Genomic DNA, 57,671 nt, shown 5'->3' with positions numbered 1-57,671 from the left:
AGGAGAGGCAAGACCAGAGTGTAAAATGTGAGAAATGCGGGTCGTTAAAACACGGGTTTTTCCAGTACCAGCACCGGCAAGAACCAAAAGAGGTCCTTCTGTATTCATGACTGCTTGCCGCTGTTCTGGATTGAGTTGTTGCAAATAAGCACCATCACATTGTATTTGTTCTTTTACAGTGTGTGGAGTGGTTCTAGAGCTCTTTTTATTATGGAGAGAGGCGTCGTCTTCAAAAAAGGGTATGTGATCAAGAAAATTATTCATTGTATCTTTTGTGTAGTCTTTTTTTCAGTTAAGCGCTAGAGCTAAAAAATATTTTCTTAAGAAAGTAATGCTTTTGGTTGCGTAAGAAGACAGAAGTTTTAAAAACTAAAAATAAATATCACATACGTTGGGTGAGAACGCTTTGAAGTGCATAAACGCGTAACGAAGCCGAAAGATTCACTTGTGGCGGTCTTTTGCTGTCAATATCGGTGATAATAAAGGCTAAAGATTGTCCCTTTTTTTGCGCTATGGTTTTGAGAATGTCTAAAAAGGGCTGTTCCAAAGATACGCTTGTTGCATGTCCATCAATTCGAACAGATATTTTTCGTAAGATCACTTTTGACCAATCGATGAAATTATCTTCATGCATGACTTTTATTCTTTTTCTAGGCGCTCTAAGTAATTTTGATCAAGAAATTTTTGCGTTTTTAAAGATTGTTTTTGCTCGAAAAGTTTTTCCGCTTTTGTTCGGCCAAAATGACAACGTCTCTCTTCTGCATGGATAGCTTGTTCTGCACGCTTTTTCTGTTTTCTAAACTGACGAAGATTAATAAGGTTAGTCATGTGTAAGTTTTCATTATTTTTTTCGAAAGGAGTCTAAAGAAACAACATCCGCACTTTGCTTGGTATCATTGTTTGAGGAATCCTCAACTGTACTAGGGTTTTGTTCTTTTATATGTGCGTTTTCTTTTTTTTGTTTGTCTGATAAAGCAATCGGTGTGCTTGGAGCATTTTCTGAATTTTCACTTTCTCCAGAAACCAAGTTTGAAGGGAGGTCAAAGGCTGCTTCAAAGGCGGCTATAGGATCATAAAACACCTGAATAGAAGTAAAGGGAATCACGAGTTTCTCGCTAATCTCTTTAAAAGAAAGCGTAACTTCGAAGGCAGTTTCCGAAACACTTAAATCTCTAAATTGGTGTTGTAAGACGATTGTCATTTGCTCTGGATAACGGCCTTTGAGCCGAGGAGAGATTTTTACGCCAGGGGCATTTGTCAAAAAAGTAATAAAAAAATGGTGATTTCCCGGAAGACCTGCTTTAGAAACTTCTGACAAAACTTTACGGATAACCCCACGAAGCGCATCCTGAACGAGAATATCGTAGCGGATTTGATCTTGAACCATCGAAGTTTATTCCTTTTATTTCACATGGTAGATGAGTATGCGTGATATTGTGCAATAGAATGTCTTTTTAAGCTAGCAATATTTTTCCTCATAGGCACTTAAATCAACGGAAAAAATAATATGAGATTTTATGACAAATAATATCTGGAAGATTAATGGGTGATATTGATAAAAGTGAAGGCTTCTGTTGCCAGGTGCCTTCGAACCCCGCTTAAACCTGCGACGGTTTAAGGCTTAATTTGAAGCATTCACACCACCTTAAGCGGCGAGACGTGCTTCCGCATAGTTGTCATTTGCAACTACTCATTTAGTCCGATAACGGTGGTACTATGCCGAGTAAAAGAGCAATCTTTACACTCTTGTCGATCCTATTTCGCCCCCACCAAAATATAATTTTCATTATATTTTGGTGGAGGCGCCGGGTACCGCCCCCGGGTCCAATAAGTTTATTCCATTGTCCATTTATTACCATAGCTGGCAAGCCAGCCCTTTAAATATAGATGAAGAACAGTCTTTAGAAAAGGGGGGGGTTGTTAATATTTTAAATCCTCTAATTATTTATGAAGCTATGTTATGCGGTTGTAAAGTACATCCGCTAATTTTTGGAGAGGAGATAGTGCACAATGATCAATGATCTAGCAGATATTAAATTATATGATAAAAATCCCGATGAGGCTGCAATAAAACGACTGAGTCATCGCTTAGCTTTGGTAATGAAAAAGCAGGATGCATCACTTGTTGCGACATCGGATCCAAAAGAGTTAGAGCGTGTTGAAAAATGGGTTAAAGATGTGTTGGGGGCGGATGAGAAAAGTGCTAAAACAGCCGTTACGAAAGTTGCAGAAATAATGTCTGGAGATCGTAGAAAAAGCCGTATGACTTTTTATTATTTAGTCGCCAAACAACTCAACGCGCTTGATAAAATTTAAACAATTTGAAACGAAATTTTGCTCGATAATGATAAAAAAGCCCAAAATTCTTTGGGCTTTTTGTTTCGCAGAGAGAGGTTAATCTGTTTCGCCTTCTTGAAGATATCCTCCTTTGCTCATATCTGGTATAAAGAGGGTGGCAATGAATGCAAAGATCATCACAACGATTACGTAAAAGTAAAAGAATGATTCATGCCCCATATTTTTTAATCCAAGTGCTACATATTCGGCGGAACCGCCAAGTAATGCATTACCAATAGCATGAGAGAGACCAACGCCTAGTGCGCGTATTGAAGCAGGAAACATTGCTGATTTTACAACACCAGAGATGGATGTATACATGCTCATAATACATAGTATTCCAAGAATGGTTGACAGCGCAATCCATGGATTATGTGTGTGACCGATTATAAGAAGTCCAGGAATCGTAAAAAGAGTAGAGAGTCCACTCCAAAGGATAAGCAAATTCTTTGTCCCAATTTTATCTGCTAGGATACCAAAAATGGGTTGGAGTAGGATGAAAATAAAAAGTGCCGCAGTCATTATCGTTGTTGCGGTATGTTTATCAAATCCGGTGGTGGTGATGAGATATTTTTGCATATAAGTCGTACAGGTATAAAATGTTAGAGATCCTCCTGAGGCGAAGATAACAATGACAAAGAAGGCTTTTTTGTGTTTGCTTAGAAGCTCTTTAAGACTCCCTGTTTGTTTCCTAGAACGGCTTTCTTTCGTGGTTGTTTCATGAAGTGAACGACGTAGATAAAGTGCAACTATTGCTGCTAATCCACCAATTGCAAAAGGAATACGCCAGCCCCATGTTCTTAATTGGTCTTCCGTTAGATAAAGTGCTAAAATAAAGATAATAAAACTGGCTAAAAGTTGACCAGTAATAAGCGTGCCAGATTGGAAAGAAGCAAAGAGACCACGATGATTTTTAAGGGAAATTTCGCTAATATAAGTTGCCGCTGTACCATATTCACCACCGGCTGAAAGTCCTTGCATCATTCGAATGAGAAGCAGGAGAATTGCGGCAGTTCTTCCTAAAGTTTCATAAGTGGGAAGTATGGCAATGAGAAAAGACCCCCCACACATCATAAGAATAGAGATAAGCATTGAGTTTTTGCGTCCATAACGATCAGCAATAAAACCAAAGAGCCAACTGCCAATTGGGCGCATCAGAAAACCAATAAAGAAGATTCCTGCTGTTTTTAGAAATTGGGTAACAACATCGCCATCTGAAGGAAAAAATTGTGGCGCAAAGTAAATTGACGCAAATGAATAAACGTAAAAATCATACCACTCTACCAAATTCCCTGATGCGCTGGATATGATAGCGAAGACACGTTTTCTTGCACTATGTTGTATTAAAGTTGTTTCATTTTTCATGAAGTGTTTCCCTTTTTAGATTTATTGTATTTTTTGCTTTAAATTTTTTTACGACTGTATCATCAAAATTCAATTGTTATAATAGTAATTTTTTATGAACGCTCTTTTAGAGGGTTTGTTGAGGTTATAAGCTTGCACCTTTTGAGGATTTTATGTTGTGGGGGGGGGGGAGAACGCCACGCCGAACCTAAAAGGGGCGTGTGTTGAAAAAATAGCTTCAAGTGGGGGTGAAATGTTGGTAAAAAAGTGTAGAGAGCGCTGTTCTAAAATTTACCAATAGAATGGTTAGAGAGTGTAGAAAAGCTATATAACTTTTTATTCTTTCGTTGTGAACAATAAAAGATATTTGGTAAAATACAAATAATACAGAGTGTTATGAAATATTCTTTAACTTATATATGAGAACAGTATTTTTCTGTAGGGCGAGATATAAGAAATGAAAGGTTTTATGTTATTCGCTGTTTTTATTGAATATTTACAGATTCATTATAAAAAAGCCCAATTGTTTGGGCTTTTTTATTGCGCGTGGAAAACTTAAAGAATCTCATCATCTTTAAGATATCCCCCTTTGTCTATATCTGGCATTAAGAGAATTGAAATGAGTGCAATGATCATCATACCAATGATATAAAAAGGAAAGACACTTTCATATCCAAGATCTTTTAGTCCAAATGCTACATATTCAGCCGAACCACCAAACAGTGCATTACCAATGGCAAAAGAAAATCCAACGCCGATTGCTCGGATTGAAGCAGGGAACAGTTCTGCTTTTATGATCCCAGCGATAGATGTATAAAGACTCATAATACAAAGTATTCCAATGATGATTAAGAGTGCAAACCATGGATTGTGAGCATTACCAATTGTTTTAAGCACGGGAATTGTGCAGATAATCGATAAGGTACTCCAACTGATGAGTGAAGCTCTTGCTCCAATTTTATCAGCTAGAGAACCAAAGAGGGGTTGGAGTAACACGAAAACAAAAAGTGCCGCGGTCATTATTGTTGTTGCTGTGTGTTTATCAAATCCGGTGGTTGTGATCAGATATTTTTGCATGTAAGTGGTGTAGGTGTAAAATGTGAGCGAACCTCCTGCGGTAAAGCCGATAACCAGAAAGAAAGCTTTTTTGTGGTTGCGTAAAAGCTCCTGTATACTACCAGCATGTTGGTGAGAACGGCTTTCTTTGGTGGTTGTTTCATGAAGCGAACGACGCAGATAAAATGCAACGATTGCTGCTATTCCACCAATGGCAAAAGGAATACGCCATCCCCATGCTTTTAATTGATCTTCAGTGAGATAAAGTGATAAAATAAAGATAATAAAGCTGGCAAGAAGTTGCCCTGAGATCGTTGTAGCATATTGGAAAGAAGCAAAGAGTCCACGATGTTTTTTGAGAGCAACTTCACTCATATAGGTTGCTGTTGTACCATATTCACCACCAACGGAAAGTCCTTGAAACATGCGGATTAAAAGTAAAAGGAATGCGGCTGTTATTCCCAAAGTTTCGTAGGTGGGAACTATGGCGATGAGAAATGAGCCACAACACATCATAGAAACCGAAATAAGCATTGAGCGTTTGCGTCCATAACGGTCAGCAATAAAGCCGAAAAGCCATGCTCCAATTGGGCGCATAAGAAAACCAATAAAAAAGATTCCGGCGACTTTTAACAGTTGTGTAACAACATTATCATCTGAAGGAAAGAATTGCGAAGCAAAATAAATCGACGTAAATGAGTAAGCATAAAAATCATACCATTCTACCAGATTCCCTGATGCGCTGGATATGATAGCGAAGATACGTTTCTCCGTATCATGTGGTGCTAAAGTTGTTTCATTTTTCATGAAGTGTTCCCCTTTTAATGACTCTATTTATTTTTCTCTTTAAAGTTGTTTACAATTTAAGTTACAAAAATTCAATTATAAGAATGTTTTTTCTGAAAGATGTTTGATTTTCTTTATGAGAGATATATTTTTATAAAGTTTTGAGGTTTTCTTTTTTATGTTACAATGAAAGCAACGGGAATATTTATATGAAGTTGTCTCTCGACTTTTTATTGTATGTTGAACAATAGCATAGATTGTTTAGACCGAAAAGGCAGAGAAAGAGGCGAGATTATATTCATAAATACAGTTTAATTTATAGGTTATGTGTTCCGTTTGGGAAAGAGGGAAACTGTATTTTTGCTTAAAATTATCTGCCTTTTTGATTGTGGGGATAATATGAAAATTATATGCTTCAAGAATGTAATTTTTCTCTTAAGAATCAATAACTTTGTCAAAAAAGAAACTTTTTCTTTAAATGGATCAATGCATTTTGATATTCATTTTTGACAGATATTATCTTTAATAGGGTCACGCCCCTCATTCAAAACAGAACGCCACCCAGTTGCCAATTCACGGGCTTGTTTAAAGAGACATTTCTTAAGGCACCCAAGCCCATTTCACGACGGCGCCCGTGGATAGTAATAACGTAAAAGCCATTGAACGCCACCATCTTTACGTTTATGAAGGTATAAGCTGGTACCATCATATTATTTGCCAGCCCCCAATGTTGCCGACAGCCCTTGCATTAAGACTCTCCATAAGAGGCATTTTTGTTCCTTTCTAAACGGTTTTCTACCCACACACCAATCCCGCTTATGATGTGCAAATAAGTAATTAATTGATTCAAAATGTAATGATTTGAGATAAGAGAATCTTACAATATTCGGGGGGCTAATTCAACATGCAAAACGATAAATTATCATTATAAATCAATGCATTGTATTTATTATGAGGTGCTTTTTAAGTTTAATTAATAAAACTATTGTTTTATTTTGTTTTTAGATTTCTCATTTTACAAATAGAGTAACATCGCTTTGTTAGATCATCGTTTGTTGTGTATCGACAAATGTAGGGCGCCTGTAATATGCTTTATATTGAAATGATTACACATGATTATTACACATGGAGCAATAAACATGCGTTTTCGTAGACGGTTTTACTATGCATAAAACGTTACAATTGCTTTCTTGCCTCTTCTTAACAGCTGGAGATGTTTAGGTATTCTTTGTTAAATTGTTTTGCTGCAAAAAACTCTTCTAAAGGGATAGCTGCATCTTTTCATACGAAGTCATTGCTAGTAAGGGATTATTGTTGAGAAAGCTTCGGTTATCTTTGATTTTGAAAAAATGGATGTTTGTTGAAATTCATCAAATAAATTTTAAAGGTAATAAAATGAGCATAATGAAGAAAGAGTACCCTATAGTAAAGTAGAAGATTTTTCAAAACTTATGCTAGAGAAGGAAGGGTTATCTTTCTTATTTAATAAATACGTATAACATTTTTTAAATATTTAATTTTTTATACGAATTTTATAATAAAAAAGCTCAACAAAGTGAGCTTTTTTGTTTAATTTCAATAGAAAGCTTTAATGAATATCATCATTTTGAAGATATCCCCCTTTGCGGGCGTCGGGCATTAAGAGAATAGAAATGAATGCAATAACCATCATGCCAATGATATAAAAATAGAAGACAGTTTCATATCCAAGATCTTTTAAGCCAAGTGCGACATACTCAGCGGAACCACCAAAGAGCGCATTGGCAATGGCATAAGAGAGTCCAACACCTATTGCCCGTACTGAAGCGGGAAACATTTCTGATTTTACAATACCAGCGATGGATGTATAAAAACTCATAATACAGAGCATTCCAACGATGACGGATAGAGCAATCCATGTATTATCGGTGTTACCAATCACATGAAGCCCAGGTATTGTAAAGATAATAGATAAAACACTCCAAATAAGCAGTGACGTTCTTGTTCCAATTTTATCAGCCAGAAAACCAAATGCAGGCTGAATTAACATAAAAACAAAAAGTGCAGCAGTCATTATCGTTGTTGCAGTGTGCTTATCAAATCCGGTAGTCGTTATGAGATATTTTTGCATATAGGTTGTATATGTATAGAATGTAAGTGATCCCCCAGCGGTAAAACCAATAACGAGAAAAAAAGCTTTCCCATGATTGGATAAAAGCTCTACAATGTTACCGGCTTCTTTCTTAGAACGACTTTCTTTGGTCGTTGTTTCGTGGAGAGTGCGGCGTAAATAAATCGCAACGATTGCTCCTAGTCCACCAATGGCAAATGGGATACGCCATCCCCATGCTTTTAGCTGATCTCCGGTGAGATACAAGGCTAGAATGAATATAACAAGGCTGGCTAGAAGTTGACCACCAATCAATGTGGTGTATTGGAAAGAGCTAAAGAATCCACGGCGATTTTTAAGGGCGATTTCACTCATATAGGTTGCTGTTGTACCGTATTCACCACCAACAGAAAGTCCCTGAAGCATTCTGAGTAAAAGTAAAAAAAGTCCTGCAGCTGCTCCTATGGTTTCATAGGTAGGAAGTAAGGCGATTAAGAACGAGCCACCGCACATCATAAAAACCGAAATAAGCATTGAACGTTTGCGTCCATAACGGTCAGCAATGAAGCCAAAAAGCCATCCGCCGATTGGGCGCATAAGAAAACCGATAGCAAAGACACCAGCAGCTTTTAAAAGTTGCATAACGACATCGCCGTCAGAGGGAAAGAATTGTGATGCAAAGTAGATGGATGTAAAAGAATAAACATAAAAGTCGTACCATTCTACTAGATTGCCTGATGCACTGGACACAATAGCTCGGATACGTTTTCTTGTATCATGTGGCGCTAAAGTTGTTTCATTTTCCATAAGTCTATCCCTTTGTTTTTTTCATTCATTTATTACCCCTGCTATTTATTCTCCGAAGAGTTGTCTATAGTATTTTATCTTTTACGTCAAAAATTTAATCGAAACGTAGGAATTTCTTGTGTAAAATATTGGGGAGAAGAAATTTAAACTGTATTTTTATGAATTTTGCAATTTCTATTTTCTATATTCAATAGAATCGTCCATAATGTTCGTATGAAAACCTATCTTGATCTTTTATCTCATGTTTTAGAGCAGGGCTTTGACCGGACTGATCGAACCGGTGTTGGGACGCGATCGGTCTTTGGTTATCAGATGCGATTTGATTTACAGGCTGGATTTCCGTTGTTGACAACGAAAAAGTTGCATTTGCGTTCAATCATTTATGAGCTTTTATGGTTTCTTAAAGGTGATACGAATATAGCGTGGTTGAAGGAACATGGTGTATCAATTTGGGATGAATGGGCGGATGAAAAAGGGAATCTTGGTCCTGTCTATGGTTATCAGTGGCGCTCTTGGCCAACGCCTGATGGACAATATATTGATCAGATCAGTCATCTTTTGACTATGATTAAGGAAACACCTGATTCTCGCCGTTTAATTGTCTCAGCGTGGAATCCCGCATTGATAGAGGAAATGGCTCTCCCACCGTGTCATTGTCTTTTTCAATTCTACGTTGCTGATGGAAAATTATCTTGCCAGCTTTATCAACGTTCAGCGGATATTTTTTTAGGTCTTCCATTCAATATTGCTTCTTATGCATTGTTAACAATGATGATTGCACAAGTGTGTGGGCTTAAAATAGGTGATTTTGTTCATACGCTAGGGGATGCGCATCTTTATTCTAATCATTTTGAACAGGCGCGATCTCAATTGTCTCGTATCCCCAATACTTTGCCGTCTATGCGTATCAATCCAGCGGTAACAGATCTTTTTTCTTTTAAATTTGAGGATTTTGAATTGCTTAATTATGAAGCACAACCACATATCAAGGCACCGGTAGCAGTATGACTTTACCAATTTGTTTAATTGCAGCTGTTGCAGAAAATGGTGTTATCGGTCGTGAAGGTGCGATGCCTTGGCATTTATCAACAGATTTGCAACGCTTTAAAGCTTTGACTTTTGGTAAACCCATTATTATGGGGCGAAAAACTTGGGACTCTCTTGGACGTCCTTTACCAGGGCGTGCAAATATCGTTATTACGCGTAATCCTGCTTTCATAGCTGAAGGTGCTGTTATTGTGCACTCTTTATTTGAGGCTTGTTCTGTTGCAAAAAAAGAAGCTTTGCAAAATGGTGCAGAGGAAATTTTTATTATTGGTGGTGGAGAAATCTTTCAACAGGGATTACATATTGCTGATAAAATATTCCTTACAGAAGTTTTAGCTTCTATTGAAGGGGATAGTTTTTTTCCTGCTTTGAATAAAGACAAGTGGACGATTGTACAAACGCAATATATCTCCGAAGGAGATAAAGACAGCCATGCAACACGTTTTGTAGTTTATGAGCGAAGATAATTGTTTATAATTAAATGGGAAGAACCTATCAGTTATGTTGTAATCAGATAAAAGCCATCCTATAAGATTTAAGTCAAAGGTTGGTCGTTAGTGAATGGTATTAGTTAAGAGGTGATGATGCCCTGGACAAATCAAAATGGTGGTGGCCCGTGGGGTGGCGATAAAAGTAAGCATGGTGGTGACAAAAAAACATCTGCTAAGAATCTCTTTGGTTCTGGTGGCAGCAATGGTGGTGACAATGGTCCCAGTCTTGATGATATTTTGCGCAAAGGGCAAAATCAGCTTAAACAATTTGGTGGAGCTGGTCTCTGGGGGATATTGTTTCTGCTTGTTGTGTTTTTTTGGTTGTATCAGTCAGTTTATATTGTTCAGCAAAATGAGCAAGCCGTAGAGTTGCGTTTTGGTGTTCCTAAAGCAGGAATTATCGGTGATGGTTTGCATTTTCACTTTTGGCCAATTGAGACTTATATGAAAGTACCTTTAACGGAAAAAACAATCGCTATTGGTGGTCAGTCGGGTCAGACACAACAGAGTGAAGGTTTGATGCTTTCAAGTGATCAGAATATTGTGAATGTTAATTTTTCTGTTTATTATCGAATTTCACATCCTAGCCAGTTTCTATTCAATGTGAATGATCAAGAAGGGACCGTTCGTCAGGTTGCTGAGAGCGCAATGCGTGAAGTTATTGGTTCTAGACCTGTTGATGATGTGTTACGTGATAAAAAAGAAGAAGTTGCTGATGATGTGAGAAAAATTATCCAGTTGACCGTGGATAAATATCAACTCGGTGTTGAAATAAGTCGTGTATCGATCAGTGAGGCTGCCCCTCCTACCAAGGTTGCAGCGGCATTTAATTCTGTTCAGCAGGCAGAGCAAGAACGTGGTCGAATGATTGAAGAAGGAAATCGTGTGCGTTTTACAAAAATTGGTTTAGCAAATGGTGAAGCTTCACGCACACGGGAAATCGCAAAGGGTGAAAAGGCACAAATGGTTGAAGAGGCAAGAGGACGCGCCGAGCGTTTTCAAGCTATCGTTCGTGAGGCTGAAATTTCACCAGAGGCTACGCGTTATCGTCTTTATATGGAGACAATGGGGCGTATTCTTGCTTCACCAAATAAATTGGTTCTTGATAAAATAAATTCTCCAGTGGTGCCTTATTTGCCTCTAAACGAGCTGTTGCGTGGTAATTCATCAGAAAACGCGAAAAAAGCCTCATTGCGTTCTACGTCACTCTTGGATTCTCGCATTTTGGAAGGACGCTAATTATGCAGCAATCTCGTTTCTTGTTTATTTTTAGTACTATCGTTTTTCTTTTGATGGTTCTATGGATGTCTGTTTTTATTGTTTATCCTCGTCAACAAATAGCCATTAAGCGTTTTGGGCAAATTGTAAAGGTAGAGTCTAACCCTGGAATCTATTTGAAAGTACCCTTTGTAGATAAGATGGTTGTTGTTGATAACCGATTGCTACGTTACGATGTTCCAACACAATCTGTACAGGTGAGAGGGGGGGCTTATTACGAAGTAGATGCATTCTTTATTTATCGTATTATGGATCCTAAGTTGTTTTTACAGCGTATTGCTTCAGGGCGTCCACAAATTGCAGCACGTGAAAATCTTGCCCCGCGTTTTATTGATGCTTTGCGGGCAGTTTATGGTAAGAGGGAATTTAGGGCGGCTTTATCAGATGAAAGGGGTGCAATGATGGCTGAGGTGCAACGGCAGTTTTCTGTCGATGCAGGCTCGTTGGGGATTACTATTGTTGATGTGCGTATTCGCAAAACAGATTTAACTGATGCTGTTTCAGAAGATGTTTATCGTCAAATGGCCGCAGAACGTGAAGCTGTAGCGGAAAATATTCGTGCCCGTGGTCAGCAGGAGAGAGATCGTATTGTGGCAGAAGCCAATCGTGAATATGAAGAGATCGTAGCAGCCGCAAGACGTGATGCTGAAATTACGCGTGGTGAAGGTCAAGCTGAAAGTATTCGCCTTTTACTGAGTGCAAGAAATGCTAATCCATCCTTTTACGATTTTTGGTTAGCAATGGAGCAATATAAGAATTTGGAACGCATTCCAATGGTGATTTCACCAAATGAGGATTTCTTTTTCTATTTCCGTAATCCACAGCAAGAAAAGAAAAAAAATTCATCAGCAATGAATATGAGCATCGGTAAAACTGAAACAAAATTGGTGGGAGAGTAGATGCAACAATCAGCTGTAGGCACAATTTGATGTAAAAAGTGTGCTTTGTGGTTGTTTTTTTGATGATGAGAATGGTAGAGCGTTGAACTATGCTCATTTTGCGTAGATAAGTTGAATAAGGCTCTTTGCAGCATTTTGTTAAAGGCATATTATGGGTAGAAACGTCGTAGATAAAAATACGTCTTTGAGGTTCTTTATTACAAGAGTTGTTATTTGTGGGGTTTTGTTTTTATTCTCATCAGTTAACTTGTCTTACGGAGAAGAAACAAAAAACACACCTCTTTCTGTTCCTGATTTGGCTTCTGAACTTTTAGAGACGGTTGTGAATATTTCCATAGCACAAACCGTTGATGGGACCGAACAGGATGAGCATACTTTCGTGCCTGCTATACCAAAAGATTCATTATTGGAAGAATATTTTAGTGATTTTTTTACCCCCAAGGATGGTCAAAAAGATAGCCAGTTTCAAAAGATGCGCTCTTTGGGATCTGGTTTTGTGATTGATGCGCAAAGAGGGCTTATTGTTACAAATTACCATGTTATTGTTGATGCTGATGATATTGAAGTTAATTTTACTGATGGTACAAAACTAAAAGCAAAATTGCTTGGAAAGGATAGCAAGACGGATTTGGCAATTCTTCAGGTGGATGCAGGAAGTAAAAAGTTAAAAGCTGTACGTTTTGGCGATTCAGAAAAAGCCCGTATTGGTGATTGGGTTATGGCTATCGGGAATCCCTATGGTTTTGGTGGAAGTGTGACAGTTGGTATTATTTCTGCACGAAATCGTGATCTTAATGCGGGTCCTTATGATAATTTTATTCAGACAGATGCCGCAATTAACAGAGGAAATTCTGGAGGCCCGTTATTTGATAGAAAGGGTGAGGTCATTGGCATTAATACAGCAATTATTTCACCTTCTGGGGGGTCGATCGGTATCGGTTTTGCTATACCATCAGAGATGGCTCTTTCTGTTATCAATCAATTGCGTGATTTCGGGGAAATAAGGCGTGGTTGGTTGGCACTTCGTATTCAACCCGTAACAGAGGATATTGCAAAAAGTTTGAAGTTAGAAAAAGCTGAAGGGGCGTTGGTTGCTGGTAAAATAGAACATGCTGATGTCGATAATAGCCAGTTGCAAACTGGAGATATTATTCTTTACTTTGGCAAGGCAAAAATTAAGCATGCACGTGATTTGCCGCGTTTAGTAGCGGAAAGTCCGGAAGGGAAAGTGGTGGATGTTACTATTTTGCGAAATGGACAAGAAAAAAGAGTACAAGTTAAGCTTGGTCGTTTGATTGAAACAGATGCGAATGAAAATACAGCAGAAGAATCTGATGATGACAAAAATGATACTGGATCAAAAAATGTGACAATGCAGCTTATGGGAATGACATTATCTGAGATTACAGAAGATTTGCGCCATCATTATTCAATTACAGATAAACTTCAAGGGTTGGTAGTGACATCTGTTGTACAAAATAGCGCAGCAGATAAAAAGCGTATTCGCATTGGTGAAGTGATTGTTGATATCAATCAAAGTTCCGTTAAAACGGTTGATGAAGTTAAGAAACGTCTTCATAAATTACGTGAAGCTGGGCGTAAAAATGCTCTCTTTATTGTTGCTCGTCCAGATGGAGAATTACGGCTCGTAACAATTCCAATGGATTAATCATTTTGGGGATTGAGATTTTTATATCTGTCTCTCATTACTTTCCATTTTGTTATCATATCTTAAGATGTACGATAGAGAAGAGTTTGCATTCTTTGTTTTAAAATAACAATTTTCCTGAGAGAATAATATGAAAGTTCGTCATTTATGAGTATCACTGTCTTTTGCTTTATGGTTGAGGGAAGAGAAACGGTTATAAAGGGAAAGTTGAAGAAGAAATTTCTTATTATAAATCATTATATTATTCGTTTTCTTATAAAAATATAAAGTTATTTAATTATGCGCGTTAAGTTTAAGTATTCTGTTTTATAGATTACAAAAAAATATATTTATTTATGATGGTTATCTGAAAAGAATTTTTGTGACTCTACTTTGTTATTGAATAATAGCAAACAATCCTTGAGATTGTTATTGCGTTTATTTTTTCTTTTTTAAAAAGAAACAGAGTTGTCATAGGTATTTTCATTATGTTCATTATAAAGGTTTTACTTGTCTTTTTGTTTGAACTATTCACTCTATGACAATGGAAATGGAATACAGAGAGGAAATAAAATATAGGTGCTTAGGGATTGGATATGCATGTTGCAATAATGCAATAAGTTGTCGATTGATGAATTAGAAATTGCCATTCATGATACAGAGAACGATTACATTGATAGCGGGACCAACTGCAAGTGGGAAGTCTGCACTTGCTTTACAAATGGCTCAAGAAAAAAATGCTTTTATCATTAATACGGATTCAATGCAGGTTTATGATGTTTTAAATATTCTAACGGCACGTCCTACAGAAGCTGATACTGCACTTGTTCCACATTATCTCTATGGTTATGTGAATCCGTCTCTGCATTATTCAGTAGGGCAATGGTTGGATGATGTTAAAAAATTATTGATAACATTTCCATCAAGGTCACTTATTTTTGTTGGTGGAACGGGGCTTTATTTCCGTGCTCTTTTGGAAGGAATTGCAGAAATTCCTTCTATTCCGCAGGTTTTACGGCAAAAATGGCGGTTGCGACTTGATCAAGAGGGGGCTGAAAGTCTTTATCACCAGTTATTGCAAATTGATGCTGTTCTTGCTGAGAAAATTTCTTCGCAAGATGGTCAACGTATTGTTCGTGCCCTAGAAGTTTATGAAGCAACAGGTAAAAAACTAAGTTGGTGGCAAAAGCAAAAAACGCTTCCTCTGATTCTGTCAGATTGTGCTGAAAAAATTCTTCTCATTCCTTCACGTGAATTGCTTTACGAACGTATTCATAAGAGGTTGGATTCTATGATCGAAAGAGGTGCTTTAGAAGAGGTTTATGCCATGAAAAGGCTTCAACTTTCTCCCTTGTTACCAGCGATGAAAGCTATTGGTATAGCTGAATTTATCGCTTATTTGGAGGGGTATAGAAGTTTCGAGAATGCTCTTGAAATCGTGAAAACACAAACGAGGAGATACGCAAAAAGGCAAATGACATGGTTTCGTAATCAATTTGATAAAGAATGGATGCTGGTTCTTGATAAAAGAGTTGAGAGGTTTGAAAAGTCATAAAAAAATCCTTATAAATAGATTTTTTTTAGGGAGTGTAATTTTTTATTGACGAATGCTCTTAATAGAATTAAAAATCCTCCTATAAGGAATATTTTTCTTATAGGTTTGTGCATAGGAATAGGGAGGGGGTCATACAATATATGTTATTTTGTGTGTAATGGGCTCCTTTGGAGTCTTTTTTTATGGGCTCCTCTAGGGGCTTTTTTTTATTATACTATCAAGTAGGCGAGTGGGAAAAATGACAAATCATCCAAGAATGCAAGAGAGTGCAGACGGAAAAATAATGTCGGGTGCTGAAATGGTGGTTCAAGCTCTTATTGATCATGGGGTTAAACATCTTTTTGGTTATCCTGGTGGCGCTGTTCTTCCTATTTTTGATGTTCTTTATCAACAAGATAAAGTTCGGCATATTTTGGTGCGTCATGAACAAGCAGCAGGTCATGCTGCTGAAGGTTATGCACGCAGTACTGGGAAGGTTGGCGTTATGCTTGTAACCTCTGGACCAGGTGCAACAAATGCTGTGACACCTTTACAAGATGCACTCATGGATTCCATTCCACTTGTTTGTTTTTCAGGTCAGGTATCGACAACCGTCATTGGAACAAATGCTTTTCAAGAGGCTGATACGGTTGGTATTACAAACCCCTGTACGAAATATAATTGTTTGGTTGAAGATGTAAACGAGCTTGCGGAAATTATTCATAAAGCTTTTTCTATTGCCCAATCAGGGCGCCAAGGACCCGTTTTGATTGATATTCCTAAGGATGTTCAGTTCGCTTCAGGTCTTTATAGAGCACCTCAAGTTACGAGTGTTATGCCTTCTTATCCACAGTTGAAAGAGAAGGCTATTGAAAATGCTGTTTCTCTTTTGGCAGAAGCAAAACGCCCTGTTCTTTATACTGGTGGTGGTGTTATTTCATCAGGTCCTAAAGCTGTACAGCTTTTGCGTGAATTGGTTCAACTAGGAGATTTTCCAATCACTTCAACGCTTATGGGTCTTGGTGCTTATCCTGCTTCTGGTAAAAATTGGCTTGGAATGCTTGGAATGCATGGAACGTATGAAGCTAATATGGCCATGCATGATTGTGATGTCATGTTGGCGATTGGTGCACGCTTTGATGATCGTATCACTGGGCGACTTGATGCGTTTGCACCCCATGCACGTATTATCCATATTGATATTGATCCTTCTTCTATCAATAAAATCGTGAAAGTAGAAGTTCCACTTATGGGTGATGTGGCGCATATTTTAGGAGAGATCAATCGGCGTTTGCATATGTATAAACCAATATTTAAAAGTGAAAGCCGTGAGATGTGGTGGAGACAAATTAATGGCTGGAGAGCTCGTAATTCACTAGCATATGCCGAGAAAAAAGATGTCATTATGCCACAATATGCTCTTGAACGGCTTTATGCACTTAGCAAAGATGCAAGCGCTTATATCACAACGGATGTTGGACAACATCAGATGTGGGCGGCTCAGTATTATCGCTTTGATGAACCAAAACATTGGATGACTTCTGGTGGTCTTGGAACGATGGGATATGGTCTTCCTGCTGCTATTGGTGTTCAAATTGCACATCCTGATGCACTTGTCATATGTATTTCTGGTGATGCTTCAATTCAGATGAATATCCAAGAGCTGGCAACAGCAATGCAGCATAATACACCAGTGAAAATTTTTATTTTAAATAATCAATATATGGGTATGGTTCGCCAATGGCAGCAGTTGTTGCATGGTAATCGTCTTTCTCATTCTTATACAGAATCTATGCCTGACTTTGTAAAATTAGCCCAATCTTATGGTGCTGTTGGTATTCGTTGTTCAAAACCGAGTGAACTTGATGATAAAATTCAGCAAATGATTGACTGTGATAAGCCTGTTCTTTTCGATTGTCGTGTTTATCATTTAGAAAATTGTTTTCCCATGATCCCATCGGGATGCGCTCATAATGATATGCTGTTGCCTGATGAGGCTAATGATGAAGCAATTGCAAATGCTATTTCTGCTGATGGTCATATTCTCGTATAAAATGAATATGTTAACCAAATAGTGAAGGAGGAGGATGAAGTCTTTGGAGTCTTCATCTCTGTCTCTTCTTTGTAGAGAGTTTCTATTATCCTGAAAGATCATTTTATGATTTTCATTCTTTGTTTAAAGACATGAGGTCTTATTTGTTCATCTCAAAAATGTTATAAGTCGTGTGCCCAATGATGTTTGAATTTATTTGTACGCGATGTTTGTTTTTTTAATTCAGATGTTCACATTAATAGTTATTTCGTTGCATTTTTTAGATAATATATTGAATTATCTATTATAAATTAATGATGTTGCTTCATATGTGAAAGTTTCCATCATGTAAGAAAAAAGCCACCGCACCGTACTTGAAAGGTGCAACTATACAAATCGTCATGCTTATAAAACAATAGAAAAGTTTGTTACTGTGTTTTGGTTTCGCATTATGAAATTACTCTAAATCGCTTTTTCAAGGGCTTGATAGGAGAATCTCTCTAGCGGCTTGAAAGTAAGGGCAAAAATAACAAAGATAAAATACAGCCATAGGAAAATCAATTAGCCACCATAGCTTATAATAAGGTAGTAACCTCACCTGATTATGCTGGAGAAATCTGCATATATGAGATGTGTAGTCAATATATACAAACCAGAATAATATTCAACATCATATCATTGTCAGGACATTAACATTGAAAATCAAATACTCTTTCTTTTATTTATTTTACATATCTATAATTCCATAAATCTGCCGATACAAACACTCTTTGAATCCACCGCATTGGATTTTCATAACTATCAAATGATCCAAAAAATTTATCTCTAGAGTATAGAGCCATTCTGTTATGAATGTATAATAATCTTTTTGGTTGTATATCAATTCCAAAAGATACATCCTTAACAGCTTCATAACAATGATCTAAAGTTTCCTTGGCTTTTTTTTACTGCGGACTCTAACATGCCTAGATAAAAAACAACACTAATATCTGGAAATTCACCGTTCCTTGAATGAGGAGCACTTCATTTTAGGGGTTATCCCATTTTTTCTCTATCTATAGGGAACATTTATTATATATAAATTATCCCTTAAGCTACGCAAATCCTCGTCACTTAAAAGTTTTAAAGCGAGACGTGCATCAGATATTCTCGTTAATGGGCTATCGACATCATTGCGAACGCCAGATAAGAGTATCCTTTTAAGAGATAAATTAAAATCAGTTATAAATTTTAGTGCAATATTTTCTCTATGAAAATCTCACGCAACTTCAAATCCTAATCCTATATAATCTTTTTTATTATTCTCTAAAGGAACCAGATTATTTACTCTATTTTCTTCTTCAAACTGAATTGAGTAAGGTTCTCCGAGCAAGAAAACATCATCATTAATTTTCGCTCATATAGCCACTTTTACAAGATGTATCTAAATTATAAGGATTAGGTGACGATGTATTAATTTGTTTATCAATTAGAAGTTTTTCAAAGATTAATATAGTTTAAGGGTAATAGTCCCTTTTGCTTCATAAGAATTATAAATACTTTATGTGGTAGCAGCGAAAATGCTCTTTTTAGCTCAACCAAATATTCAAGATCACCATATGGGCCATAAATAACATGGTCTAAAGTCTTCCAATTGTATTCCCCCTACTTCTTTATTAAGAAAAGTGAAACAACAATTATTAAAATTAAAATCAGCCATGTTGGTAAATAAGTGTCTGTAAAATCTTGGATTAATCCAAATAATGGTGGAGCAGTAATAATTGCGATTTGATTTACAGACATTGCTAAACCCAGAGAAAAGCCAATGCTTTCTTTTGGCGAAGAGTCTACAATATAAGCAACCCACGGGCCATACCATCCCATTCCAAAAAAACCTAGCCAAGCAGATAAAATAGTGAGATAAATTATCGATCCACTCATGTCCAAAATTAATATTAAAAATCCAAAAACGACTGCAATCATGCAAAATAAGACAGGGAAAAATCGTCCTTTTCTACAGTGATCACTCCATGCTGCTAAAATAATTCTCCCTAAGGCACCAGAAGCTTGTGAAACAAAAAACAAATAAGCACTTTTATCTAAAGATAGGTGATAGATTCTATAAAAATAAATCGTGATAAAAATGGTTAAAACATATTGAACTATTACAAGAGAAACGCCTGAAAAAATAATATTCTTCATATGCGGCGCAGCCAACATCGCAAGACGAGACCTTACATTTGCATAGAACGAAATTCTTGCCTTGCTTTCTGGAGGGATGGTTACAACTTTTGCTGGTGAGTGATAAAAAATAATAAAGATATATCCACCTAAAAAAGAAACTATGGCACCGATCAAAAACGCACCTTGTGTGCCATAGACAAGTGCACTAGCAGGAAGAACTACTCCAGCTAATGCCCCACCTAATGGTAGCCCCGCTTGCCTTATTCCCATTGCAAATCCGCGTTGCGATTGTGGAAACCATAAAGAAACAGATTTAGCGCCACCGGGTTGAGCAGAACTATAGAATCCCCCTACAATGAGCAAACAAACCAAAAGGGAAATATAGTTATCTGCGATTGCTCCCAACAAGAAACCACATTATACAAAAAAACACAATAAAGTCAATAGATTAAGTGCATTTATTTTATATGAATCCACCTTTGAATCCACACTTTTATACACAATTTAATTGACCATTTTTTACAAACAATAGCCATCTATAAACAGAGCATAAAAAGCAAATCATGATGCCAATGTTATAACACATGAGAGCATTCAAATGAAATGCAAAGCAGTTATCAGTCATAACAGGTCATAAATTTTACAAGACGTTTTTATCATAATAAATCGCATTGTTAAAACTATATGCTTTTAATGATAGAATGCAAAACACGTTTCAAAAGCTGTTTTGATAATACGGTTAAAGTAATAAATGCAATTTGAATTGAGTGATTTTAGTTACCTCAAAAATGAGGGCATCTTTTTTCATAAGCAGAGAGAAGTTGAGAGTTGATATAACTTTACAAAGCGTTTTGAGAAGGTGCTTTCTTTCAAATTAACCGCTTTAAAAATGAGGGCATTGTATAAATAGGTTTTAAATCATTACAGAGCTAACATGTTTTTTCATCCAAATGTGATGATCTAAAAGAACGCTTTCATATATATTATTTTGGATAAGTTTTTATAAAGCGAATACAAAGCTTGCAATATAATACGTTTTGTATATAGCCACTTGCTATCAATTTCTTTTATAGAGTTCCTTAATATATTCATTCATAAAGCCGCGTCACGTAAAATGGCACGGCTTTCTTTTTTGCACTCTTGTCTCTTAAGATGGCATAAAACCAACGCCCCCCGCATTTGGTATTTATTCTTCAGTATCAATAATCTCTATAAGAATATCGCTCTTATTAACCTCCTTATTTTTTGGAACCTCTCTTATCTCACTTTTTCGATTGAGTTTTGCACGCCCACAAGCACGACCAAAGACCTTGATCGTATGAGAAACCTGAGCTTTACCATAAACAGAGCCATAAATTTGCGCACAGCCACTCACTTTTGCATAATCATAAACCTTGCCATAAATTTTGGCACGGCTCTTAACAACAGCATAGCCATAAACATGCGCAGTGCTAAAAAGACAAGCAGAGCCTAACACTCTAGCGTTGCCATAAAGCCTTGCATATTCAAAAAGATAACTATTATGAAAAAGATGCGCATTGCCATAAACATGGGCTTCAATTGAAACGCGACTATTGCCATAGACACGAGCCTTGCCATAAACATAGCCAGCCACATGCGCACTATCATAAACAAATGCATTGTCATAAATTTTTGCATATTGAGAAATAAACACCTTATCATGCACCTGAGCATTGCCATAGACAAGACCACAAATTTGCGCATTGCCTCGTATTTTTGCATTCTCATAGACACGGGCATGTTTATAAACCAATGCATTATCATAAACCCAGCAAAGACCGTTATGAGAAAGATTTTCTTCCTTTTCAATAAAACCGCCGAGTTGACCAGCCTTGACATCAGAAAAGCTTTTTAAAGCCTGAATGCGATAAAGCGTTGTAATTTTTTGTGTAATTTTATCTTTCAGTTGTTTTGTTTCATTAGTTAGTTTGTATTTTTTAGACATCATAAGACCCCTCACAATCTCTCTTGTGAAAAAAGTTGCATGGAAAATGTTGGAAAAATGGAGTGACCGCCGCGCTTTAAAGATTTAAAAAGGCTTTATTACGCAGCCAGATGATTTTTATTTCATTATTGGAAAGCAATTCGATATAAGACCTTGTTTCAATATCATCACGAGTCTTTTCTAAAATCATAACAATGCCGTGACTATGAGCATTTTCACAAATATGAACATAATTGACGACACGGGCGTGATCATAAATTTGTGCATTACCATAGACATGAGCATGGTCATAAATGATCGATTTACCAAGAACGATTGCATTGCCATAGACATAACCAGCGATAATAGCGTTATGATAGACCCTAGCATTTTCAGAAACCCGACCTGAGTTTAAAACCAGAGCATTACCATAAACCCAGCAATTGCCATCATGGGAGAGGTTATTTTCATTTTCGATAAAACCACCGAGTTGACCAGCCTTGACATCAGAAAAGCTTTTTAAAGCCTGAATGCGATACAATATGCGATTACCAAAGAGACGCGTTTCATTTGTAAGTGCAAATTTCTTTTGCATAGGAACAATCCTTATAGAATGAAATTTGAAATGAAAGAATTTGGAAAGCAGGCGCCCCCGCAACGCCTGTTATTTACGTTGCTTCATTTTCGATAATTTTTTCACGATTATTGATTATAACATCATCACTTACTTCATTACGAACATACGCATTTCCAAATATTTTTGCATTGCCATAAATCTTGATATTTTTTTCAATAACCGCTTTTCCATAAACCCTAGCATTTTCAAAAATATGAGCACCCTCACTTACATAAGCAGAGCCCGATACTTTTGCATTGCCATAAACAGAGCCATTCACATAAGCACTATGCAAAACTTTTGCATTGTCATATATTTTTGCCTCTATAGTAATAAAGGCTTTTCCATAAACCACGGCATTGTCATAAACTTGACCACAAACCTTGGCATTCCCATTAACCACGCACTTGCCATAAACCCATCCCTTGTCTCGAAACCACATATTCCCTGAGATACTAGCATGATCATAAACCTTGGCATTGTCATAAACATGGGTATCATGACCATAAACTTTAGCATGATCACTAATAACAGCATTCCCATAAGCTTTAGCATGTTTAGCAACAACAGCTTCATTACGAAGTTTTGCATTTTCAGACACGACGCCATTGTCAGCAACCCACGCCTCATCATAAACCCAGCAATTACCATCATGAGAGAGGTTATCTTCATTTTCAATAAAACCACCCAATTGACCAGCCTTGACATCATCAAAATCTCTTAAAGCACGAATGCGATAAAGATTTATAGGCACAAATTTACCATCCTTATTTTGGTAAATTTCTTTGATTTCATTTGTTAATTCATATTTTTTAGTTACAACTGTACTAATCATGAGAAAACCCAATCTAAATAATCGATAAAATTTGAATGAAATGTTCTTAAGAAGGGGGCGCCCCCGCCGCGCCCGCGGTGTTATTTATGCTGCTTTTTATGGACGACACATTACAAAGGAAATCTCGCCATAAGGAGAGAGCCGTTCTGTATAAACATTCTCTCTTGTATTGCTATAGGCATTTTTAGTAACAATAGCCATGCCATAGGCACTTGCATTTTCATAAATATGGACATTACTGATAATTTTTGCACTATCAAAAACCCGTGCGTTATCATAGACATGGGCATTGGCAAAAACCTTGGCAAAATCATAAACATGCGCATTGCCATAAACAAAACCACCAACCGCAGCATTGCCATAAACCCTAGCATTCTCATAAACACGACCGGGTTTTAAAACATACGCATCATCAGCAACCCAGCAATTGCCCTCATGAGAGAGATTACTCTCATCTTCAATAAAGCCCCCCAATTGACCAGCCTTAACATCATCAAAGTCTCTCAAAGCACGAATGCGATAAAGGGTATGATTATCAAAAACACGGGTTTCATTTGTAATTTCATATTTTTTGGATACAATTTTAGATACATTTATAGTGGTCATAGGGAGCTCCTAATCTATAGTTAGTAAAATTTTGAATGAAATTTAGAGAGGGGCGCCCCCGCCGCGCCCACGGTGTTATTTACGCAGCATCTTTAAGAGACTGATCGTTAGTACAAATATCATCACGAATTTTTATATGGCTATTAACCACGGCATTGCCATAAATTTTTACATGATGATCGATATTTGATTTACCATAAACCTTGGCATTATCATAAATTCTTGCCAAGCAACCAACGCGCGCCGAGCCAGAGACTTTTGCATTGCCATAGACACTTGCATAATCCTTAATCCAAGCATTGCAAAAGACATGGGCATTATCATAAATATGTGCCCATACATAAATACGTGATTTACCATAAACATGGGCATTTCCAAAAACATAGCCACAAATATGTGCCCTCTCATAAACCCGTGCGTTATCATAAACCTTGGCACCATCAGCAATAGTAGCATTATCACTTACAACGGCATTGCCAGAGACATGACCACAGACCCTAGCGTTATCGTTAATTTTTGCATTTTCATAAACATGAGCTTTATAATCAAACACCCATGCCTTGCCATTTACAGTAGCATTTCCATAAACCTTGGCTTGTCTAAAAACTTTAGCTTCTTGATAAATTTTAGCATTCTCATAAAGCTTGGCATCCAAAAAAACCGCGGCATCATCATAAATCCAACAATTGCCCTCATGAGAGAGGTTATCTTCCTTTTCGATATACCCCCCTAGATCTCCTTTTTTGACATCACCAAAATCTCTTAAAGCACGTATACGGTATAAATAATGATCATCTATTAATTCACAATCATCAATAAATTCATATTTTTTGGATGAGATAACGGGGGTGTTTTTAACTGTAGATTTCATTTGAAATTCTTTCTTAACAAATTGAAGTTTTCTATTGACAGCCTTAACAGACATCGGGTGCTAGAAAACACGGTGTTAAGTCCGTTGCTTACACTTTTCCCTAAGGGTCTTGTATGGTGTAAGCACACCCGACAGAATCTTAATATACTAACAAGAGCATAAAAGACAGTCAGTATTTTAAAAGCATGGGAGAGGCTGTTTCGTAACCTACCCGCTTAACGAAAGTGTTTGTTAATCACTTGAGTATTTATATAACAAATTACGTATTTATTGTCAATCATATTTTATTCTTTTTTGTGTTTTTTTATAATTATTTTTTATACCATTGTGTATAAATACGCATCATATGCTTATGAATATTTTCTGTTTTATTGCGTCTATTTGACTCTATATTACGCAATTGCGTTATTTTTCTCTTTTAAACATCATAATAACTAAAAACGCTCTCATAATGCCTATTTTTAACTTTATAACGCATCATTATTTTTATGAGATGCCTTGTGAATATTTTTGTGAATTTTTTATAAGAGGTTTGTAATTTAAGAAGCTTTATAGAGACCGCGTCTTTATAACCAGCGCTTTTGATTCAAATCTATTGTTTTGATTCATTCTCTATAGCCACCGCATCATTCTCATAAAAGGATAATATGATCATGCGGTTTTGATTTGCTATGAAAACATTTTGAATTCTTATATCCTTATCAAAATACCTTTTAAGGGGCTTTTGTCTCTTGTCAGTTATTAGCAGTCATTTACCCCCCTCATTTTAAAAAACATCTTTTAAATAAAAGTAAAAAATATTATATTTCAATATGTTATTGTGTTTTAAGAAATATTCAATGCTAATAAGATGATCTGTATAGAGAATTAATGATATCAATTGAATAAAACCTGTCAGTATCTGTCTAAAAATTTAACTGACACCATTTATGATTTTAATGAATGTTTAAATCATGTTTTATGAGAGGGCATATGGCTCTTTAAATGCCTTTCAAAAGATAAGAGATGGTTATGAGGCATGTTATAAATTATAAAGAGTAACTTATCAATTTGAAGGGGGTTTTGAGTTTTGAAACTTTGTGTTTTAAAGAAAAAAATACTAAAAAGACAAAAAACAATCTCTCTTGATAAATACAATCTATTAATACGCATAATTCTCTTTAAAGAGAGCTTATGAAAGATATGAAAGGCATCATTTGAGATTGCGATATAATCTTTTAAAAGCAATGTAAAAAATCTTATCATCTTTTTTTAGAATAGCGCATGGTAAATCATTCCTTTTAAGATTGTACATAAGCAACCTAATAAGAGAGTATAGATGATGGTTATAAGATCTATACCCCTTATGAGATTGGCATGATTCATAAATCTATTCAGTTTCTCTTAATTCTAGATTTGGTAAGTTCTTAACAATCTTCATTGTTTCTAAACTTACAGTAATAACCCTTTGGAACAATTCCAATGGATAAGCAGCGTTGCCAATGGTTTCAATAGCATAGCGATTGGCATCATTAACAATACCACTCTTTTTATCAGTCTTTACACATTGACGCCCCATAACCCATTCAAGAGCGGGTTTACCATTTACGATATACTCATAAGCTTCCTTGGGTATATCTGTTATTATGATATTGCTATTGTAAATAACAGTGCTTTTATCCTTTTCCTTACTATCTTTGATTTTTGCGAATTTCATTTCTGTAACGTAATAAAATTTCTCAGGATTAGGGATATCGGTAAGTTTTGGATTGCCTTTTTTAAAGGTCACGGGATAAGACTCTACCGTTTCATAATTAACGTGTAAATTGCCTAATTCACGACCCGCATTAACGAATGCCCAGAAATCTTCAGCGCTCTTTACGCAAGGGATGCGAGGCAATTCTTTAGAGAGGTTATCAGCATAGCGAGCACGGTAATCTTCTGAATGCAAGAGACCGTAAACATAATAGAAGATATCATCTTTGGTAATTTTCTCATTAGGATATGCTGTTTTAAAATGTGCTAAACCCTCATCAGTAATTGCATCACGCCTTTGTAAACCAGCCGTTTTGGTTTCTTCTTTAGAGTTTGCAAATAAATGAGATTGGGTATCAATTCTATTTTTTGAAACCGTAGTGTCTTCGTAAGTATAACGTGGAAAACATTGACTTTTTTCTATTGAATCAAAATTAGGTAAATCCTTAGTCATAAGCACAGAAAAACCTTTCATTCCTCCTACGCCTGTAACTTGAATCACTCTATTATCAACAGCTTTTCCTATAGGGAATATCCGCGGCATTTGTAAAACCATTTCATTGAAGATGCGATTATAATAAAGCCACTGTCGTGTAAAAGGGCGATACAAACTTTTTGTGAGGCATGCTTCTTCAAATTCAAAAACCTTTTCTTTCGCTAATTCTTGTTTAAGCGCACGGCTCCAACTAATTTTTTTCACATCTGAATTTACGAAATTGTTTATAGCCTTTGCACGTGCTTTACGGTCAATATGTGGATGGGTCTTATTAAAACATTCTACTTCACTATTATAGAAGGCAATCATATTATGCATATTTTTTGCTAAATATTCACGACTTGAGTTATATGCCCAAGCATCACGACTGGTTACTATACCACAGGAGAATGTTTCAAAGAGCTTTTCACCATGACTTTTCTTATCACCCATGGCTAAAAATGCATTAAAACTGTCATCCCTTTGACCGCGCCAATCACCATGTTTGTCTGGTGTAATGATTTTCCATTTTTGTTTTTGTGCGATACCTTCAATGCTACCAAAGGACTCAATGATAGTAAGCTTTTCTTGCCTCGTGAGATAATCTCCAATATTACGAAAATATATTTTACCACGCTGTTTGGATTCTGGATTTTTTACAAGAATAGAGATGGCAATAGGGGCTCGTGATCCGGAACCAAAAATTTGACCTCCTTCTTTTCGGGAAAGCTCTCCAGACGTTCGTTGATTACCACGCAAATGGAAAATATAAAGACTGCTAAATTCCTCAACAAGGCATTTACGTAAGCCAGTCATAGAATTTGCATCTACAAAACTTGCATTTGTAACAAAACCAATAACACCACGGTCCTTTATACGGTCACTAGCCCAGCGGATGGCACGAATATAACTATCATAAAGATTGCGCATAAGACTTGCATTCGATTGAGCGGCATAAGTCGCTTCTATTCGTTCATCTAATACGTGATAAGATGTATTTTGATTATTATCATTCGCACTTTTTTGCCCTGTTGAATAAGGAGGGTTACCAAAGATAACTTCAATATTCAGCTTTTTCTGAAGTTCCAAATAGGCACTGTTTTCTTCTAATAAACCCTTCATCAGATCTTGTTTTTCAACCATCTGAAACGTATCGGTTAAACCAATATGCTTAAAGGGGATATAATCTCCTTTCATAAGACTATGATAGGTCGATTCAATATTAATCGCTGCTATGTAATAAGCTAAAAGAACAATCTCATTGGCATGGATATCATGACGGAACTTATATTCCATATCTTCTGGTTTAATCAGATCAGATTGCAAAAGCCTTGTGATAAAGGTACCGGTACCTGTAAAGGGGTCAAGAATAGAAACACCCCGTGAACCCAAGCTCTTGCCAAATTCCTTGCGTAAAACATCATCAACAGAGTGAATAATAAAATCCACAACCTCAACAGGGGTATAAACAATCCCAAGCTTATCTGTTGTCTTTTTAAATGCCTTGGCAAAAAAGCTTTCATAAAGCTTGATAATCAGATTTTGTCTTGCATGGGGTTCGGTAATCCCAGAGGCACGGAATTTGACACTGTCATAGAATTCTTTAAGCTCTTTTGACTCTTCTTCAATATTGGTCTTGTCTAATTCCTTTAAAATCTTTTCCATTGCTTGTGAGATGGCATTGTTTTGAACAAATTGATTGCCATCAAATAAAGCTTCAAAAACAGGACGCGTGACAAGATGCTGTGCAAGCATCTCAACAGCTTCCTCTTGCTTGATATCACTGTTTAAGTTGTTTTGTAATTCTTTGAGAAACGCATCAAACGCACGGCATGCTTTGCTCTTTTCATCAGCAAGCATATTTTGCAGGCGGTTGATATGATTTTGTGCAATATCAGCAACATTACCCGCCCAGTTTTCCCAATAGTCACTCATAGTAGATCTTTTGACAAGAAATGTTCTAAAAGCATTGGGGAATGCCTTATACAGAGGCAATTGTCCTTGCCCATTATGGTGAGAAAGGGATTTACGGACAGTCGTAGCAAAAGAAGCATGTGCACTTTCTGTTTTCGCTTGTAAGGGCACATCATCAACAACGGTTGTCACATTTTCTATCTCCATCTTTTGAGAAACCGTGACAATATCGATAATAGAACTTACATCTTGCCCTAAGTTCATTTGATTAAGGGTTTTGCTAAAATTCTCATCATGAGAAAGCAAAGCATTGAGAACTTGCCAAACAACACTGTATTTCTTATTGTTTTTTAAAGCCAATTCGGGGGAGATCCCAGCCGGTACGCCAACCGGTAAAATGATATAGCCTCTTTTCTTATTGGGAGCCCGACGCATCACACGCCCCACCGCCTGTATGACATCCACTTGGCTTTTGCGCGGGTGTAAAAACATCACCGCATCAAGAGCAGGGACATCCACACCTTCTGAGAGACAGCGAACATTGGTTAAGATACGACAGGTATTTTCCCCCGCATCAGCTTCCAACCATTCAAGCAATTCCGTTCGTTTCTTGGCACCATCTTTTCCATCAATATGTTGCACCTCACAGAGAAGAGGAGGTGTATCTTTGTGTTCTTTATGGATTTTACGGAAAGCTCTCTTAACACCCTTGCCTTCAAAGGTATCACGAATGCGTTGCGAGGTTTTAATATCTTTACAAAAAGCCAAAGCACGGCGCATGGGATTAGGGTCATCACCAAGATCAACTTTCAGATCGATTTTGCTAAGAGCTTGGTAACAGCCTAAGATCTTTGTTCTATCATCAAGAGTAAGTTCATAATTCTTATGGTTGGTAGGAATCTCAAGAGTATCACGTACGAACTTTTCATCCACACCCAAGACAATAATCTTATAAGGCGTTAAGAGGTCATTCTTGACGGCATCGGAGAAACTATAAAAATAGAGCTGTTTTCCATAGATTGTCTCATTATCCATAGACGCCAGAACAGCATCCAGTTCATCCGCACGCCTTTTTGCATTGTCACTAAAGATGCGCGGGGTTGCGGTCATGTAGAGACGTTTTTTGCCCTTAATAATGCTGTTATCATGAACCTTGATAAAATCAGATTCACTTTTATCGGTTCCCAAAGCCGCCCCCGTTGTCCTATGGGCTTCATCGCAAATGATCAGATCAAATTCAGGTAAATCATGGTCCTTTTGTGCATCAGCAATCACTTGGATTGATTGGTAAGTAGCAAAAACAACATTCATAACATGGGGAGAAACTTTGTTCCCTTTCTCTCCAAGCATTTGCGCATCGGTTGTGACAGGCAAGGCAAGATCTGAAGCACTCAGTTCAGCATCATCATCATTATTGAAACGCCGCTTGCCTATTTGCTTATCCGAACACACAGCAAAGGAACGCAACGGGATTTGTGCATCCGCTGTCCATTCTCTGATGGTTTGTGACATAAGAGCAAGAGAAGGCACCAAAAACAAAACACGCTTGCCTTGACCAGCAAGAGTTTCTGCTATCTTGAGACTGGTGAAAGTTTTACCCGTTCCACAAGCCATAATCAGCTTGCCACGGTCTGCTTCTTTTAATCCCTCACAGACAGCTTCAATGGCTTCTTTCTGATGGGTAAAAGGCAACTTTTGTTTCTTATCTTTAAGAACAATTTTCCCTTCTGTTTCAAAAATCCCCCAATCAATTGCACTGTTTTCCATATTGAAGAGATTAATGCGATAAACCGGAACCGCTTGTCCTTCAATCATGGTATTGGCGTTTTCGCTTAATTCACCTTGCGTGCTGTCAATAAGAAGGCGATATTTAAAACGATTTTTACCTGAGATGGCGATAAAGCTCTCAATGTTCTCTTGCGTGATCTGATAATTTGTCTCATAAAATTTACATTGAATGGCGACATACTCATTGCAATCACGGATTTTTGCCACCAGATCAATATCCGTATCTTCATCGCTTCCTTTCCATCCATGCACATCAGCCACGTCTCTATAGCTTTGAACCGTTTCATATTCTTGGCATTGGAGAGGGTCTTGCGTGAGATAAGCAATTACAAACTTTTCGAAAGCCTTTTGCTTTTCTTGATCTGAGATTGATTTTTCACGATAGGATTGTAAGAGAGAGCGTAAAGAGGATTGTTTGTTATCAAAATTGAGGGTTTGAGACATTATAGAGAAACTCCATACCTTATGACATTGACTCATTAACAGTGTAAGAATCACAATGGCGTTTCATAAATACATTTAGAACAAATATCGAGTACCCAATAAACCAAAATGGCGCGAAAACCTATCAATTCCCTCAAAAAAATTTAACAAGTTGCAATTATAAACAGCCTATAAACAGCAAAGTAGTAAAATTTACTATTCGTTTTACGGAAATAAAAACAAATGCGAACCGTGTTTTAAGAGATCAAAATGAATGTTTCGAAGTGTTTTATGATCTCAAAATATCATAATTGCTGTCAGTTAAATTTTTTGACAGATACTGACAGGTTTTGTTCAATTGATCCTATTAATTCTCTATACAGATCATCTTATTGGGATGGTTTTTTTGTAAAAATATCATAACATATTGAAATATAATGGTTTTTATTTTTATCTAAAAGTTTTTTTTAAAATGAGGGGGGTAAATCAACAATAATGACTGACAAGAATATGACCTGAGTTATGGTTATTCATTCAGGTCATATCTTTCTCTTTTGCCAGCACTCTTAAAATCATCTTTTGTTTATTCATTTCATTGCTTTGCATTCTTGTTTTTTACCAAAGGATGCCATTCATAATAGGTACTCGATTTACTTGTCTGATGGGTTATGAACTTTTTGCGAATGTGGTTTGTATGACATAAAAGCTCTAAAGCTTGTTTGACCGCTTCCTTGTCCTTTAAATGCGCCCAGCAGCGTCTGTAGATATCACGAGCAGTAAAAACCTCAGGTAAGCAATTACAACGCTCTATAATCAAATTTGCACGCTCCTTTACCAAGATATCACCCGCAGTATAAAACCGTTTCGCATGGCTTAACAGATAGTTTGACCAACGCAAGGCTCTTGAGAGAGAAGGCAAAGTGATCTCAAAACGCCCATCCTCAACAAGTTCGATAATGAGGGCAAGGCTTGCTATGGTTTTTGGCATTTTTAAAAGATGCGCTTGGTAAGAGACAGAAACTTTGCTTTCCTTGATTTCTTTATGATGATTTTCCCACCATTCACGAAACAATTCTTGAGCATTAGCAGCAAAGCGCATGATCCGCGGGTGCTTAGGTGATCCTAAGGGTTTGTCATAAAAAGAACGAAGCACCTTTTCATATTCTTGATAGGCTTCTTGATTGGGATTTTTATCTTTCCATTTCCAATCTTGGTTTTCATCCGGCCACACCAGCATTTGAAACCGTTGCAATAAACCATCATCTCCTTTCCCAGAAAGCATTGCCTGAATAAGGGGCATAATCCTTAAGGGTTGAATCCCTCCAATGATAGAAAGCGTTGCATTGGGAATATGAAGGGTTCCACGTCCAATACGGTCATAGGTGAATTGACCATCCCCATTAAAGGTTTCCAAATAAAAAGCCCGCTCCGATTGATATTCAACCCGCTCCATATTTGCTAAAAAACCAGAAAGTTCATCACGAACTAACAGTAACCCACGTGGATTTTCTTTGAGTAATTCTCCAAGCTTTTCGACCGTTGTGTCATTGACAATAAAACGTGAATTTTCCTCATCCTGCTGGTTATCTTTGGTTATGTTTTCAGCTAAAATAGAACGGGCAGCTTGGGTATCTCCATTCTTTAAAGCTTTTCCGGCTTGTTTATTCTTTTGTTTTTGGTTTATCGCCTCAAGAGCCTGTTCAATCTCTGCTTGTTTATTCTTTTGTTGGTAAGCTTGCAAAGCTTCTGTTTGAAGATCAGCAAGGGGTTGAAGAGCGGTTTTCAAAGCCGGTGTTTTTCGTGTAGAAGGGTTACCAATAATAGCCCCCCATAGATTAGGAACAATGTACCAATTATCATGCTGTTTTGGAGCAATGCGCACGCCATTGCCAATCAGAGCAGCTAAAGCACAGATAGCAGAGACAGCCACAAAATCGAGAGGCGATTGTTGACGGTCAGCAATATCGTAAACATATCTGCTTAGTCTATAAGGCATTTGTAAAATATTAAAAGGCTCGACCGGTAAAAGAGCGGTGTTAATCGGTTTTAATTCGCCCCATCCCATTTGTTGCAAAGCCTGTTCATAAGGGATGGCTTGTAAACAGGGATGATCTTTTAAAGAGACAGGGTTGTTATCGTTATCAGTATCATTTACCGAACTATTTTCATTGTTTTCTAGAATATTTTTTGTCATTTTTTTATCTTTCATAATTTAATAATAAAATGTTGAAGTCAGAGCCATGGAGAGCTTGCATCATCAAGACATTGAAGCCTTGGCGATAAGCACGGGCAGCAAGGGCAAAACCTGCTTTACGACCCGCATCATCGCCATCCATAGCTATGGTGAGATGGGTTTTTGATTTGATATGAGGTAAATTCACATGCACCATGCCACTGGTTGAGAGGGATGCCCATAAAGTCACAGGCTCTGATAACAGACCAGACAGCAGAGAAAGACCTGTTTCAATTCCCTCACAAATGACCAGATGTTGGTGATTGGCTTGGCATAAATGCACAGCACCGCCCTTAACAGAGCCAAGCATCGCTTTTGTTGGTAACTGTTCTGTTTTGCATCCATTGTCTTGTAAAAAGGTTCTATGGATTGCAAAGGAGCCACCACCCTCAACAAGAGCAACCAACGCGGGGATGTTTTTCCCAGAGGGATGAGGGCATTTGCTATGAAAGCGTAAACTAGGGAGGCAAGTTACAAGTGATACCACGCTTGCGTAAATAAAGCTCTGCTAAGGTCTCTTTAATTGGTTGACTTTGCTTCCAAATCTTTTGTGCTCTCTCTGCTTTCTGTTTTGCCTTGTTATCTTCAGAACAAAACTGTTTTGAGAGAGAAAACCTATAATCATAAGTTTTATCAAAACATGTTTGTGTATTGATAAGAGCAATGCTCTTAAGAGCTTGTAAGATCTCTTTAAAAGAGCAGCCGGCATAACAATAAAGCAAGAGCCGCCCATCATTTCCATTGGCAAGGGATAAACTAGGCACTTGATCATCATGAGCAGGGCAGCGAGCAAGTCCATAAGCACCATACCAGACACCCCGCAAGGCATTTGTAATGCCCCGAGCATTTATAAAATGATACATTTTCGCATCCTTAGACGTTGCGTCACAGGACGGTTTTTGCTATTTTCAATTTACGATAATTTGAGAAAGCCTTGTCCGTCCTTACGTGACAAGGTTTTTTTATGCCACATCACTGAGATGTTGACGTTGCGTTTTGGCTTTTTCAATCACATTCAACAGATCCGATTTTAACCAACGCGATAAAGAACCAAATTTTAAAGGTTTTGGTAAAGCTCCATTGGTCACATGGCGACGGAATGTTGAAACGCTTATATGCAATAATTTTGCACTTTCGCGGTCTGTAAGAAGAACATCATTTTCAGTCATAACTAAATCCTTTCAATCTAAAAATAGTAACAAATCATAAGTATTTATTAACCATATTTTATTGAGATTTGAAAGTAAGTTTAATCATAAAAAACAGTACTTTATGATGTATTTTCTCATTTGATAATTTATGAATCTTATTGAGCAAAAATGAGTAAACGAAGAGAGAAAGTTATCCACAGATAATGAAGTAAAAATGGGGTACAAGACCCCATATTTTAAGATTGCCCCGTAACATAGGCAGCCCATTTATCCATATAAACACGGCGCTGTTCTAAATAATCAGTACGACGGTAAGCACGCTCTACTTGTCCACCGACCACATGACCTAGAATGGTTTCTGCTACCTCAAAAGGGGCATCAGTTGTTTCTGCTAGCCAATCGCGTAAACTAGACCGAAAACCATGCGGGCAGGCTTCAAGTCCAATTTTTTTCATATATTGTGACATACAAGTATCAGCAAGAGGACCACGACCAGTTGCAGAAAAAAAGAAATCATTACGAGAGAGAGGACGCGCTTGTTTCAAAATTTCTAATGCTTCATTTGATAAAGGCACACGAAACTCTGTTGTAGCATCACGTTTTCCTTTCATATTTTCAGCAGGGATGGTCCATATATCATCTTCAACTTGATCTTTATGGATATGACGCAAAGGATAGGTACGAACACCTGTCAAAATAAGCAAACGCAAAGCCAGTTGTGTTAGAGTTGGTGTTTTGCAAAGTATTTTATAAAAAGCCGGTATATCTTTCCAATCCATTGCTGGTCTATTTTTGATTTTATGACGTTGTTTGCCTAAAAGAGCCTTTGCTTTTTCTGTAGCCTGTAAATCAACATCCAATCCCATTGCAGCAGCATGTTTGAGACAAATATTAAGACGAATGAGAGCTTTCTCTGCTGTTCCAGCTTTTGTATGCCAGATGGGAGCGAGGACATTGCGTATATCGGTTTGAGTAATTTCTGAAACCGGCATACAACCTAACTTAGGGAGAATATGAAGTTGTAAAGGTGAAAACCAACGCCCATCTTTAGCATCATTTTTTAATTCTGCTTTACGAGTTTCAAAAGTATCTAAAGCGATATCTTTTAGATAATGCAGATTACGCATTGCCTCACGCTTTTGTTTGTCACGTTCTTTAATGGGGTCACGACCATCACGAAGAACAAAACGCCATTGGGTTGCCAATTCACGAGCTTGTTTTAAAGAAACATCTCTTAAGGCACCCAATCCCATTTCACGACGCCGCCCGTGAATGGTATAGCGTAAAAGCCATTGAGCACCCCCATCTTTACGCTTATGAAGTACCAAGCCGGCACCATCATTATATTTGCCAGCCCCCAATGTTGCGACAGCCCTTGCATTAAGACGATTCATTAAAGGCATTTTTGTTCCTTTCTAAACTGTTTTTTACCCACACACCAACCCCACTTATGACGTGCAAATAAGTGACTTTAATTGATTGAACATAAGATGATTTGAATTGAGAGAATCTTACAATATTCGGGGGTCTCATTCAATATGCAAAACAGTAAATTATCATTATAAATCAATGCGTTGTCAGCAATAGAGGCGGCTTTTCTGCCGTCAACATCTTGAAAATCCGTGCGTGCTGCAATAAGAACTGCTGTGCCCATCGAGGAGGGTTGATAACAATCGCCCAAATGGTGATACACACCCGCTAAATTCTGTTCTACTGGTTGGACAATGTTGCATCTGCGATACCCAATGACATCATCATCACTGTCTTTTAACACGAGATAAAGGGTGCGGTTGCAAAACCACTCTGCCATCAGTATATCGCGTTCATGTTTTTTAACAGAACACCAAGGGAAATTTGCCATATCCCATGGGTAATCAATTTGGTCCCAACTTAATTCCCCATCCACGTCATCCATCCAATTGCCAATCAACAAGCCTTCTTGTTTGGCAAGCCTGTGCGTAATTTCTGTTGTGCGACCAAAGGAAAACAGTGTGTCCCTCGCTGTTAAGCGCACACCGCTCTCATAGTCCAGCAGACTGTCATCAAGGCGTGACATATTGCCTTCCATAGCTTGCACGTCATAACCATTGACACCGCGGCGAAAATCAGAGCGTAAGCTTTTGGAAAGTTCTGTGATGGCTTCAATGGCTTCAAGAGCACTTTGTTCAGGCAATTGATCAAAGTAAAGTTGAAAGGAATTCCACCACGCACGCCCCGACCATGCTGGTGTCAAGCGTGCTGTAATCTGAAGCCATTCAAGCCCTCTATCAATGGCCGCTAAAGAACCGCGCAAACGCTGCCATTGGAGCCCTTGGTCAATCAAATCATAGAGGTTTGGAACATAAGGCGTAAGCTCTCCAAGCCCATATTCTTCAATCAACCACGGCAAGAAGCGAGGAGGGCGGGTGATAAGCTTAGAGCGTGAAATCCCCAAAACAGCGCCATCAACATCTTGATGAAAGTCGCAAGCATCGGCAAGGCGCCTTTCAAATTCTGTTGCATTGTTTGGGAGGAGGGCACCAACCATTAGCGTGCCCGTCCTTTGAAGTTTAAGGTGACCTTACCAATCGCTAAAACCTCTTCATCACCAACGGCTCTGTCTTGTGTTGGTGTAATGGCAATCACTTTCTGGACACCCGCAATCATCAGTTTAGAAACCCACCATGAAAGGCTTAATTCACGACCAATGGCGTGTTCTTTTCGCCATGCTGTTCTTAAATTTGTTTCCATTGTCGTGAGAATTTTCAAAGAAGTTTCGGGTAACAGCCAAACATCGGCTTGTAAATCCACCACTTTTTTGACAGCAGCGTGCACAATGATTGTATCATTGGTCATGATGATATTCTTTCTGTGAAGGGCTTGTGAGACTGTTTGTATGAGATCTTCAGAAGCTGTGCCTTCTTCATTATTGCCAAAAAGCGCAACATAGATGGTTGGATCTTTGCCTTTGCGATAAATAATGGCATCCTTAACACGGCTATCTGCGGACATGGCTATAAGTTTGTAATAGGGTTCTGTTCCGCTTCCCTTGCCACCACGGGCATGAAGTCTTATGCGTTCGCGATATCTCTCGTCACTTTCACCCTCCATGCGGGCAATTCCATGCCAGTTACCCAAAGCGTCAAGAGATTCACCGGTTGCAAAATCAAGAATATTGTTGCGAGCGGCTTCGTTAATACGTTGCCTTAAAAGCAGTTCTCGATAGCTAAAGGCTTCAATGACTTTTACGGCTGGATCACTTTCAAGAACACTATATCCGGGCAACAGTTCTTTTAAGTGGTCAAGAGCTGCTGCTCGTATTTCTTCAAAGGAAATTTCTGTAATGATTTCTGGTTTTGCAAGTGCTTCATTCATTTTATCAGCAATCCTTCCATGGTGATGGGCTTGCCTGAAGGCAAATAAAGACCTTCAAAGGACACAAGGAAACTTGCCCATTCTCATTCCATTTACAATCAATCTTGTTCAGTTTAAAACGTGGTTCCCACTTGTCTAAAGCCTCGGCAATAGCGGCATAAATACGAACAGCAAAGGCGTCATTGACCGGTGCATCAATGATATCTGCAACGTGTGAACCATAATCACGACGCATCACACGCGTACCAATGCGTGTTGATAAAATATCAAGGATGGATTGACGCAAATGTTCAATGCCAGTCAAGGGTTTTCCTGTGCTACGGTTCATTCCTATGTTCAATTGGGACCTCCTGTCATGGAGCCACCAAGAACAACACCACCGTGAACATGGGTTGCTCCTACATTGGTGCCGTTATGGGTCAAACCACTTGAATTCATGGCAACATTGCGAGCAGAATGAAGAGAGAGACTCTCATTGGAATGAAGTGAAACATCACCACCAGCCTGCAAAGAGATGTTGCCCTTTGCATTGAAATTGATATCGCTTTGTGAAACAATTTTTATACCTTCTGGTGCGGTAAGTTCTAGCTTGCCACCATCACCTTTAAGAGACACGCCATCCGCAATTGTGAGAATGAATTTTCCGCCTGATTTGATCTGCATGCTATAGCTGTTTTGTTCATCATCATATTCAAGGATGGTGCCATCGGGATAAATTGTTCTATGAATATTGCCTTTATCGGCTGCTTGATTAGCATCGGTATGGATAGAACCAACAATCACCCCTTGCGCTAAATCCCCTGATGATGCAACCACCACCACTTGTTCTCCAACATCCCGTCCTTCATAAGAGCATGTTTTACCGGCGCGGGCTTGGGTATCTGGAATCCAGTCACTGATAAGATTGCCGCTTTTTACCCGATAGCGTGCATTTTTATGGTCGACATGGCTAATTGTGCCCACCATAACCATATTTGCGAGACGTCTTTTTAAATCGGTGATGTCTTTATCGCGCCGCTCAAGCATGGGGGACCTCGATTTTATGATATTTGTCTTCATTGCCCACGCCTGTTTGTGGTGTAATCCTCAAGAAAGGTTCAATAGGTTTTGCGCTTGCACCATCTTCTTGTGTTTCAGGGGAGGGGATATTGGTCACATAAGTGACTTCAAAGGTTAAAATTGCCCCATGGAGTGCTAGAGCACCATTATCGCCAAAGGCAAAAGCAATATTTTGCAGGTGGCATGTTTCCACGGTGTTATTGAGATTGGGATTGGCGTAGAAGATCTCTTCAACCTCCCATGCTAATTGGTCGACAAAACGCGCACCATCTTCTTGTGTCGCATAACATTCAACATCCACGGTTAAGACACGCCGCCTTACTGCATCATCGTAGCCATCTTCAATCGTTTCGCTTTGTGTTGAGATATTAATTGCCGGTGTGTTCTCAACGGAAAAGTTGAAATCACGCATATTAAACACATTGTCACCAGCCGTTGTCTTTGCTGCCTTGATCAGTGCAACAAAACTTTCTCTTATCGTCTCTCTCGGATGCATAAAAGTTCCTGTTTAATTGATGCCATTTTTATTTGCTTCCTCTTCGTCTTAAAGAAGAAGTTTTACAGTGTTACGGATAATCAAAATGCTGTTTTACTGTGCCGCTAAGAAAAGATGCCTCATTGTTTTACCTCCCTTAAAACAAGCTTATACATACCGGATTCTGAAGCTTGGACATCGGTGACAACGAAGCGCTCTTGAGTTGTCTCTTCAGTGTTTTCAGGGGAGAGCACCACGACACTATCATCAGCTTTTGGTGGCAATCCGCCAATATCATTGATACAAAGATCAAGTTCTTTTCTTGGAATTGTTGTCGGTATTCTGCCACCAGCATCCGATTCAGAATGTTTGATGCCGTAAATTGCTGTAATCCGAAAAGATTGTTGATTGTCCTTTCGCGTATAGATGACGGGCTGCCCAAAGGTGTTGCGTACCTCTTTTACCATTTTGTTAAGCAGCCCGTGCCATAGCATGTTATTTCCCTCCAATGACGGCTTTGAACAGCATTTCAGGACGTGTGCAAATGTAAAGCGGATAGCTGTAGACTTCAGGCTTTACCCATGCATTACGGTCATGGTCGACGATTAGCATCGTGTAGAGAGGTTTTCCAACCGTGTTGGCAAAATCTAAGCTTTCACCAGGTGCAAAGGTTTTCTGGAATACACCAGGCGCATTAACAGGAAAGAATTGACATTCATCAGGCTTAATTCCTATCGCACGCTTTGTCCCAGCCTTTGCACTCACATTATAGTTATGAATACTGCGATAATTGATAAAGGTCACACCGGCAAAGTCAAAACTGCCAAAGCTCCCCGTACCAAGAGCACTTGGTGTTGCAACACCTCCTGCACTATTGAGTGTCTGAGCTAAGGCTGTGTTTAAATAGGTTTCACGAATGGTTTTATGGTTTTTTAGTTTGGAAAAGAATTCATTCCCACAAAGTCCAATAATCCGTGAACGGTCAGAGAACGCTCCTTTTGAAGCTTCAATCATTCTCATAATGACCTGATCAACATTATCAGCAACATTGGTTGTTTCATTCTCCAGTTTAAAGTCAATCGGCTTTGGTGGGGTAATTTCCCATTCCTTGTACCAATCGACAATCACCGAACCATCAGCATCAAGGACAACACCTTGAACAGCCCCAAGCTGCATATTTTCCCATGTCAATTCGATTTCAGAAATCAGTTTCTTTTGTTTTCTGGCAATATATTTCATTGCCGTCTCTAACTGATCTTCTGTGCCAAATTCACGCCGGTTTTGGATTTCTTCTGATTTCACAGTATCACTTTTGGCAATACGGGTTGTTTTGAAAAACCGAAGATTGCGACTGTCTCTGTCACCTTCTGCTAAAGGGGCTCCGCGTTCACTGGTTTGAATAAGCGAAAATGTATTATCACGCCGTTCAATACCAACCACTGTGGTGCTGGTTTCAACTTCTTCAAAAAGATTAAGAGAGCTTACAAGACCCGGTTGAAACTCATAGTTTTCAATCGCTTTCATCATTGTAATGCTTGAGAAAGCATCATGTTTAAAAAAATTCATATCCATGTGCGTATTCTCCTATCGCAACAGAATTTTATTGTTGTCTTCTAAAGACTGAATAGCTGCCATTTTTTCTTGCTCGAGTATTGCATCGGGCCATATCAGTTCAGAAGCTTTTACAGTACTCAAACGCGCTGTAATGACGGCACGTTGTTCTTCACCTGTTGCATCAACAGTGGCATAAGAAATCCCTGCGGGCACCGCACTGCCATCGGATGCTGCCGGATTAAGAGGGACATATTTTTCCGTTTTTGTTATCTTTCCCATGACAGTCCCCGCCTCAATGAAGGCTCCTGATGCAAATACCACTTGTTCATTTGACATGTCAGGGTCGTAGCGCCCAAGATAAGCGCCATTGCGAACATCTTCATAAATAATATGACTCATTTTATTACCTTCCAAATTGATTGCCATTTTGTATGAATTTTTGCCTTGCTCTCTCCATCAGCATGAGGAACATAAGGCGATAGTTTTAAAGAGGCGCTTTGAGAGCTAGCCTCTGTCAAGACGCACTGGCGTGCTTTCTCGATACTCATACCGTTTTTAATAGCCTTTGCGGCATCGAAAGAAACCCCTAAGCGCTTTGCTTGCCTTTCAAGGGTTGTCAGGGCTTGAGCGCGCTTTCTTTCTTGTTCAAGGATGGCTTTTATGTTTTCGCGCTTGTCCTCATTGTCTTCATCCTCCTCTTCGTCTTCGTTGTCGTCAAAGATTTCGGCGTTTTTATCGATGTCGTGATCATTTTCATCCTCTTCTTCATCGAGGATGTCGACAATCTCTTCATCATCTTCTTGTTGGGCGCGATATTGTGTGCGTGCCATGTGTTTTGTCCTTCTTTTGCTGTTACTGTTGGGTTTGGTGAGATGAAATCCGTTAAGGATTCCAAAGCTTGCGCAAGAGTGCCTTGCGCATCTGCTAATCCAAGCGCGATAGCTTGGGTGCCTATAAAAGTTTCTGCCTTTGTGTCACGAATAGCATCAGTATTCAGGGGTCTGTTTTGCGCAACCCAATCGACAAACATCTCGTAGAGCAGGGCGCAATCTGCTTGCATTTTGTTAAGCGCTGTATCAGCCAATGGCTCGTGGGGATTACCATGAACCTTGTGATCACCTTCAAAGACAAAGGTCCATTTAAACCCCTGTTTTTCATCGGCGCTTGATTGGTCAAGATGCGCACAAACCACCCCAATTGAACCGACAACGCCTGTGCGAGCTACCCAGATTTGCGAAGCGGAACAGGCAATGGCATAAGCAGCAGAACAGGCAAACTCATTGGCATGTGCCCAAATTGGTTTTTGATAGTGTTGTGAGAGTGCTTGGAATTCTTCAACCAAATCAAACACCCCGCCGGCTTCTCCACCACCACTGTCAATATCGAGCAAAACAGCTCGGACATCAGGTTGTTTAATGGCTTCACGAAAGGAGGCGCTTAAGCCTTCATAAGAGGTTAATCCTGAGAGCGCACCAAGCCATGCACCGCGGCGCACCAGTGTGCCATGAACAGGTAGGATGGCAACATTATTGCGCACCACGTAACTCTCAGGTGGTTTGAAAGATGCGCTATCCCCTTGCGAAAAAGCCTGAGGGGTAAACTTTTCTCCAGCAAAAAGACGCGGTGCAAGAGCATTAAGAATGACATCAAGCTTTGTCGAGGCAAGCATATGTGGAACACCAAAAAGCCGTGATACTAAAAACGGCATGTCAAGATTATTGGTCATTTTTGTGCGCCTCACTGCCTTGGTTGCTTTCATAAGTCTCAGAAGGATCTGAATCTGTGAAATTCGTCGTTTGATTTTCACCAGAGGGTGCCGCCATATCGGTATCAAAAGATAAACCACGGGCGCGAGCATCGGTGTGCTCTTCTTCAAGTTCGGCATGAATGCTGTCGATATCAAAACCCCGTTCGGCAAGTGCCATTCGTCGTGTTTTTAAACCGGCGCGAATTTCTTCTTTTTCTGCCGAGATATCTTTGTTTGGATCAATCATTTCAAGCGGGGGCGCAAAGCTTTCACATTGAAGCCATGGCAAGGGATTTTCTTCCCATCCCGGTAATTTTACGCATCCAGCAAGGACAGCCATTTCCACAAAGCGCTCCCAGACAATACGGTTGAATTGAAAGGCAATGATATGTTCGCGCCATTGTTTGACGTGACGTCTAAACTGAATAATGGAGGTGCGCACATTGGAAAAATTACCCCGCGTAACGTCTCCAGTGACAACGGCATAGGGCATATTGAGAGCCGAGCAAATTTTTAAAATATTGCGAAATTGAAAGGCTTCATAAGAACCACCAACTTCAACAGGATTTGAAAATTTTATCTCTCTATTCTCTCCTAAATAAAATGATCCACCTGGTTCAATGACAGGTAATTCGGATTCTTCTTCAACGTCTTTTTCGTTACGATTATCAAGTAATTTGGCGTCGTTTGGGGGATTTCTTGAGATAAATGCCGCGAAAAGAGCTGCTGTTCTTTTTCGATCAAGCTCTGCATCATCATAGGATTCCAGTTGAAAGATCTTTGTCATACTGCGTGTTATTTTAGGAGAACCGCGCAATTGTCCGGCAATACGGCGCTCTTTGATATGAAGGACCATTCTTGCGGGGATACGCACGCGCTCTTGGCTCTTAAATGCACTGTTTGCAGGGCAATCATCATAGGGGTGGTATTCCCAGAAATGATAAGCAACACGCTTGCCACTGGCATCAAATTCAATACCCATACGAATGTAATTGCCTTTAATTTCCGCAGGTCCATTGTAAGTGAGGTCCAGCATTTCGGTTGGATAGATTTGTAATTGAAGAGGCACCCCAGAGCGTCCATAAAGGTCAACATAATGCAGTCTTACAAAACATTCGCCGGTTAAAAAGACTTCTCGTGCAATTGTTGCTTGCAAACCATAAAAGCTCGCATCTTCATCATAATCTGCCTCATCAACCCATTGCCACCATAAGTCTAAAAGCTTTTTCTTTTCTTCTTGAAATCCTTCAATGCGAGGATAAGGTTTAATCCCATCACTCACAGCTGCGGAAACCCATTCTTCTGTTGCCGAGCCATAAAGAGATTCATTGTCATAAAGCCATCTTGAACGAGCAGTAATGGTTTCGCCGCATTCTTCAATTGCTTTATTGATGTGTTTTTTTGCGGGGTCAAATCCACCCATGCGACGGCTTTTGCTTGCAGCCTCAAAAGGCGGATTGTGTTGACGAAAAATTGTAAAAAAGCCCGTGAGTTTATTGATAAATCCAGCCATTAATAGCCTCGTGATATATTAAAATAGAAAACACGTGAACGCTTGCGTCCTTCAAGGTTTTCTATTTGTGTGTTCAGCATCTCAAGTGCTCTGCGAAGTTCCTCAACAGAACGGTTGCTTACTTGCTTATCGCCATGGCGGACGGATTGCGCACCCGAATAGAGAGCCTCTTCAATTTGTTCGCGCCGCCTTTTTAAACTTTCCAGTCTGTCAGTTTTGCTGTTTACTTGGTTCAAGTCTGTACACATAAATTACCTCCAATCCCCTTGCATATAAGGACTGATCACCATTCTAATTTTTTTCTTTTGAGGCTTTGTTGCTTGTAATTTTCTCAGAGAAGGAGAGGGGGAATGTCTTGATGTTGGCTGCTCTAAAGAGCCTTCAACTTTAAGTTTTTCCAAACGCTCTTCTAAGATATCAACTTCTCGATTAAGATTTATTCCTGCCGAAATTAGCCCCTGTAAAGCGGCATAAGCATAGACCCTACAATCCAAAGCCTCGTTTCTTGCTTTCTCACTTTTTTGCCATTCTATGCGCTTGAAGCCTTTAAAATATTTGATGACTTTTCTTTCAGCCGTGAGCTGGTCAAAATATTCCCGATCAAGGCTTTTATGAAAGTGTGTTGCACCAGCCCCCGATGCTTCAGGACCGGATTTTTTTAATCGTGCCGTGATAATATCTTTTGCTGCATCAACACCAACAATATAGAGATTAATCTGTCCTTTATTGTTTCTGCTTGGACGGCGTGGCCATACCGCACGCCATCCCGCCTGTCCTTTAATTCCCCAGATGCGTCGTCCTTCACGGGGGCGTACATAATTGTAAACGGCTTGTGTATGTCCACCACCGGTATCAATACAAGCCGCTGTTATTCTGATGCCATCTTTGTAACCAGGGTGTGACCAGCGTCTTGTCAGATATTCATCCAGTTGGTCCCATACTTCAAAAGAAGATGGATCACCGGGAATGACTTGATAATCAATGTGCCAGCTTTCTTCACCACGCCCCCATCCAACCACTTCAAGCTCTAAGCGGTCGTTTTGCACATCGATGCCGGCGGTCAATAACACGGCTTGCGGCGGTGCAATGGGATAATCTTCGCGTTTTGCATAGAGGCTATCAGGATCAACAACTTCACCTGTTCTGTCCTCCCATGGCTCTCCAAGCACTGTGTTAACAAAAGGTTGCAAAAGCGCTGGATCATCTTTCGCTTCTAAAAACTCTCTTGCGCATTCTCCCCACGTTAGCCAAGGTGAATAGAGTGCCGAAATATGATAAGAGCGTAAATTCGGTCTCGTTGATTCACTCGTAGGAACCCAGCACGCACCTCTTTCCTCACTCATGAGATCGGTTTTTCTGTGCTCGGCATGTTCATGACCACAATGGGCACAAACAAAAACAGCTTTTTCGGGGGCTCCTTTCGGCCACTTGATTTGCGACCAAACAATGGGCTGTAGAACCCCACACTTATCACAAGGGACATTGTAATATCTTTGATCACCAAGCACGAAATCTTTGGCAATACGGCTTGTGTCACGGTGTGTTGGCGTGGACAATTTAAAAATCTTTCTCTGCACAAAGGTTGAGGTACGTTTTTCGGCAATCATCACGGGATCACCTTCGTTATCCACACTGAGAGGATAGGCATCAACTTCATCCAAAATCAGATAACGAATAGGCATGGAACGCAAACCAGCAGCACTGTTTGCTCCTGTAAGCATCAATGCTCCCCCATCAAATTCTTTCGAAAACATTGTATTTCCGCTGTCTCGTGCACGGGCAGGGGCAATGCGTTCACTTAAAACAGGGCTTGCCATAATCATTGGATCAAGACGCGTTTTTGAAAGTTTCTTCGCGGTCTCGACTGTTGGCATCACATAAAGAGCGGGTCCCGGACTATAATGAATAGCATAACCGCAGAAGTTCAATCCTGCTTCAGACATTCCGATTTGCGCTCCTTTCATGACAATTGTTGTTTCAATTGGCATGTAAGAGGAAAGGTTATCCATGATTTCGCGCAAATAAGGGGTACGCTTTGTTCTCCATAATCCAGGCTCTGCACTTGCTACGGTGCTAAGGTATCTATTCTTATCCGCCCATTGCGAAACCGTGTACGGTGGATCTGGTTGTCGTGCGTCATTGGCATAGGCGAAAAATTCTTTGATTGCATTTTCATCCATTATTCGTTTCTTGCAAGATTTCTAACTCCGGAGAATGAGGATCATGAAAAGGCACAGGAATGTTAACTGCCTCAAGCAAAGCTGTTCTCATGTAATAATCAATGGCACCAATAAGGCTAGCAGCATCACATCCCACTTGTGCTGCAATGCTTGCACCGAAACGGTGAGGAAATTTTAACATAGCATCACGGTGTGCTCTTCCAAATTCACGCGCTGCCTTTTTCATTTCTTCACGGTCAACCGTTGTTTCGCGTAACTTTTCCAGAGCAATCTTCTCTCTTTCAAGCGCAACTTGCATTCGCTCCAATTTGATCTTGTATTCGTTGGCTCCATCTGTTGAGGTTTGTTTGATCTTTGTCCGCCGTTGTCCATCAGGTGCTAAAAGTGAAGCAGTGCGCTTTGTAGGATTCTCATTCCATATCGCTGTTGCAAGGGTTTCATTGACAGAACCATCTTCAAAAAGAGCAGCATCAAATTTGCCTGTTTTAATCCGAGAAACCACCGCATTATGCGACACACCCATCTTCTTGGCAAAAGCGCGAACAGAGAGACCCTCACGATGCTTCTTGTTCATTCAAAATTTCTCCTTGCCTTCTTCTATGCCCGAAGAAGTAAGACGGCGTATCAGGATAAAGAGAGTTTTACATCACAAACTGAAAAACAAGCTATCAATGGGATAAGGAAACATTTCACATATTGTACAGTACACATATTGAAATCGTTATTTATCAATGGGTTATGTGTACAATGTACAGTCAATTTAAAAAATTCTAACGCTAGCGATAGTTCGCGCTGTCCTGCCCCGCAACACTCCCAACCCGCTGGAAAGTACCTTTTGCATTGATTTTATTGAATTTTTTATGGAAAAAGCCAAAGTACAAGTGATAATTTGCTTTAAAAATTACAATTAAAGTGAGTAGTGTGTTTACATAGCTTAAGAACATTATTTCTTTTTCCTGTTAGCGGCATATTCTTGACGGTCAAGTTGTCTCTGGATATTTTTGATTAATCTCTCATTGGCATATTGTGTAATAGTATTTGCAATTTCTGGCTTGGACATTACTCCAGCAATTGATGGTCCTTCTTGTTTTGCAATAGGGAATTGATCACCATCCACTCTTTGAAAAACATTACCGTGCATCTTTTTTAATTCAACACGCTTTGGAAAACTCCCTCCCTTGATAAAAGCATGGGGTAAGATTTTTTTCTTACCAAACATTGTATAGGTCACACCGTGTTTTGTTTCTCTTGCTTTAAAAAATTTAAGAGGTATCGGTGTTCCAGAGCCAATGATATCTGTCTCGAGAAGCTGTGCTGTAGCCTTTCCTTTAATATAAACACCTTTCTTGATACGCTTTGATTTTGCTGATGTAAGTTCAGAAACTTTCTTTTCGGCAAAGCGCTCCACTTGTTTTGCTGCGGTATTTACAGCATTACGCAAAGCCCAATTAAGGCGTGGTGCTTGAAGATTTGTAAAGGTATCTTTCATTTGTTGAAGATACCATTTTTGGTGGATAATTAATTTCAACTTCTAAGCCTTTTTTGGAGTAGATGTTGCTGGCTTAGAAACTTTAGATGTTTTGGTTTGTTTGGGTGTGGCTTCCTCTACCACTGCTTCAGTTGATGTTTTGACATTTTCATTTTCTTCTTTTTCAACCTTTTCACTTGTCTTATCAGGCTTTGCATTTGTTTTGCTTTCAACAAAAGGTTTTGCAGCATTGGCACGCTTGAGACGAGCATAGACCTGATTAGAAATTTCAACAAATGGGGTATTTTGTGTAGAAGGTTCAAAACGAACGGTGCTTTTATTGTCGCCAACGACACAGATTGGTTTAGTGATGACAGCTTTCATTATTGCTCCTTTTGAGGAATGATTTAATGACATCATGCGTCAAATATTGCTTTTTACGATTTGAAAGAATGGACAAGCAAGAATTACCAAGAAAACAGGGCTTTTTAGCCCTGTTTCAAGTCTACATCTTACTAAATTTTGGGGAACATTTTTGAATTTTAGACACAATACGACTAGTGCCGTGCCGTCATAAAATACGATTTTTTACACGATGTCAACAGAAAAAATCATCATCTAGTATTTTTTTTATTTTTTTAATCAAAATCTGGTGTTTTTAGAAAGAAGTTACCATTCATATTCAAGATACCGCTTGACGACTACCGGTTTTGCGTAAAATGTTTGTGAAGCGCATTAAGTACAATACAGAGTGAATTAACAAGATGCGGTAGCATTTGATCTTCTATAACAAGATATTGTAATGCAGCATAAAAATTGTGTTGGCGATATAGATATTGTGCTTCTTTGATAATCTCTTTCATTTTTTCATAACAATCAGTTGCTCTTTCAATCCACCGTTTTTGTGCTTCTCCATTTGATGAAGGAGTAAAATCATCATAAACAGCACTAGGTAATACTTTTGCACAGAGGTAATTGTTTCTGATTTGGAGATACTTTTGTGCAGCCTCATATTGATCTTGATTGAGTTTTCCTTGTAAATAAAGCCGCCCGATATAGGTACCGGAAAGCGGATTTTTGGCATCTTCTATGGACAAACCAAAGCGTTTAGCACGCATTTCTATAGCCAATTGATCAACAGGTTTACGCGGTGTTTTTGCTCTTGAGATGCGTCCATTTGGTTCTCTTACACATCCCTTAATTCGTGGACGACCACGTTTTGCTCGTTTCTTTTTCTTTGTCATATTTTTCAATCAGAATGGAATAGCATCATTGACAGGTTTTCCATAATCAGCAGCTCCTGAAGTAGCAGCATAACTTTGAGCAGTGACAGGTGAAGGGGTAGGGGATGCAGATTGCTCTTTCTTTGCATCAAGTAAATACAATTCACCTTTGAATTGTGGCAAGACAATCTCTGTTGCAAGATGTTCGCCACCATTTCTATCTTTCCATTTGCGGGTTTGTAATTTGCCTTCTACATAGACCTTTGAACCTTTATTGAGATATTGAAGAGCAATTTTTGCCAGATGTGGATTAAAAACCACAACAGAATGCCATTCCGTTTTGTCGACTCTTTGATTGGTTGCCTTATCAGTATAGCTTTCAGAAGTTGCCATACGAAAATTGACCACCTCAGTACCATTATTCATTGTTTTGCTTTCGGGATCAGCCCCCAAATGCCCAATTAAGATCACTTTATTCAGCATGTTTTTTTACCTTAAATTTGCACCTTTTTTATACATATAAAATTTTAACATGATTTGTATATTTTTTTCAATCAATTCAAAAGGATATTATTATTTTTTAACATATTAAATTATGTTTTATAGCACTCTTTAAAATAAAGATCGATTGATACAGGTGCATGGTGTATAGTATCAAGTTCTAAGAGTTAATATCTACTCTGTCTTAAATCCTACTTAGCTTCTCCGGCTTTTAAGCTTTTCAAAAGACAAAACTTCTATATAGGTAACTTCTATATAGGTTTTGTAGTTCTTATGGTAACCAAAATATCGCATACCATCGTTTGTTTTAGTTAAATCCAAAAACCTGCAAGACCTTCTCATATTTTCAGTGAAATCGCAGACAATATAGCAAAATACAGGAATATTTTGAGATGGTGGTATTGGATATCCATCCACTGTGAAAGCCTCACCTTTATGAACTTTTTCTAAATAATCAAAAACATGCGTAACTGGGCTTTTATCCATTGGGTCTATTTCATTTTCTGTTGGTTGTTCGATATTTACGATTATAATGGATTCAAGTGGAAAAGACTTGGTTTCAGAAACTAAAAAAGGACCGTCGTATATATACTTAAAGTCATAAAAATCAGTTTTTATAAAACCATTATTTTTTTTCAGATGGACATCAAGCATATCAAGGAGAACCTTAGTATTTCCATCAGATTGAGGTGTTAATTTGTTCACTGAAGTCTCCTGTAGAGATAACGAAAACTCTATCAAAATCAAAAATTTTACTATGGCTTTTTAATGGAGCACTGTAGGGTGTAAATAGATATATTTATCAAACTGCGTGTACGCAAAATAAGAAAGAATACACAAACTAAAAGAGAATACCAAAGAGCAATATCTGAGTACCAAAGTACACTATCCAATGAAAAAGAAAGCTTGTGCTCTACGTACTGAGAAATGACGGGCAAAGAAACCGTTTCTTTGTAACTATTTGGAAAAAGTAAAACGACAAGCGCTAAAGTCATGAGCTTTAAGAGCCTATGCATATATTGTTGTAAATCACGTGTTAATCTCTGCCAACCTGTTGTATTGCCGCATTTATATTTTGGATTGTTTTGTAATTCATAAGGAATATGAGAATTGCATAAAATTGCAAAAACAATTGTTACTATTACCAAAGAAACAGACGCGAATGTCAAAATAGTCTGAATAAAGTCAATATTTTTTCTTATTCCTAAAAAACATAAAAATATAAAACTTATAACGCCCAACAAGGCTCTTAGCTGCTTATCTGTAAACATATTCATTTCCTGTGTTTTTTGATAATTTTTTGATCTCTCTGTTAATTTCATCTATGAGGGGCTCGTAATTCAGGACGCTTTTAGGCACTCTACCGCCATAAACCCATGCTTTCACTTGCGCTTTGGTACTGTAATCTGCATTTTCTGGTATTTCATGATATTGCCCACCATCAAATTCCTCATATTCTCTTGCGCCATCTTCATATTCATAAAGGTTATAAAAATACTCTGTAACCCCTAATCCCCATGGTGCATGCCCTCTTGCTGTTGCAACAAACTTTTTTTGCGGTTGTTTACGCTTTGTTAAAAAGAGATCTTTAAAAATTCTCATGCTTTTATTCCATAATTTTACCACTTGGTCTATTTGCCTCAAAATTGACTGTACAAAGTGTTTTTAGATTTTTATGTGATCAACATCAAAAAATCTCTAAATCGCTTTGTAATGTGCCTTTTTATCGATTTAAACACATATCTAATCACAAAATGATCAGCATTTTTCACTATTTTGCTATCTCGTCTTCAAGACCCTTTAAAACTTCACTCAGCTCTTTTTGAAGCTTTTCTAAGCGCTCTGGTGCTATAGGTGTCTCTTTTTCCTTGTCCTGTCTCTCAGTCCTTTGAAGGTACCTAAGTATTTGATCGACACTCATGCGTATACCGTTTTCAAGCCTTTCACAGTAACCATAAAAATCGGCTGTTGATGGCATAAAAGTTGCGTTTAAACCTTCTGCTTTGCCTTTCAAAGCGTTCTTTGTTGCCGTTTGCAATGCCCAGCTGCTTATACCGTCCAGCGTGTAAAAATACGCAAGTGCTGTTGATTTTTCATCATATTCTGATGGGCTTTTGAGACCATTCGACAACACAAGATACGTGGTTTTGATTTCCTCTTCCGTTGCTTTGTTTTCAAGTTTTTTCAACGCATCATTGGCTAATGAGGTAATTCTCTCCGCTTCTGCAATCGAGGGTTTTTGTCCCGGTAACCAAAGGAATGGTGGTTCTTTCATCGTCCTCGAATAAAAACTTGTACGCACTGTCTGAATTTTTGATATCGGACATGTATTGTGCAACTCGATAAGATTTGCCACGCTGGTGTTCTGTTTGTGAAATATTGGGTTTTCCATAGTTTCTTCCTTTCTTTAAATCATCGATAGCCGTTCGCACCCAATTGCGCCATGTTGCTTGCCAATCCGCTTTGCGCGCATCCTTGCCTGCTTTGGCTTTCCAAAAATCTCTAAACTTTGCGATTTCGACTTTCACGCGCTCTGGAGGCAAGCCCTCTGCAATTGCGAAATCATAATCCGGTTCAAAATCGTCCGGTAATCGACAGCCGCGGTCAGTTCTAGACGGCTTGGCTTTTTTGGGAATGTTTTCTTGCTCGTGAATAGCAGGTTTATCCTCTGCCACCGTTTCGATTGCATCTGCTCGCTTTTCGCAATCATGGTCTTCTGAAGGCTCGTCAACCTGTTTGTTTGTTTCTAAATCTTCAAAATCGTTTTCTTTTTTTGCTAACACGATAGTGTTAGTTTTTTTATTATAACTGTTAATGTTATTGTTTATGTTATATATATAGGCATCATCAAGCATATCATAAGCATCATGCTTAGCATCCTTAAGCATACTTTTAGCATCATGCTTGACAACTTTAGCATCATTTTTAGCATAATTTTCAGTATTTTCAGGGGCTTTAGCATGATCACAAGCATCATTTTTATGTTTATTCCATCTTGCTATCGCTGCTTTTTGTGCTCTCTCTGATAATCTCTTTGATCGAGATGTTTTTGATACCTTATCTAAATTCCCATTAGAGTTGTTGAATTCTTCTTCAACATCTAAATTCCATAAGCGACCATCTTCCAGACGTATGATATGCCCCATACTTAATAAAACGTCTAAAGCTTTCACAAATGTTTTTACTGAATAACCAGTGTAATGAGCTAAAACTTTAAGATTGTTTACAAGGGGCTCTCCAGTGTGCAACATTTGCAACCGCAGGCGCATATAAACATTACCTTCAATTGAAGGTAAACAAGCGAGATTAATTACCCACTTATCTGCAAACAGCCTCGTCCACGGTAATTTACTAGACATGCGCATCCCCTTCTTTCATTAAATATAAAATTGCTAAAGCATCTGCTTCATTATCATCCTTAGGTTTGTGTCCCTTTGCACACATCGCCTTAATCATTTCTTCTTTTGAAGCATTTCCTTTTCCTGTCGTTGTCTTCTTAATTGTGCCAACAGGGATGCCTTCATAAGCTATCTGATGATATTCACACCAAGCTGCTAATGTTGCTAACAAGCCACCGTAAACATGCGCTGCATCTGTACCAACATGACGGCGCACCTCTTCAAAATACACGGCATCAATACTACCGGCTGTTGATTTCATTTCTGTAAGCCATTGCTTAAAGCGCAAATAACGCATACCCCCGCCTTCAAAACGGCGTGATTGAAAATTGATCGTGCCACTAAAGATGTGACCATCTACACCACGTATAGCCCAGCCCGTTTTGGTACCTAGATCAAGACAAAGAATTGTATGAGACATCTAAATTACCAGTACTTACTTCTCATTAATCTTGTGTTTTAAACTCTCAATCTCAGCATCTAATTCCTTAAGGATTTTCCTCTTTTTTATGACGGGTTGCGCAGAAGTATACACCATGTGAATCGGTGCAACTAAAAATATAAAAACCATCATTGCAGTAAAAAACACTACATTTATTGATATGAATAAGTAGAGTATTAATTCACCTAGATTCATGTTCCCACCCCATTCTTAAAGATACGCATTTTCAAATCGTGTAAAATTTTCTGTTTTTTCGAAATGATCTCATGGAGTTTATCATTCTTTTTGTCTAATATTTCCGCGACAACAACGGAGATTATAACTAAATCAGAGATCACAAATACAATACCTAAAATTATCTCTGTCTCACTCATCTTTTTTCCCTCACTTTCTTTTCTTCTTATGGGATGGCGTTTTAACCACTTCACTACGCATCTTTAGATCTTGTTTCAGTTTTTCAATTTCCTCATCGCGTGCTTTAAGCATCTCACCATACCACTCAAGATCTTGTCTCAATGCTGTAATAGTCTCATCTCGCTCTTTTACCGCAATATTCCGATCACTAACTGTCTTTGCCACGTTTTTTAAAGCTTTACTCATTGCCCATGTGTATTGTTTATCAACAGCTTTCATACTGTTTTTTAAAGTTATGAGCTGCTCTTTAAGCGCTTTAACTTGGTCACGATAATGCAATGCAAAACGAAACATCACCCCGCTAAAAAGCAACACTATAAACATCAAGAATGCTGCCGCTAATAAAATCTCACTAGCATTTAAACGCATTGTCATCTCTGTCCATTGCTCTTAACGCGGTCATCATGACCTATCTGTTTTGCTTCGCATTCCATTAAGAAAAGAAGGCAACAAACCGCATGTGCCAAATGTGATAAACCACTCTCGACATCTTTATCCTCTCCACCAAACCATGTTAATAAATGACGTGAAGCAGCTCCATACAAACGGCTCCAGTTCATGCCATGACGCCAATTGTTAGCACTGTATTTGTTTGCTCCAAACTCTAAAACACGACCAATATCAAGCAACGTTAGTGGTGGAATAAGATCAACACGCGGTTTACCAATATCATTCTTATGTGCTTTTAAAACCATGATTATCCCCCTACTGTGCGTGTTATATGTATGCACCATGATGGCGCACAATTAATTTGATCTCTTTTAAGAGTGTGAATTGGGTTGGTGTGATGTGCTACGTTGTTTGCGCGATTTTACACGAACAGACAAATCATCAACAAATGCGGATGTTGAAGACAATTTTTCTACCTCCAACAAATTTTGCAAACGTTCAGGATAGAAAAAATCTTCCGGACGCAGGTCGATGTTATGTTGATCGGCATAGTTTAGAAGTATTACTTGATATTTAGCCGGAATTATTCCACCCTTACCTTCCCGTTTTTCAAGAGGATAAGCCCATTTTCTAACCACAATAACATTGCGATTAATAATATTAGCAACCTTTTGATATCCACCAAGATACGCAATTATAAATTTTGCTGTTTCTGTATATGTTTTTATCATGGCAATAAAATACGATATAAGTAACTTTTAGTCAATACGATAAACGTATTTTCTTATTTTTTAATATTGTAAGGTTTTTTAAAATGAGAAATAACTTAAGTATGGTTAAGCAAAGAGAGCTAAAAATTTGGATAAAGCAAGAGCTCGACAAAATGGGCCGCGGAAGTCAAGCAAAACTTGCAGCCCATCTTGGAGTGCGTAGACCAGCTATATCTAATATTGTCAATCTTGATCCCAATAAAGAAATGAGAGACGTTAAAGCTGATGAACTTGTAAAGATTATGGAGTTTTTTAAAGATTCCTCACCTGTTTCCGGATTATGTTCTGATGATTTTCTTTATTTGTATTCTCAAGCAAATGATTCTGAAAAAAAGATTGTTGAGGATCTTTTAAAATCTTTGCTCGCAGCACGAAATCCATAAAAGCTCTTTTTTCGCTTTCAGTTAACTTATTTAGCATTGAAGATAGCCGCTTTTTTCTTTTAATTTCCAACATAACGTCCCCGTTTATATTTAATGATAATAATCATGTGGATTATAAACATAATAAATTACGTTTATCGTATTTTTTTTCTTGACAAGTTATTACGAAAAACGTATTGTATGTCCATAAACCAAACATAAGAGATCGCCAAGAGGCGTCAGGGAGGAGAAATTATGGATAAGCCAATTCTTATTAATTCCGATGAAATTTTATTAGTTGTATGTGATGATGAACACATTGGGCATTCGGGTCCACTTGATGAAAGCCAAGTTTTAGAAATGATTGACGAGGCAGATGATGCCATAAAAATCTTTCGCATAAATCCTTCTGAAAACAGTTGCGAAGATATTTCTGAAGATATCGCAGAAGCATACATAAAAGAAAACAGAGAATTTCTCGATGAGGACAGTAAGGTTCATTATTATGTAGGTGAAAGCGCTGCCTACGATAGTCTTTTAGAAGAAATTGCAGACGAAAAATATAATGATGAAGTCTACGGTACTTATGAAGAGCAGCACCGCCTGACTTTTTGGGATGTTATTCCAAATTATCCAAACTATTAAGGGCGTTTTTAAAAACGCCTCCTTTTCTTTCTTTCAAATATCATCACAAATGGAGCACAGGCATGCATAATCTTGTCACAACAGCAGAAAGTACTTTTAACAACGAAGCTATTCAAACCATGTCTAGTGTTGAAATTGCAGAGTTGTGTAGTAAACGGCATGACCATGTTATGCGCGATATCAAGAAAATGCTTGAAGAATTATACTATGAAGGGGGTCTCCCCAAATTTGGGGGGACCTATTTAGACACACAAGGTAGACCTCAAAATTGTTATAATCTTCCCAAGCGCGAATGTTTAATCCTCGTCTCAGGTTACAGCACAGCATTACGAGCAAAGATAATTGATCGGTGGCAACAATTAGAACAGCAAGTAGTGGCACCGCAAATCGATTACTCTAGTCCACAAGTCATGTTAGGGGTTTTAAATTATCTCAAAAATGAGAATGAACAAAAAGACAATATGATTGCAGAATTAAAACCAAAAGCAATGGCTCTTGAAAGTTTACAACGCCATGATGGTCTTTTCGGTCTTACTGAAGTTGCTAAAATACTCGAAATGCAACCAAAACAGTTCATTCTCTTCTTACAGCAAAAGGGTTGGGTCTATCGACGCATGGCAAATGGGCATCTGTTGCCTTATCAAGACAAAATCCAAAAAGGTCTGATGGATTGTCCTACCATCACTATTCAAACGTCTGGCGGAATAAATAAAGTCATTCCTTCGGCAAAAATCACAACAAAAGGCATTGGTGTGCTTTCTCAAGAAATCAAAAGACAAAGCGTGCATTAAGGGGTGACCATCATGGAAAAGAAATACGAATTCACTGATGCAATCGATATAGTTTATAGGCGTGTGTTTGCTAATTTTTTATTTGACAAGATAATGTCATTATGTCTATTGTCGAATCAGGTGCCTGAAAAACACCTTAAGCAAACAGCGGATAGATTGCCGAAACAATCTTTCTTCCGCACATTAAAGGCTTTGACTCGTTGTATGCTACATGCATATAATGCTCTTGTCGGGTGTGGTTATGCTATACAATACCCTTTATGGGGAAAGCATAACGACGGACTGTTTGCCGTGTTTTTCAGCACCCGGCACTTTTAAAAGTGTTAATGAAAAACGTCTAACAAACAGGAGTTCATTATGAACATTCTCATAACAATATCGGAAAAAATTATTGACCGTGAAATCGTCAAAACCGTTAATGCACGTGAATTACATACGTTTTTAGAGGTAGGTCGTGATTTTACGACATGGATTAAAAACCGTATCAAAACATATAAATTTGTTTGTGCAAAAGACTATATTTTAACGTTCCCCAAAACGGGGGAACGTCAAAATGTAAGTATGACAGAGTATCATCTTACTTTAGATATGGCAAAAGAACTTTCAATGGTTGAGAGAAATGAGAAAGGCAGACAAGCTCGTCGATATTTTATCGAGTGTGAAAAGAAACTAAAAAGCCAATCTGTTGATTATGATAGTGATACACGCTTTGATGATTTTAATTATCTTCGCCAATATGTTTTGACAAATTATTCTAAAATTATGGGTATAATTTTTGGTCGTCTTTTAAAGATAGATGAAATCGAAAAAGAGCTTGATCATTACAAATCAGTCACAAAAGAAGCCAAGCGCATTTTAGCAAGATCTGTTGTGAAAGCTGCTTAGTTTATAATGTCATCTCCTCGTCTTTAAAGACGGGGAGGTGGTCAATATCACACAGCCTTCTAACAACAATCATTTTAATACAAGCGTGATTCACGCAACAGGTGAGTTGCACGCTAATGGAGGAAATAAACCATGGAAAAGAAATACGAATTTACTGATGAAATCGATATAGTTTATAGGCGTAAGGTTCGCCGTATTCGTGCATTGAAAAATTTTGGTGATATTAAAGCTGGTGATTTAGGCGGTTTTATAGAGCATGAAGGCAATTTAAGCCATGAGGGGGATTGTTGGGTTGGGGACAATGCTTGTGTTTCTCATAGTGCTAAAGTTTGCGGTAATGCAAGAGTATTTGAAAAAGCACGCATTGCAGACAGAGCATATATTAGTGACAATGCACA

At 38.4% G+C, this 57,671-nt stretch carries 57 protein-coding genes, 1 other RNA gene and 3 pseudogenes (2 of these 61 running past the window's edge); 14 read left to right on the top strand and 47 right to left on the bottom strand.

All coding sequences use genetic code 11. From position 1 onward, the window contains the following. From LNM86_RS08445 to ssrA, 5 genes are all read right to left on the bottom strand, one after another. Nucleotides 1-264, bottom strand: partial view of an ATP-dependent helicase gene (locus LNM86_RS08445; protein WP_241437323.1) — the 5' portion only. 2,064 nt of this gene lie to the left of the window's left edge; 264 of the gene's 2,328 nt are visible here — the first part of the coding sequence; it begins with the start codon at nucleotides 262-264; its stop codon lies beyond the left edge, outside the window. A 118-nt stretch (nucleotides 265-382) separates the two neighbouring features. Continuing rightward, a complete protein-coding gene (locus LNM86_RS08440) occupies nucleotides 383-634 on the bottom strand; it encodes a ribbon-helix-helix domain-containing protein (RefSeq protein ID WP_241437322.1) in 252 nt (83 codons plus the stop codon). A 5-nt stretch (nucleotides 635-639) separates the two neighbouring features. Continuing rightward, nucleotides 640-828, bottom strand: a complete 189-nt coding sequence (locus LNM86_RS08435; protein ID WP_241437321.1) for a DUF4169 family protein — start codon at nucleotides 826-828, stop codon at nucleotides 640-642. Nucleotides 829-841: 13 nt separating this feature from the next. Continuing rightward, complete coding sequence (locus tag LNM86_RS08430) at nucleotides 842-1,387, bottom strand: SspB family protein (RefSeq protein WP_241437320.1); 546 nt, start codon at nucleotides 1,385-1,387, stop codon at nucleotides 842-844. A 173-nt stretch (nucleotides 1,388-1,560) separates the two neighbouring features. Beyond that, nucleotides 1,561-1,913, bottom strand: a transfer-messenger RNA (tmRNA) gene (gene ssrA / locus LNM86_RS08425). A gap of 97 nt (nucleotides 1,914-2,010) precedes the next feature. On the opposite strand from ssrA, the gene LNM86_RS08420 reads away from it, so the two are divergent. Beyond that, nucleotides 2,011-2,316 carry a DUF2853 family protein gene (locus LNM86_RS08420; protein ID WP_241437319.1) on the top strand — a complete coding sequence of 102 codons (306 nt, stop codon included), beginning with the start codon at nucleotides 2,011-2,013 and terminating at the stop codon, nucleotides 2,314-2,316. Between the two features lie 78 nt (nucleotides 2,317-2,394). Here LNM86_RS08420 and LNM86_RS08415 read toward each other — a convergent pair whose 3' ends face one another. The 4 genes and pseudogenes from LNM86_RS08415 to LNM86_RS08400 all read right to left on the bottom strand — a co-directional run bounded on the left by LNM86_RS08415 (nucleotide 2,395) and on the right by LNM86_RS08400 (nucleotide 8,419). Beyond that, complete coding sequence (locus LNM86_RS08415) at nucleotides 2,395-3,702, bottom strand: MFS family transporter (protein ID WP_241437318.1); 1,308 nt, start codon at nucleotides 3,700-3,702, stop codon at nucleotides 2,395-2,397. 534 nt (nucleotides 3,703-4,236) lie between these two features. After that, a complete protein-coding gene (locus tag LNM86_RS08410; RefSeq protein WP_241437317.1) occupies nucleotides 4,237-5,544 on the bottom strand; it encodes an MFS family transporter in 1,308 nt (435 codons plus the stop codon). 482 nt (nucleotides 5,545-6,026) lie between these two features. Next, nucleotides 6,027-6,294 (bottom strand): annotated as a pseudogene (locus tag LNM86_RS08405) (Arm DNA-binding domain-containing protein); the annotation flags it as partial. 817 nt (nucleotides 6,295-7,111) lie between these two features. Further along, nucleotides 7,112-8,419, bottom strand: coding sequence for an MFS family transporter (locus tag LNM86_RS08400; protein WP_241437316.1), 1,308 nt, complete (start codon nucleotides 8,417-8,419; stop codon nucleotides 7,112-7,114). Between the two features lie 213 nt (nucleotides 8,420-8,632). Between LNM86_RS08400 and LNM86_RS08395 the strand changes: the two genes are divergently transcribed. From LNM86_RS08395 to LNM86_RS08365, 7 genes are all read left to right on the top strand, one after another. After that, entirely contained in the window at nucleotides 8,633-9,427 is a 795-nt protein-coding gene (locus LNM86_RS08395) for a thymidylate synthase (protein WP_241437315.1), read from the top strand. After that, a complete protein-coding gene (locus LNM86_RS08390; RefSeq protein WP_241437314.1) occupies nucleotides 9,424-9,933 on the top strand; it encodes a dihydrofolate reductase in 510 nt (169 codons plus the stop codon). Before LNM86_RS08395 ends, LNM86_RS08390 begins: the two co-directional genes overlap by 4 nt. A 117-nt stretch (nucleotides 9,934-10,050) precedes the next feature. Next, on the top strand, nucleotides 10,051-11,196 hold the full coding sequence (gene hflK / locus LNM86_RS08385; RefSeq protein ID WP_241437313.1) for an FtsH protease activity modulator HflK: 1,146 nt from the start codon (nucleotides 10,051-10,053) through the stop codon (nucleotides 11,194-11,196). 2 nt (nucleotides 11,197-11,198) lie between these two features. Next, on the top strand, nucleotides 11,199-12,134 hold the full coding sequence (gene hflC, locus LNM86_RS08380) for a protease modulator HflC (RefSeq protein ID WP_241437312.1): 936 nt from the start codon (nucleotides 11,199-11,201) through the stop codon (nucleotides 12,132-12,134). Nucleotides 12,135-12,285: 151 nt separating this feature from the next. Continuing rightward, nucleotides 12,286-13,803 carry a Do family serine endopeptidase gene (locus LNM86_RS08375; protein ID WP_241437311.1) on the top strand — a complete coding sequence of 506 codons (1,518 nt, stop codon included), beginning with the start codon at nucleotides 12,286-12,288 and terminating at the stop codon, nucleotides 13,801-13,803. Nucleotides 13,804-14,434: 631 nt separating this feature from the next. Continuing rightward, a complete protein-coding gene (miaA, locus tag LNM86_RS08370) occupies nucleotides 14,435-15,337 on the top strand; it encodes a tRNA (adenosine(37)-N6)-dimethylallyltransferase MiaA (protein WP_241437310.1) in 903 nt (300 codons plus the stop codon). 238 nt (nucleotides 15,338-15,575) lie between these two features. Next, nucleotides 15,576-17,369 (top strand): acetolactate synthase 3 large subunit, encoded by a 1,794-nt coding sequence (locus tag LNM86_RS08365; protein ID WP_241437309.1) that lies wholly within the window; start codon nucleotides 15,576-15,578, stop codon nucleotides 17,367-17,369. A gap of 1,623 nt (nucleotides 17,370-18,992) precedes the next feature. Here the strand turns inward: LNM86_RS08365 and LNM86_RS08360 are convergent. From LNM86_RS08360 to LNM86_RS08175, 38 genes and pseudogenes are all read right to left on the bottom strand, one after another. Beyond that, complete coding sequence (locus tag LNM86_RS08360; protein ID WP_241437308.1) at nucleotides 18,993-19,916, bottom strand: MFS transporter; 924 nt, start codon at nucleotides 19,914-19,916, stop codon at nucleotides 18,993-18,995. A gap of 781 nt (nucleotides 19,917-20,697) precedes the next feature. Continuing rightward, entirely contained in the window at nucleotides 20,698-21,477 is a 780-nt protein-coding gene (locus tag LNM86_RS08355) for a hypothetical protein (RefSeq protein ID WP_241438967.1), read from the bottom strand. Between the two features lie 76 nt (nucleotides 21,478-21,553). Next, the gene (locus LNM86_RS08350; RefSeq protein ID WP_241437307.1) at nucleotides 21,554-22,051 is read right to left on the bottom strand and encodes a hypothetical protein; all 498 of its coding nucleotides are present in this window, start codon (nucleotides 22,049-22,051) and stop codon (nucleotides 21,554-21,556) included. A 73-nt stretch (nucleotides 22,052-22,124) separates the two neighbouring features. Then, a complete protein-coding gene (locus LNM86_RS08345; RefSeq protein WP_241437306.1) occupies nucleotides 22,125-22,907 on the bottom strand; it encodes a hypothetical protein in 783 nt (260 codons plus the stop codon). A gap of 96 nt (nucleotides 22,908-23,003) precedes the next feature. Continuing rightward, a complete protein-coding gene (locus tag LNM86_RS08340) occupies nucleotides 23,004-23,513 on the bottom strand; it encodes a hypothetical protein (RefSeq protein ID WP_241437305.1) in 510 nt (169 codons plus the stop codon). 79 nt (nucleotides 23,514-23,592) lie between these two features. Beyond that, on the bottom strand, nucleotides 23,593-24,384 hold the full coding sequence (locus LNM86_RS08335; protein WP_241437304.1) for a hypothetical protein: 792 nt from the start codon (nucleotides 24,382-24,384) through the stop codon (nucleotides 23,593-23,595). Between the two features lie 1,369 nt (nucleotides 24,385-25,753). Further along, nucleotides 25,754-30,739, bottom strand: a complete 4,986-nt coding sequence (locus LNM86_RS08330) for a DEAD/DEAH box helicase (RefSeq protein ID WP_241437303.1) — start codon at nucleotides 30,737-30,739, stop codon at nucleotides 25,754-25,756. 571 nt (nucleotides 30,740-31,310) lie between these two features. Continuing rightward, a complete protein-coding gene (locus LNM86_RS08325) occupies nucleotides 31,311-32,912 on the bottom strand; it encodes a YfjI family protein (protein ID WP_241437302.1) in 1,602 nt (533 codons plus the stop codon). A gap of 4 nt (nucleotides 32,913-32,916) precedes the next feature. Beyond that, nucleotides 32,917-33,814, bottom strand: a pseudogene (locus tag LNM86_RS08320) (DUF7146 domain-containing protein). Between the two features lie 99 nt (nucleotides 33,815-33,913). Beyond that, nucleotides 33,914-34,120 carry a helix-turn-helix transcriptional regulator gene (locus LNM86_RS08315; protein ID WP_241437301.1) on the bottom strand — a complete coding sequence of 69 codons (207 nt, stop codon included), beginning with the start codon at nucleotides 34,118-34,120 and terminating at the stop codon, nucleotides 33,914-33,916. Nucleotides 34,121-34,338: 218 nt separating this feature from the next. Further along, nucleotides 34,339-35,505, bottom strand: a complete 1,167-nt coding sequence (locus tag LNM86_RS08310; protein ID WP_241437300.1) for a tyrosine-type recombinase/integrase — start codon at nucleotides 35,503-35,505, stop codon at nucleotides 34,339-34,341. Between the two features lie 68 nt (nucleotides 35,506-35,573). Then, the gene (locus tag LNM86_RS08305; RefSeq protein WP_241437299.1) at nucleotides 35,574-36,629 is read right to left on the bottom strand and encodes a phage tail protein; all 1,056 of its coding nucleotides are present in this window, start codon (nucleotides 36,627-36,629) and stop codon (nucleotides 35,574-35,576) included. Further along, nucleotides 36,629-37,456, bottom strand: a complete 828-nt coding sequence (locus LNM86_RS08300; RefSeq protein ID WP_241437298.1) for a baseplate J/gp47 family protein — start codon at nucleotides 37,454-37,456, stop codon at nucleotides 36,629-36,631. The genes LNM86_RS08305 and LNM86_RS08300 overlap by 1 nt, the downstream gene beginning before the upstream one ends. After that, nucleotides 37,453-37,796: pseudogene (locus tag LNM86_RS08295) on the bottom strand (GPW/gp25 family protein). Before LNM86_RS08295 ends, LNM86_RS08300 begins: the two are co-directional and overlap by 4 nt. Beyond that, nucleotides 37,793-38,482, bottom strand: a complete 690-nt coding sequence (locus tag LNM86_RS08290) for a phage baseplate assembly protein V (RefSeq protein ID WP_241438876.1) — start codon at nucleotides 38,480-38,482, stop codon at nucleotides 37,793-37,795. The pseudogene LNM86_RS08295 and the gene LNM86_RS08290 overlap by 4 nt, the downstream one beginning before the upstream one ends. After that, complete coding sequence (locus LNM86_RS08285; protein ID WP_241437297.1) at nucleotides 38,475-39,011, bottom strand: hypothetical protein; 537 nt, start codon at nucleotides 39,009-39,011, stop codon at nucleotides 38,475-38,477. Before LNM86_RS08285 ends, LNM86_RS08290 begins: the two co-directional genes overlap by 8 nt. Before the next feature lie 119 nt (nucleotides 39,012-39,130). Next, on the bottom strand, nucleotides 39,131-39,484 hold the full coding sequence (locus LNM86_RS08280) for a head-tail joining protein (protein WP_241437296.1): 354 nt from the start codon (nucleotides 39,482-39,484) through the stop codon (nucleotides 39,131-39,133). A gap of 1 nt (nucleotide 39,485) precedes the next feature. Then, nucleotides 39,486-40,562: a major capsid protein gene (locus LNM86_RS08275; protein ID WP_241437295.1), complete on the bottom strand. Its 1,077-nt coding sequence runs from the start codon at nucleotides 40,560-40,562 to the stop codon at nucleotides 39,486-39,488. Nucleotides 40,563-40,574: 12 nt separating this feature from the next. Further along, complete coding sequence (locus LNM86_RS08270; protein WP_241437294.1) at nucleotides 40,575-40,943, bottom strand: head decoration protein; 369 nt, start codon at nucleotides 40,941-40,943, stop codon at nucleotides 40,575-40,577. Further along, nucleotides 40,940-41,092, bottom strand: a complete 153-nt coding sequence (locus LNM86_RS08265) for a hypothetical protein (protein WP_241437293.1) — start codon at nucleotides 41,090-41,092, stop codon at nucleotides 40,940-40,942. The genes LNM86_RS08270 and LNM86_RS08265 overlap by 4 nt, the downstream gene beginning before the upstream one ends. A gap of 110 nt (nucleotides 41,093-41,202) precedes the next feature. Next, the gene (locus tag LNM86_RS08260; protein ID WP_241437292.1) at nucleotides 41,203-42,270 is read right to left on the bottom strand and encodes a S49 family peptidase; all 1,068 of its coding nucleotides are present in this window, start codon (nucleotides 42,268-42,270) and stop codon (nucleotides 41,203-41,205) included. Then, on the bottom strand, nucleotides 42,260-43,804 hold the full coding sequence (locus LNM86_RS08255) for a phage portal protein (RefSeq protein ID WP_241437291.1): 1,545 nt from the start codon (nucleotides 43,802-43,804) through the stop codon (nucleotides 42,260-42,262). The genes LNM86_RS08260 and LNM86_RS08255 overlap by 11 nt, the downstream gene beginning before the upstream one ends. Beyond that, nucleotides 43,804-44,052, bottom strand: a complete 249-nt coding sequence (locus tag LNM86_RS08250; protein WP_241437290.1) for a phage head-tail joining protein — start codon at nucleotides 44,050-44,052, stop codon at nucleotides 43,804-43,806. Before LNM86_RS08250 ends, LNM86_RS08255 begins: the two co-directional genes overlap by 1 nt. A 3-nt stretch (nucleotides 44,053-44,055) precedes the next feature. After that, the gene (locus LNM86_RS08245) at nucleotides 44,056-45,984 is read right to left on the bottom strand and encodes a phage terminase large subunit family protein (protein WP_241437289.1); all 1,929 of its coding nucleotides are present in this window, start codon (nucleotides 45,982-45,984) and stop codon (nucleotides 44,056-44,058) included. Beyond that, complete coding sequence (locus tag LNM86_RS08240) at nucleotides 45,977-46,558, bottom strand: hypothetical protein (protein ID WP_241437288.1); 582 nt, start codon at nucleotides 46,556-46,558, stop codon at nucleotides 45,977-45,979. Before LNM86_RS08240 ends, LNM86_RS08245 begins: the two co-directional genes overlap by 8 nt. A 369-nt stretch (nucleotides 46,559-46,927) precedes the next feature. Then, nucleotides 46,928-47,473, bottom strand: a complete 546-nt coding sequence (locus LNM86_RS08235) for a hypothetical protein (RefSeq protein ID WP_241438966.1) — start codon at nucleotides 47,471-47,473, stop codon at nucleotides 46,928-46,930. 42 nt (nucleotides 47,474-47,515) lie between these two features. After that, nucleotides 47,516-47,836 carry a hypothetical protein gene (locus LNM86_RS08230; RefSeq protein WP_241438965.1) on the bottom strand — a complete coding sequence of 107 codons (321 nt, stop codon included), beginning with the start codon at nucleotides 47,834-47,836 and terminating at the stop codon, nucleotides 47,516-47,518. A gap of 317 nt (nucleotides 47,837-48,153) precedes the next feature. Then, entirely contained in the window at nucleotides 48,154-48,696 is a 543-nt protein-coding gene (locus LNM86_RS08225) for a hypothetical protein (RefSeq protein ID WP_241437287.1), read from the bottom strand. A gap of 9 nt (nucleotides 48,697-48,705) precedes the next feature. Beyond that, nucleotides 48,706-49,158, bottom strand: coding sequence for a single-stranded DNA-binding protein (gene ssb / locus LNM86_RS08220; protein WP_241437286.1), 453 nt, complete (start codon nucleotides 49,156-49,158; stop codon nucleotides 48,706-48,708). A 213-nt stretch (nucleotides 49,159-49,371) separates the two neighbouring features. Next, the gene (locus tag LNM86_RS08215; RefSeq protein ID WP_241437285.1) at nucleotides 49,372-49,881 is read right to left on the bottom strand and encodes a hypothetical protein; all 510 of its coding nucleotides are present in this window, start codon (nucleotides 49,879-49,881) and stop codon (nucleotides 49,372-49,374) included. Between the two features lie 50 nt (nucleotides 49,882-49,931). Continuing rightward, on the bottom strand, nucleotides 49,932-50,447 hold the full coding sequence (locus LNM86_RS08210; RefSeq protein ID WP_241437284.1) for a hypothetical protein: 516 nt from the start codon (nucleotides 50,445-50,447) through the stop codon (nucleotides 49,932-49,934). Beyond that, nucleotides 50,434-50,778 (bottom strand): hypothetical protein, encoded by a 345-nt coding sequence (locus tag LNM86_RS08205; RefSeq protein ID WP_241437283.1) that lies wholly within the window; start codon nucleotides 50,776-50,778, stop codon nucleotides 50,434-50,436. Before LNM86_RS08205 ends, LNM86_RS08210 begins: the two co-directional genes overlap by 14 nt. Nucleotides 50,779-50,947: 169 nt before the next feature. Next, a complete protein-coding gene (locus LNM86_RS08200; protein ID WP_241437282.1) occupies nucleotides 50,948-51,451 on the bottom strand; it encodes a hypothetical protein in 504 nt (167 codons plus the stop codon). Next, nucleotides 51,369-52,535 carry a YdaU family protein gene (locus tag LNM86_RS08195; RefSeq protein ID WP_241437281.1) on the bottom strand — a complete coding sequence of 389 codons (1,167 nt, stop codon included), beginning with the start codon at nucleotides 52,533-52,535 and terminating at the stop codon, nucleotides 51,369-51,371. Before LNM86_RS08195 ends, LNM86_RS08200 begins: the two co-directional genes overlap by 83 nt. After that, a complete protein-coding gene (locus LNM86_RS08190) occupies nucleotides 52,528-52,995 on the bottom strand; it encodes a crossover junction endodeoxyribonuclease RuvC (RefSeq protein WP_241437280.1) in 468 nt (155 codons plus the stop codon). The genes LNM86_RS08195 and LNM86_RS08190 overlap by 8 nt, the downstream gene beginning before the upstream one ends. Before the next feature lie 405 nt (nucleotides 52,996-53,400). After that, nucleotides 53,401-53,805, bottom strand: coding sequence for a hypothetical protein (locus LNM86_RS08185; protein ID WP_241437279.1), 405 nt, complete (start codon nucleotides 53,803-53,805; stop codon nucleotides 53,401-53,403). Beyond that, on the bottom strand, nucleotides 53,802-54,125 hold the full coding sequence (locus LNM86_RS08180) for a dATP/dGTP diphosphohydrolase domain-containing protein (RefSeq protein ID WP_241437278.1): 324 nt from the start codon (nucleotides 54,123-54,125) through the stop codon (nucleotides 53,802-53,804). Before LNM86_RS08180 ends, LNM86_RS08185 begins: the two co-directional genes overlap by 4 nt. Before the next feature lie 66 nt (nucleotides 54,126-54,191). Then, nucleotides 54,192-54,551, bottom strand: a complete 360-nt coding sequence (locus tag LNM86_RS08175) for a hypothetical protein (protein ID WP_241437277.1) — start codon at nucleotides 54,549-54,551, stop codon at nucleotides 54,192-54,194. A 152-nt stretch (nucleotides 54,552-54,703) separates the two neighbouring features. Between LNM86_RS08175 and LNM86_RS08170 the strand changes: the two genes are divergently transcribed. The 6 genes from LNM86_RS08170 to LNM86_RS08145 all read left to right on the top strand — a co-directional run. Next, nucleotides 54,704-54,973: a helix-turn-helix domain-containing protein gene (locus LNM86_RS08170; RefSeq protein ID WP_241437276.1), complete on the top strand. Its 270-nt coding sequence runs from the start codon at nucleotides 54,704-54,706 to the stop codon at nucleotides 54,971-54,973. 234 nt (nucleotides 54,974-55,207) lie between these two features. Further along, nucleotides 55,208-55,597 carry a hypothetical protein gene (locus LNM86_RS08165; RefSeq protein ID WP_241437275.1) on the top strand — a complete coding sequence of 130 codons (390 nt, stop codon included), beginning with the start codon at nucleotides 55,208-55,210 and terminating at the stop codon, nucleotides 55,595-55,597. Nucleotides 55,598-55,659: 62 nt separating this feature from the next. Next, nucleotides 55,660-56,388 (top strand): Rha family transcriptional regulator, encoded by a 729-nt coding sequence (locus LNM86_RS08160; RefSeq protein ID WP_241437274.1) that lies wholly within the window; start codon nucleotides 55,660-55,662, stop codon nucleotides 56,386-56,388. A 12-nt stretch (nucleotides 56,389-56,400) separates the two neighbouring features. Then, nucleotides 56,401-56,706, top strand: coding sequence for a hypothetical protein (locus tag LNM86_RS08155; RefSeq protein ID WP_241437273.1), 306 nt, complete (start codon nucleotides 56,401-56,403; stop codon nucleotides 56,704-56,706). A gap of 39 nt (nucleotides 56,707-56,745) precedes the next feature. Next, nucleotides 56,746-57,273, top strand: a complete 528-nt coding sequence (locus tag LNM86_RS08150) for an antA/AntB antirepressor family protein (RefSeq protein WP_241437272.1) — start codon at nucleotides 56,746-56,748, stop codon at nucleotides 57,271-57,273. Nucleotides 57,274-57,405: 132 nt separating this feature from the next. Continuing rightward, nucleotides 57,406-57,671, top strand: partial view of a hypothetical protein gene (locus LNM86_RS08145; RefSeq protein WP_241437271.1) — the 5' end (the start) only. Its footprint extends 406 nt past the window's final position; 266 of the gene's 672 nt are visible here — the first part of the coding sequence; the start codon lies at nucleotides 57,406-57,408; the stop codon falls past the right edge of the window.

Origin of the sequence: Bartonella machadoae, assembly GCF_022559585.1 — a bacterium.
In the GTDB taxonomy this organism is placed as follows: Bacteria; Pseudomonadota; Alphaproteobacteria; order Rhizobiales; family Rhizobiaceae; genus Bartonella; species Bartonella machadoae.
This window is presented reverse-complemented; position numbering and strand designations above follow the sequence as displayed.

Excerpts from the sequence above, each read along its gene's own strand:
- LNM86_RS08415 (WP_241437318.1), bottom strand. The coding sequence starts at position 3,702 with ATGAAAAATGAAACAACTTTAATACAACATAGTGCAAGAAAACGTGTC.
- LNM86_RS08240 (WP_241437288.1), bottom strand. The coding sequence starts at position 46,558 with ATGAACAAGAAGCATCGTGAGGGTCTCTCTGTTCGCGCTTTTGCCAAG.
- LNM86_RS08305 (WP_241437299.1), bottom strand. The coding sequence starts at position 36,629 with ATGGTTGGTGCCCTCCTCCCAAACAATGCAACAGAATTTGAAAGGCGC.
- LNM86_RS08175 (WP_241437277.1), bottom strand. The coding sequence starts at position 54,551 with ATGATAAAAACATATACAGAAACAGCAAAATTTATAATTGCGTATCTT.
- LNM86_RS08230 (WP_241438965.1), bottom strand. The coding sequence starts at position 47,836 with ATGAAAGCTGTCATCACTAAACCAATCTGTGTCGTTGGCGACAATAAA.
- LNM86_RS08205 (WP_241437283.1), bottom strand. The coding sequence starts at position 50,778 with ATGAGAATTTTTAAAGATCTCTTTTTAACAAAGCGTAAACAACCGCAA.
- LNM86_RS08190 (WP_241437280.1), bottom strand. The coding sequence starts at position 52,995 with ATGTCTCATACAATTCTTTGTCTTGATCTAGGTACCAAAACGGGCTGG.
- LNM86_RS08245 (WP_241437289.1), bottom strand. The coding sequence starts at position 45,984 with ATGGATGAAAATGCAATCAAAGAATTTTTCGCCTATGCCAATGACGCA.
- LNM86_RS08290 (WP_241438876.1), bottom strand. The coding sequence starts at position 38,482 with ATGCTTGAGCGGCGCGATAAAGACATCACCGATTTAAAAAGACGTCTC.
- LNM86_RS08285 (WP_241437297.1), bottom strand. The coding sequence starts at position 39,011 with ATGCATCCGAGAGAGACGATAAGAGAAAGTTTTGTTGCACTGATCAAG.
- LNM86_RS08265 (WP_241437293.1), bottom strand. The coding sequence starts at position 41,092 with ATGAGTATCGAGAAAGCACGCCAGTGCGTCTTGACAGAGGCTAGCTCT.
- hflK (WP_241437313.1), top strand. The coding sequence starts at position 10,051 with ATGCCCTGGACAAATCAAAATGGTGGTGGCCCGTGGGGTGGCGATAAA.
- ssb (WP_241437286.1), bottom strand. The coding sequence starts at position 49,158 with ATGCTGAATAAAGTGATCTTAATTGGGCATTTGGGGGCTGATCCCGAA.
- LNM86_RS08430 (WP_241437320.1), bottom strand. The coding sequence starts at position 1,387 with ATGGTTCAAGATCAAATCCGCTACGATATTCTCGTTCAGGATGCGCTT.
- LNM86_RS08150 (WP_241437272.1), top strand. The coding sequence starts at position 56,746 with ATGAACATTCTCATAACAATATCGGAAAAAATTATTGACCGTGAAATC.
- LNM86_RS08250 (WP_241437290.1), bottom strand. The coding sequence starts at position 44,052 with ATGTGTACAGACTTGAACCAAGTAAACAGCAAAACTGACAGACTGGAA.
- LNM86_RS08160 (WP_241437274.1), top strand. The coding sequence starts at position 55,660 with ATGCATAATCTTGTCACAACAGCAGAAAGTACTTTTAACAACGAAGCT.
- LNM86_RS08185 (WP_241437279.1), bottom strand. The coding sequence starts at position 53,805 with ATGACAATGCGTTTAAATGCTAGTGAGATTTTATTAGCGGCAGCATTC.
- LNM86_RS08165 (WP_241437275.1), top strand. The coding sequence starts at position 55,208 with ATGGATAAGCCAATTCTTATTAATTCCGATGAAATTTTATTAGTTGTA.
- LNM86_RS08420 (WP_241437319.1), top strand. The coding sequence starts at position 2,011 with ATGATCAATGATCTAGCAGATATTAAATTATATGATAAAAATCCCGAT.
- LNM86_RS08310 (WP_241437300.1), bottom strand. The coding sequence starts at position 35,505 with ATGCCTTTAATGAATCGTCTTAATGCAAGGGCTGTCGCAACATTGGGG.
- LNM86_RS08335 (WP_241437304.1), bottom strand. The coding sequence starts at position 24,384 with ATGAAATCTACAGTTAAAAACACCCCCGTTATCTCATCCAAAAAATAT.
- LNM86_RS08330 (WP_241437303.1), bottom strand. The coding sequence starts at position 30,739 with ATGTCTCAAACCCTCAATTTTGATAACAAACAATCCTCTTTACGCTCT.
- miaA (WP_241437310.1), top strand. The coding sequence starts at position 14,435 with ATGATACAGAGAACGATTACATTGATAGCGGGACCAACTGCAAGTGGG.
- LNM86_RS08255 (WP_241437291.1), bottom strand. The coding sequence starts at position 43,804 with ATGGCTGGATTTATCAATAAACTCACGGGCTTTTTTACAATTTTTCGT.
- LNM86_RS08365 (WP_241437309.1), top strand. The coding sequence starts at position 15,576 with ATGACAAATCATCCAAGAATGCAAGAGAGTGCAGACGGAAAAATAATG.
- LNM86_RS08435 (WP_241437321.1), bottom strand. The coding sequence starts at position 828 with ATGACTAACCTTATTAATCTTCGTCAGTTTAGAAAACAGAAAAAGCGT.
- LNM86_RS08170 (WP_241437276.1), top strand. The coding sequence starts at position 54,704 with ATGGGCCGCGGAAGTCAAGCAAAACTTGCAGCCCATCTTGGAGTGCGT.
- LNM86_RS08180 (WP_241437278.1), bottom strand. The coding sequence starts at position 54,125 with ATGGTTTTAAAAGCACATAAGAATGATATTGGTAAACCGCGTGTTGAT.
- LNM86_RS08410 (WP_241437317.1), bottom strand. The coding sequence starts at position 5,544 with ATGAAAAATGAAACAACTTTAGCACCACATGATACGGAGAAACGTATC.
- LNM86_RS08200 (WP_241437282.1), bottom strand. The coding sequence starts at position 51,451 with ATGAAAGAACCACCATTCCTTTGGTTACCGGGACAAAAACCCTCGATT.
- LNM86_RS08395 (WP_241437315.1), top strand. The coding sequence starts at position 8,633 with ATGAAAACCTATCTTGATCTTTTATCTCATGTTTTAGAGCAGGGCTTT.
- LNM86_RS08235 (WP_241438966.1), bottom strand. The coding sequence starts at position 47,473 with ATGAAAGATACCTTTACAAATCTTCAAGCACCACGCCTTAATTGGGCT.
- LNM86_RS08325 (WP_241437302.1), bottom strand. The coding sequence starts at position 32,912 with ATGACAAAAAATATTCTAGAAAACAATGAAAATAGTTCGGTAAATGAT.
- LNM86_RS08210 (WP_241437284.1), bottom strand. The coding sequence starts at position 50,447 with ATGTTTACAGATAAGCAGCTAAGAGCCTTGTTGGGCGTTATAAGTTTT.
- LNM86_RS08270 (WP_241437294.1), bottom strand. The coding sequence starts at position 40,943 with ATGAGTCATATTATTTATGAAGATGTTCGCAATGGCGCTTATCTTGGG.
- LNM86_RS08400 (WP_241437316.1), bottom strand. The coding sequence starts at position 8,419 with ATGGAAAATGAAACAACTTTAGCGCCACATGATACAAGAAAACGTATC.
- LNM86_RS08340 (WP_241437305.1), bottom strand. The coding sequence starts at position 23,513 with ATGACCACTATAAATGTATCTAAAATTGTATCCAAAAAATATGAAATT.
- LNM86_RS08300 (WP_241437298.1), bottom strand. The coding sequence starts at position 37,456 with ATGAATGAAGCACTTGCAAAACCAGAAATCATTACAGAAATTTCCTTT.
- LNM86_RS08440 (WP_241437322.1), bottom strand. The coding sequence starts at position 634 with ATGCATGAAGATAATTTCATCGATTGGTCAAAAGTGATCTTACGAAAA.
- LNM86_RS08345 (WP_241437306.1), bottom strand. The coding sequence starts at position 22,907 with ATGATTAGTACAGTTGTAACTAAAAAATATGAATTAACAAATGAAATC.
- LNM86_RS08350 (WP_241437307.1), bottom strand. The coding sequence starts at position 22,051 with ATGCAAAAGAAATTTGCACTTACAAATGAAACGCGTCTCTTTGGTAAT.
- hflC (WP_241437312.1), top strand. The coding sequence starts at position 11,199 with ATGCAGCAATCTCGTTTCTTGTTTATTTTTAGTACTATCGTTTTTCTT.
- LNM86_RS08275 (WP_241437295.1), bottom strand. The coding sequence starts at position 40,562 with ATGGATATGAATTTTTTTAAACATGATGCTTTCTCAAGCATTACAATG.
- LNM86_RS08375 (WP_241437311.1), top strand. The coding sequence starts at position 12,286 with ATGGGTAGAAACGTCGTAGATAAAAATACGTCTTTGAGGTTCTTTATT.
- LNM86_RS08195 (WP_241437281.1), bottom strand. The coding sequence starts at position 52,535 with ATGTCTAGTAAATTACCGTGGACGAGGCTGTTTGCAGATAAGTGGGTA.
- LNM86_RS08260 (WP_241437292.1), bottom strand. The coding sequence starts at position 42,270 with ATGACCAATAATCTTGACATGCCGTTTTTAGTATCACGGCTTTTTGGT.
- LNM86_RS08155 (WP_241437273.1), top strand. The coding sequence starts at position 56,401 with ATGGAAAAGAAATACGAATTCACTGATGCAATCGATATAGTTTATAGG.
- LNM86_RS08355 (WP_241438967.1), bottom strand. The coding sequence starts at position 21,477 with ATGTCTAAAAAATACAAACTAACTAATGAAACAAAACAACTGAAAGAT.
- LNM86_RS08315 (WP_241437301.1), bottom strand. The coding sequence starts at position 34,120 with ATGACTGAAAATGATGTTCTTCTTACAGACCGCGAAAGTGCAAAATTA.
- LNM86_RS08390 (WP_241437314.1), top strand. The coding sequence starts at position 9,424 with ATGACTTTACCAATTTGTTTAATTGCAGCTGTTGCAGAAAATGGTGTT.
- LNM86_RS08225 (WP_241437287.1), bottom strand. The coding sequence starts at position 48,696 with ATGACAAAGAAAAAGAAACGAGCAAAACGTGGTCGTCCACGAATTAAG.
- LNM86_RS08280 (WP_241437296.1), bottom strand. The coding sequence starts at position 39,484 with ATGCTATGGCACGGGCTGCTTAACAAAATGGTAAAAGAGGTACGCAAC.